At 35.7% G+C, this 57,671-nt stretch carries 52 protein-coding genes, 2 tRNA genes and 1 pseudogene (1 of these 55 running past the window's edge); 34 read left to right on the top strand and 21 right to left on the bottom strand.

Going from position 1 to position 57,671, the window contains the following annotated elements:
- The 3 genes in view from ON07_RS10395 to ON07_RS10385 are tightly spaced (at most 2 nt apart) and all read right to left on the bottom strand, a layout consistent with a single transcriptional unit that may run on beyond the window.
- Nucleotides 1-35, bottom strand: partial view of a succinylglutamate desuccinylase/aspartoacylase family protein gene (locus ON07_RS10395; protein WP_010231014.1) — the 5' end (the start) only. 955 nt of this gene lie to the left of the window's left edge; 35 of the gene's 990 nt are visible here — the first part of the coding sequence; it begins with the start codon at nt 33-35; its stop codon lies off the left edge, out of view.
- A 2-nt stretch (nt 36-37) separates the two neighbouring features.
- Nucleotides 38-910, bottom strand: a complete 873-nt coding sequence (rimK, locus tag ON07_RS10390) for a 30S ribosomal protein S6--L-glutamate ligase (protein WP_010231011.1) — start codon at nt 908-910, stop codon at nt 38-40.
- The gene (locus ON07_RS10385; RefSeq protein WP_010231009.1) at nt 882-1,331 is read right to left on the bottom strand and encodes an ATP-dependent zinc protease family protein; all 450 of its coding nucleotides are present in this window, start codon (nt 1,329-1,331) and stop codon (nt 882-884) included. Before ON07_RS10385 ends, rimK begins: the two co-directional genes overlap by 29 nt.
- Before the next feature lie 183 nt (nt 1,332-1,514).
- On the opposite strand from ON07_RS10385, the gene uvrC reads away from it, so the two are divergent.
- The 18 genes from uvrC (at nt 1,515) to ON07_RS10305 (ending at nt 25,727) form a co-directional block, all read left to right on the top strand.
- Nucleotides 1,515-3,308, top strand: a complete 1,794-nt coding sequence (gene uvrC, locus ON07_RS10380; RefSeq protein ID WP_010231006.1) for an excinuclease ABC subunit UvrC — start codon at nt 1,515-1,517, stop codon at nt 3,306-3,308.
- Nucleotides 3,309-4,601: a patatin-like phospholipase family protein gene (locus tag ON07_RS17830; RefSeq protein WP_316928139.1), complete on the top strand. Its 1,293-nt coding sequence runs from the start codon at nt 3,309-3,311 to the stop codon at nt 4,599-4,601.
- Nucleotides 4,588-5,535: a hypothetical protein gene (locus tag ON07_RS17825; RefSeq protein WP_316928138.1), complete on the top strand. Its 948-nt coding sequence runs from the start codon at nt 4,588-4,590 to the stop codon at nt 5,533-5,535. Before ON07_RS17830 ends, ON07_RS17825 begins: the two co-directional genes overlap by 14 nt.
- 41 nt (nt 5,536-5,576) lie before the next feature.
- Entirely contained in the window at nt 5,577-5,972 is a 396-nt protein-coding gene (locus ON07_RS10370) for a hypothetical protein (protein WP_155807211.1), read from the top strand.
- 112 nt (nt 5,973-6,084) lie between these two features.
- On the top strand, nt 6,085-10,464 hold the full coding sequence (locus ON07_RS10365; protein ID WP_010231002.1) for a CusA/CzcA family heavy metal efflux RND transporter: 4,380 nt from the start codon (nt 6,085-6,087) through the stop codon (nt 10,462-10,464).
- A 57-nt stretch (nt 10,465-10,521) separates the two neighbouring features.
- A complete protein-coding gene (locus ON07_RS10360) occupies nt 10,522-11,676 on the top strand; it encodes an efflux RND transporter periplasmic adaptor subunit (RefSeq protein WP_010231000.1) in 1,155 nt (384 codons plus the stop codon).
- A 122-nt stretch (nt 11,677-11,798) separates the two neighbouring features.
- The gene (locus tag ON07_RS10355; RefSeq protein ID WP_033445084.1) at nt 11,799-12,218 is read left to right on the top strand and encodes a Fur family transcriptional regulator; all 420 of its coding nucleotides are present in this window, start codon (nt 11,799-11,801) and stop codon (nt 12,216-12,218) included.
- A gap of 177 nt (nt 12,219-12,395) precedes the next feature.
- Entirely contained in the window at nt 12,396-14,333 is a 1,938-nt protein-coding gene (locus ON07_RS10350; protein ID WP_010230996.1) for a heavy metal translocating P-type ATPase, read from the top strand.
- A 197-nt stretch (nt 14,334-14,530) separates the two neighbouring features.
- Entirely contained in the window at nt 14,531-15,691 is a 1,161-nt protein-coding gene (locus ON07_RS10345; protein WP_010230994.1) for a homogentisate 1,2-dioxygenase, read from the top strand.
- A gap of 38 nt (nt 15,692-15,729) precedes the next feature.
- Nucleotides 15,730-15,975, top strand: a complete 246-nt coding sequence (locus tag ON07_RS17820) for a four helix bundle protein (RefSeq protein WP_010230993.1) — start codon at nt 15,730-15,732, stop codon at nt 15,973-15,975.
- A gap of 206 nt (nt 15,976-16,181) precedes the next feature.
- Nucleotides 16,182-17,342: a 4-hydroxyphenylpyruvate dioxygenase gene (hppD, locus tag ON07_RS10335; RefSeq protein ID WP_010230991.1), complete on the top strand. Its 1,161-nt coding sequence runs from the start codon at nt 16,182-16,184 to the stop codon at nt 17,340-17,342.
- Between the two features lie 314 nt (nt 17,343-17,656).
- The gene (locus ON07_RS10330) at nt 17,657-18,433 is read left to right on the top strand and encodes a DUF3108 domain-containing protein (RefSeq protein WP_010230989.1); all 777 of its coding nucleotides are present in this window, start codon (nt 17,657-17,659) and stop codon (nt 18,431-18,433) included.
- A gap of 4 nt (nt 18,434-18,437) precedes the next feature.
- The gene (locus ON07_RS10325; protein WP_010230986.1) at nt 18,438-19,400 is read left to right on the top strand and encodes a tryptophan 2,3-dioxygenase family protein; all 963 of its coding nucleotides are present in this window, start codon (nt 18,438-18,440) and stop codon (nt 19,398-19,400) included.
- 8 nt (nt 19,401-19,408) lie between these two features.
- Nucleotides 19,409-20,644 carry a M23 family metallopeptidase gene (locus ON07_RS10320; RefSeq protein WP_010230985.1) on the top strand — a complete coding sequence of 412 codons (1,236 nt, stop codon included), beginning with the start codon at nt 19,409-19,411 and terminating at the stop codon, nt 20,642-20,644.
- A 2-nt stretch (nt 20,645-20,646) separates the two neighbouring features.
- A complete protein-coding gene (pgi, locus tag ON07_RS10315) occupies nt 20,647-22,278 on the top strand; it encodes a glucose-6-phosphate isomerase (protein WP_010230983.1) in 1,632 nt (543 codons plus the stop codon).
- Nucleotides 22,279-22,468: 190 nt separating this feature from the next.
- A complete protein-coding gene (locus ON07_RS15240; RefSeq protein ID WP_316928136.1) occupies nt 22,469-24,796 on the top strand; it encodes a TonB-dependent receptor in 2,328 nt (775 codons plus the stop codon).
- A gap of 182 nt (nt 24,797-24,978) precedes the next feature.
- Nucleotides 24,979-25,200 (top strand): hypothetical protein, encoded by a 222-nt coding sequence (locus ON07_RS17815; protein WP_316928135.1) that lies wholly within the window; start codon nt 24,979-24,981, stop codon nt 25,198-25,200.
- An 89-nt stretch (nt 25,201-25,289) separates the two neighbouring features.
- On the top strand, nt 25,290-25,727 hold the full coding sequence (locus ON07_RS10305; protein ID WP_010230982.1) for a hypothetical protein: 438 nt from the start codon (nt 25,290-25,292) through the stop codon (nt 25,725-25,727).
- 223 nt (nt 25,728-25,950) lie between these two features.
- On the opposite strand, the gene ON07_RS10300 is transcribed toward ON07_RS10305, so the two are convergent.
- The 4 genes from ON07_RS10300 to ON07_RS10285 all read right to left on the bottom strand — a co-directional run bounded on the left by ON07_RS10300 (nt 25,951) and on the right by ON07_RS10285 (nt 28,436).
- Entirely contained in the window at nt 25,951-26,604 is a 654-nt protein-coding gene (locus tag ON07_RS10300; RefSeq protein ID WP_010230980.1) for an HD domain-containing protein, read from the bottom strand.
- A 37-nt stretch (nt 26,605-26,641) separates the two neighbouring features.
- Entirely contained in the window at nt 26,642-27,310 is a 669-nt protein-coding gene (locus ON07_RS15235) for a lysophospholipid acyltransferase family protein (protein WP_316928134.1), read from the bottom strand.
- Nucleotides 27,311-27,432: 122 nt separating this feature from the next.
- Nucleotides 27,433-27,810, bottom strand: coding sequence for a hypothetical protein (locus ON07_RS10290; protein WP_010230974.1), 378 nt, complete (start codon nt 27,808-27,810; stop codon nt 27,433-27,435).
- A 215-nt stretch (nt 27,811-28,025) separates the two neighbouring features.
- On the bottom strand, nt 28,026-28,436 hold the full coding sequence (locus ON07_RS10285) for a BrxA/BrxB family bacilliredoxin (RefSeq protein ID WP_010230971.1): 411 nt from the start codon (nt 28,434-28,436) through the stop codon (nt 28,026-28,028).
- 180 nt (nt 28,437-28,616) lie between these two features.
- Between ON07_RS10285 and ON07_RS10280 the strand changes: the two genes are divergently transcribed.
- Nucleotides 28,617-29,348, top strand: coding sequence for a TerB family tellurite resistance protein (locus tag ON07_RS10280; protein ID WP_010230969.1), 732 nt, complete (start codon nt 28,617-28,619; stop codon nt 29,346-29,348).
- Nucleotides 29,349-29,456: 108 nt separating this feature from the next.
- On the opposite strand, the gene ON07_RS10275 is transcribed toward ON07_RS10280, so the two are convergent.
- Entirely contained in the window at nt 29,457-31,742 is a 2,286-nt protein-coding gene (locus ON07_RS10275; protein WP_010230966.1) for a TonB-dependent receptor, read from the bottom strand.
- A 102-nt stretch (nt 31,743-31,844) separates the two neighbouring features.
- On the opposite strand from ON07_RS10275, the gene ON07_RS10270 reads away from it, so the two are divergent.
- The 3 genes and pseudogenes from ON07_RS10270 (at nt 31,845) to ON07_RS10260 (ending at nt 33,772) form a co-directional block, all read left to right on the top strand.
- A complete protein-coding gene (locus ON07_RS10270; protein WP_010230964.1) occupies nt 31,845-32,501 on the top strand; it encodes a metal-dependent transcriptional regulator in 657 nt (218 codons plus the stop codon).
- A gap of 6 nt (nt 32,502-32,507) precedes the next feature.
- Nucleotides 32,508-33,328, top strand: a pseudogene (locus ON07_RS15230) (ZIP family metal transporter).
- Nucleotides 33,329-33,529: 201 nt separating this feature from the next.
- Entirely contained in the window at nt 33,530-33,772 is a 243-nt protein-coding gene (locus ON07_RS10260) for a hypothetical protein (protein WP_010230960.1), read from the top strand.
- Nucleotides 33,773-33,964: 192 nt separating this feature from the next.
- Here the strand turns inward: ON07_RS10260 and ON07_RS16700 are convergent, their stop codons facing one another.
- From ON07_RS16700 to ON07_RS10240, 4 genes are all read right to left on the bottom strand, one after another.
- Nucleotides 33,965-34,114 carry a FeoB-associated Cys-rich membrane protein gene (locus ON07_RS16700; protein WP_010230959.1) on the bottom strand — a complete coding sequence of 50 codons (150 nt, stop codon included), beginning with the start codon at nt 34,112-34,114 and terminating at the stop codon, nt 33,965-33,967.
- Between the two features lie 38 nt (nt 34,115-34,152).
- The gene (feoB, locus tag ON07_RS10250; RefSeq protein WP_010230957.1) at nt 34,153-36,249 is read right to left on the bottom strand and encodes a ferrous iron transport protein B; all 2,097 of its coding nucleotides are present in this window, start codon (nt 36,247-36,249) and stop codon (nt 34,153-34,155) included.
- Nucleotides 36,250-36,253: 4 nt separating this feature from the next.
- Nucleotides 36,254-36,481: a FeoA family protein gene (locus tag ON07_RS10245; protein WP_010230955.1), complete on the bottom strand. Its 228-nt coding sequence runs from the start codon at nt 36,479-36,481 to the stop codon at nt 36,254-36,256.
- A gap of 83 nt (nt 36,482-36,564) precedes the next feature.
- A complete protein-coding gene (locus ON07_RS10240) occupies nt 36,565-37,233 on the bottom strand; it encodes an SCO family protein (RefSeq protein WP_010230953.1) in 669 nt (222 codons plus the stop codon).
- Nucleotides 37,234-37,388: 155 nt separating this feature from the next.
- On the opposite strand from ON07_RS10240, the gene rseP reads away from it, so the two are divergent.
- The 4 genes from rseP to pncA all read left to right on the top strand — a co-directional run bounded on the left by rseP (nt 37,389) and on the right by pncA (nt 41,268).
- Nucleotides 37,389-38,705 (top strand): RIP metalloprotease RseP, encoded by a 1,317-nt coding sequence (gene rseP, locus ON07_RS10235; RefSeq protein WP_010230950.1) that lies wholly within the window; start codon nt 37,389-37,391, stop codon nt 38,703-38,705.
- A gap of 202 nt (nt 38,706-38,907) precedes the next feature.
- A tRNA-Asn gene (locus ON07_RS10230) sits at nt 38,908-38,981 on the top strand.
- Between the two features lie 273 nt (nt 38,982-39,254).
- A complete protein-coding gene (locus ON07_RS10225) occupies nt 39,255-40,658 on the top strand; it encodes a nicotinate phosphoribosyltransferase (RefSeq protein ID WP_010230948.1) in 1,404 nt (467 codons plus the stop codon).
- A 1-nt stretch (nt 40,659) separates the two neighbouring features.
- Entirely contained in the window at nt 40,660-41,268 is a 609-nt protein-coding gene (gene pncA / locus ON07_RS10220) for a bifunctional nicotinamidase/pyrazinamidase (RefSeq protein ID WP_010230946.1), read from the top strand.
- Between the two features lie 139 nt (nt 41,269-41,407).
- Here pncA and ON07_RS15225 read toward each other — a convergent pair whose 3' ends face one another.
- Complete coding sequence (locus ON07_RS15225; RefSeq protein ID WP_237708903.1) at nt 41,408-42,523, bottom strand: aminotransferase class V-fold PLP-dependent enzyme; 1,116 nt, start codon at nt 42,521-42,523, stop codon at nt 41,408-41,410.
- A gap of 217 nt (nt 42,524-42,740) precedes the next feature.
- Between ON07_RS15225 and ON07_RS10210 the strand changes: the two genes are divergently transcribed.
- Nucleotides 42,741-44,288 (top strand): M20/M25/M40 family metallo-hydrolase, encoded by a 1,548-nt coding sequence (locus ON07_RS10210; RefSeq protein WP_010230941.1) that lies wholly within the window; start codon nt 42,741-42,743, stop codon nt 44,286-44,288.
- Between the two features lie 127 nt (nt 44,289-44,415).
- Here the strand turns inward: ON07_RS10210 and ON07_RS10205 are convergent, their stop codons facing one another.
- The 4 genes from ON07_RS10205 to ON07_RS17455 all read right to left on the bottom strand — a co-directional run bounded on the left by ON07_RS10205 (nt 44,416) and on the right by ON07_RS17455 (nt 47,084).
- Nucleotides 44,416-45,567, bottom strand: a complete 1,152-nt coding sequence (locus ON07_RS10205) for a DUF3095 family protein (RefSeq protein WP_010230939.1) — start codon at nt 45,565-45,567, stop codon at nt 44,416-44,418.
- Between the two features lie 104 nt (nt 45,568-45,671).
- Entirely contained in the window at nt 45,672-46,034 is a 363-nt protein-coding gene (locus ON07_RS10200; protein ID WP_010230938.1) for a hypothetical protein, read from the bottom strand.
- 50 nt (nt 46,035-46,084) lie between these two features.
- Nucleotides 46,085-46,759 carry a DUF1028 domain-containing protein gene (locus ON07_RS17460; RefSeq protein ID WP_262486222.1) on the bottom strand — a complete coding sequence of 225 codons (675 nt, stop codon included), beginning with the start codon at nt 46,757-46,759 and terminating at the stop codon, nt 46,085-46,087.
- Nucleotides 46,716-47,084, bottom strand: a complete 369-nt coding sequence (locus ON07_RS17455; RefSeq protein ID WP_262486221.1) for a DUF1028 domain-containing protein — start codon at nt 47,082-47,084, stop codon at nt 46,716-46,718. The genes ON07_RS17460 and ON07_RS17455 overlap by 44 nt, the downstream gene beginning before the upstream one ends.
- Before the next feature lie 134 nt (nt 47,085-47,218).
- On the opposite strand from ON07_RS17455, the gene ON07_RS10190 reads away from it, so the two are divergent.
- From ON07_RS10190 to ON07_RS10165, 7 genes are all read left to right on the top strand, one after another.
- Nucleotides 47,219-47,290 (top strand) — tRNA-Arg (locus ON07_RS10190).
- A gap of 83 nt (nt 47,291-47,373) precedes the next feature.
- Nucleotides 47,374-47,676 carry a LacI family DNA-binding transcriptional regulator gene (locus ON07_RS17160; RefSeq protein ID WP_050915883.1) on the top strand — a complete coding sequence of 101 codons (303 nt, stop codon included), beginning with the start codon at nt 47,374-47,376 and terminating at the stop codon, nt 47,674-47,676.
- Nucleotides 47,630-48,391 (top strand): LacI family DNA-binding transcriptional regulator, encoded by a 762-nt coding sequence (locus ON07_RS15215; RefSeq protein ID WP_050915882.1) that lies wholly within the window; start codon nt 47,630-47,632, stop codon nt 48,389-48,391. Before ON07_RS17160 ends, ON07_RS15215 begins: the two co-directional genes overlap by 47 nt.
- Before the next feature lie 165 nt (nt 48,392-48,556).
- Nucleotides 48,557-49,153, top strand: coding sequence for a YceI family protein (locus ON07_RS10180; RefSeq protein ID WP_010230937.1), 597 nt, complete (start codon nt 48,557-48,559; stop codon nt 49,151-49,153).
- Nucleotides 49,154-49,278: 125 nt separating this feature from the next.
- The gene (locus ON07_RS10175; RefSeq protein ID WP_010230936.1) at nt 49,279-49,824 is read left to right on the top strand and encodes a lipid-binding SYLF domain-containing protein; all 546 of its coding nucleotides are present in this window, start codon (nt 49,279-49,281) and stop codon (nt 49,822-49,824) included.
- Between the two features lie 80 nt (nt 49,825-49,904).
- Nucleotides 49,905-50,594, top strand: coding sequence for a haloacid dehalogenase type II (locus tag ON07_RS10170; RefSeq protein ID WP_033445082.1), 690 nt, complete (start codon nt 49,905-49,907; stop codon nt 50,592-50,594).
- A 197-nt stretch (nt 50,595-50,791) separates the two neighbouring features.
- Complete coding sequence (locus ON07_RS10165; protein WP_010230934.1) at nt 50,792-51,664, top strand: DUF3179 domain-containing protein; 873 nt, start codon at nt 50,792-50,794, stop codon at nt 51,662-51,664.
- 11 nt (nt 51,665-51,675) lie between these two features.
- On the opposite strand, the gene ON07_RS10160 is transcribed toward ON07_RS10165, so the two are convergent.
- The 4 genes from ON07_RS10160 to ON07_RS17155 all read right to left on the bottom strand — a co-directional run bounded on the left by ON07_RS10160 (nt 51,676) and on the right by ON07_RS17155 (nt 57,317).
- Complete coding sequence (locus tag ON07_RS10160) at nt 51,676-53,055, bottom strand: FAD-containing oxidoreductase (protein WP_010230931.1); 1,380 nt, start codon at nt 53,053-53,055, stop codon at nt 51,676-51,678.
- Nucleotides 53,056-53,057: 2 nt separating this feature from the next.
- Nucleotides 53,058-53,618 (bottom strand): peroxidase-related enzyme, encoded by a 561-nt coding sequence (locus tag ON07_RS10155; protein ID WP_010230928.1) that lies wholly within the window; start codon nt 53,616-53,618, stop codon nt 53,058-53,060.
- Between the two features lie 161 nt (nt 53,619-53,779).
- Nucleotides 53,780-56,692 (bottom strand): BamA/TamA family outer membrane protein, encoded by a 2,913-nt coding sequence (locus tag ON07_RS15210; RefSeq protein ID WP_237708902.1) that lies wholly within the window; start codon nt 56,690-56,692, stop codon nt 53,780-53,782.
- Entirely contained in the window at nt 56,628-57,317 is a 690-nt protein-coding gene (locus ON07_RS17155; RefSeq protein ID WP_237708901.1) for a hypothetical protein, read from the bottom strand. The genes ON07_RS15210 and ON07_RS17155 overlap by 65 nt, the downstream gene beginning before the upstream one ends.
- Nucleotides 57,318-57,671: the final 354 nt, after the last annotated feature.

Genomic DNA, 57,671 nt, shown 5'->3' with positions numbered 1-57,671 from the left:
ATCTCTAAAACATTATTTTTATCTATGTGAGCCATATTTATGAATGTTTTTCAATATATCTAATGATGGTCTTTGCAATATCATGCCCAGTAGCCGCTTCAATTCCTTCCAAACCAGGGGAGGAATTTACTTCCAATATAAGTGGCCCTCTGGAGCTTTGTAACATATCTACTCCAGCAACCCCCAAGCCCATTGCCTTAGCAGCTTTAATGGCCGCGGCTTCTTCTTCATCTGTAAGTTCTATAATACTGGCTGTTCCCCCACGATGAAGATTAGACCTAAATTCACCGTCTTTCCCTTGACGTTTCATAGCGCCAACAACTTGGCCATCTACCACCAGAGCTCTTATATCTGCTCCGCCTGCTTCCTTTATAAATTCCTGAACTATCACTCTTGCTTGCAGTCCATTAAAAGCTTCAATTACCGATTCTGCTGCATTTTGTGTTTCGGCTAAAACTACGCCTAAACCTTGAGTTCCTTCCAATAACTTTATAATTAATGGAGCGCCCCCAACATGCTCGATTACTTCTCCCACATCCTTGGAGTAGTTGGTAAAAATCGTTTTTGGCAATCCTAACCTGGCCCGAGATAAAATTTGTAAGCTTCGTAGCTTGTCCCTACTGCGCATTAAGGACTGGGAAGATGTTGTGGTAAAAACGCTATTCATTTCGAACTGTCTTACTACTGCTGTCCCATAAAACGTTATAGAAGCACCAATTCTAGGAATAACAGCATCTGTTTCTCCTAATACTTTTCCTTTATAAAAAATATGAGGCTTCCTTTTTTCTATAATCAAATCACATTTAAGTGGATCTAAAACCTCTACATGATGATTCCTTTTTTTGGCAGCTTCAACAAGTCGTCTGGTAGAATAAAGACTGCTATTTCTTGACAGTATTTTTATGTTCATTTAATTTCAAATTATAAGAGACATCTGTTAACTCCGTGTCAACAATAAACTTTTTGGTTAGAAATTTTCTACCAATTAATACGGGATAGCGCATTTCTTGTCTAGCAGACAAAGAAAGCGAAATTTTATAAAGTTTATTAAAAATTTTAATAGTGGATTGTACCTGGAATCGCTTCTGAATGATACCATTACTGCTTTTTACAAATACAATATCATAATCTTTAAAAACAATCTCCATTCCGTTGTAAAGCGGATGCTCTTCATCTAAAAAAGTACAATGTAGTGCATCTTCCTTTTCTATAATATTGTTGCAATGAATAGAGGAAGTGTATGCTCCTGTATCAATTTTTATAGCGATATTTTCCATTTTCAACATCGGAAAATCGGCTTTGTCAAATTTCCCTATTACTCTTTTCTCCATGGCTGCAAGTTACTAAATTGATTATTGAGATTTTTTTTAAGCTAGCGAAATAAGCATTTATAAGAAAAATGCTTCAGAAGGGAGATGAGTTAAAGTAGAAAGTATTTCAGAAGGCCTTAAAATTTAACATTTACTGCAACCTAAAGTTTAATGCTCCCGGGAATATGTAATATATTTGAAAAAATGGAAACTACGCCCCTAAAAATACAATTACAAACGCTTCCCGACAGTCCGGGGGTATATCAATATTACGATAAGAATGGTAAGATCCTATATGTTGGAAAAGCTAAGAATTTAAAGAAAAGAGTTAGTTCTTACTTCTCGAAATCTCACGACAGCCATAGGATCGATTTGATGGTGAAGAAGATTCGCGATATTAAGCACATTGTGGTAAACTCTGAAACCGATGCCCTGTTGTTGGAAAACAACCTTATTAAAAAGTATCAACCACGCTTTAATGTGATGCTTAAGGATGATAAAACCTATCCTTGGATTTGCATTAAAAATGAGCGCTTTCCCAGAGTATTTCCTACCCGGAGATTAATAAAAGATGGGAGTGAGTATTATGGTCCTTTTACGAGTTTTAAAACGGTAAACACCTTGTTGGATCTTATTAAAGGCTTATATCAGTTACGCACCTGTAATTACGATCTTGCTGAAGAAAAGATCCAAAACGGAAAATATAAGGTTTGTTTAGAATACCATTTAGGCAATTGTAAGGGCCCCTGTGAAGCGCTGCAAGCAGAAAAGGAATACAACGAGAATATTGAAGCGATCCGAAACATCGTAAAAGGGAATTTTAAAGAGTCTCTTCAGTTATTTCATCTTCAAATGAAAGAACATGCTGAAAAAATGGAATTTGAAGATGCCCAGAGAATCAAAGAAAAGATCCACGTTTTAGAGAATTACCAGTCTAAATCTACCGTGGTAAATCCAAAGATCAATAATGTAGATGTGTTTTCTATTGTTAGTGATGAAGGCTATGGGTATGTGAATTTTTTACAGATCTCTCATGGTGCTATTATTCGCTCTCACACCATAGAAATGAAGAAAAAATTGGAGGAGACTGATAAGGAATTGCTGGAACTTGGAATTGTAGAAATTAGACAACGATTTAGCTCTATGTCCAAGGAAATATATGTGCCATTTAAAGTAGACGTTGGAGAAGACATTAAGATCACGGTTCCTAAATTGGGAGATAAAAAGAGCATTATAGATCTATCGCATAGGAATGCAAGATATTACAGGCAAGAGCAATTTAAGCAAATGAAAATTGTAGATCCAGACAGGCATGTAAATAGAATCATGGCGCAAATGAAAGAAGATCTTAGATTAAATGTAGAGCCTAGACATATAGAATGCTTCGATAACTCCAATATTCAAGGAACCAATCCCGTGGCAGCCTGCGTGGTTTTCAAAAATGGTAAAGCAAGCAAAAAAGATTATCGTAAATTCAATATTAAGACGGTAGAAGGCCCAGATGATTTTGCTTCGATGGAAGAAGTTGTGTTCCGGAGATATAAACGTCTGTTAAATGAAGAAGAGCCATTGCCGCAACTAATAATTGTAGATGGAGGAAAAGGTCAGCTTTCTTCAGGAGTTAAAGCTTTAGAAGCATTAGGCTTGAGAGGAAAAATCGCGATCATAGGAATTGCGAAAAGACTCGAAGAGTTATATTACCCCGGGGATTCTATTCCGCTATATCTGGATAAAAAGTCTGAAACCTTAAAAATCATTCAGCAATTGCGAAACGAGGCACATAGATTCGGAATTACTTTTCACAGAAATAAACGAAGTAGTGAAGCATTAAATACCGAGTTAGAATCCATTGTAGGCATTGGAGATAAGACGGTTGTAGAATTATTGAAGCATTTTAGGTCGCTTAAAAGAGTAAAAGAGGCTACCTTAGAGGAATTAGCTGCTGTAATTGGACTATCCAAAGCGAGTATTATTTATAATAAATATCATCCCGAATAAATGAAAAAAATCCTGCTACTTATCGCCCTTTTAGTTGCCTTTTCCGGGTTTGGTCAGGATAAAGAAGAGGTAAAAGTAGGGCTGGTTTTAAGTGGGGGAGGAGCCAAGGGACTTGCGCATATTGGAGCTTTAAAAGTCATTGAAGAGGCAGGAATTAAAATAGATTATATAGGTGGGAGTAGTATGGGTGCTATTATTGGAGGCTTGTATGCTGCGGGTTATACGGCAAATCAATTAGACTCTATTTTCCATGAGATTAATTTCAATATTTTAATTCAGGATGATATTCCCAGAAGTTCCAAAACTTTTTACGAGAAGGAGGAGGACGAAAGATATGCTTTAAGCCTTCCGTTCGATAACTTCAATATTTCCTTTCCTTCAGGACTTTCCAAAGGGCAAAATATTTACAATTTGATGTCTAAACTTACACTGCATCTGGGCGGAAATCAGGATTTTAGCAAGTTGCCAATTCCATTTTTTTGTATTGCAGCAGATATTGAAACCGGGGAGCAAGTGATATTAGAAAGTGGATCTTTAGCAAAAGCAGTTTCGGCTAGCGGGGCAATTCCTTCGGTATTTAGTCCCGTAACTATTGATAGAAAAATATTGACAGATGGGGGCGTTATAAATAACTACCCTGTAAAAGAGCTTAGAAATCGAGGTGCAGACATTGTAATTGGTGTTGATGTTCAGGATAGTTTAGCAGACAGAAAACATTTAAAAGGTGTTTTCGAAATTCTTACACAGATAAACAATTTTAGAACCATCGCTCATATGGAGGAAAATATAGCATTAACAGATGTCTATATAAAGCCAAACATCAAAGGCTTTAGCGTGCTTTCTTTTGAAAAAGGATCGGCGATTATAGATTCCGGGGAAGTAGCCGCAAGAAATAAATTACAAAATCTTCAATTGATTAAAGAAAAACAAGGCGAGAAAAAATATCTTTCAGAAAAGGTAAATACCATAGATACCATAAATATTGACGCCCTAAGTATTGAAGGAAATAGTAGCTACCCAAGAGCATACATTCTTGGGAAACTGAATTTAAAATACGATTCTAATTACACCATTGGAAATTTAACCGACGGTATTAATAAACTCTCTGCCACCGGAAATTTCAATAGGATTAATTATAGCCTAACTCCAAAAAAGGATGCGTACACACTAGCATTGCAATTGGAGGAAAGTCAAAATAAGATGTTTTTAAGGTTGGCCTTGCATTACGACAATTTGTATAAAAGTGGAGCACTTGTAAACCTGACAAAAAAAAAGCTCCTTGTTTACGAATGATGTTGCCTCATTGGATGTTGTATTAGGAGATAATTTCAGATATAACTTTCAGTATTATATAGATAAGGGATACTACTGGAGTTTAGGGGTTAAGTCTAGATATAACACATTCAATAAAGGGATTCCTTTTGATTTTGTGGATAGCAATGCAAATGTAGATGGGATTGGAATTAATAAGGTGGAGGTGGATTATCAAGATTATACCAATCAGTTATATGTAGAGACCCAATTTCAGCAAATATTTTCCTTTGGAGTAGGAATTGAACATAAATACTTAAAGGTTACAACAGAAACTTTAGGGAATACTACTGCGAGCGCTAATCCAAACGGTACATTCGAAAAGAGCAATTATTACAGCACGTTCGGATATTTAAAATTGGACAGTTTCGATAATAAGCATTTCCCAACAAAAGGGGTTTATTTTGATGGAGATTTTCATCTGTATGCATTCTCTTCAGATTATAATAACAACTTTAACGAATTCTCCATAGCCAAAGGGACGGTAGGTTATGTATTTAGTCCTTTTAATAAGTTTACCACTCGAATCTCATCAGAAACAGGATTCAGAATAGGGCAAGAAGGGCCAAATTCTTTGGATTTCTTTTTAGGAGGTTACGGAAATGATTTTATTAATAATTTCATTCCCTTTTATGGATACGATTTTATAAGTATTTCCGGGGATAGTTATATAAAAGGAATGCTGGAATTGGATTATGAGATTTTTAGAAAAAACCATATTACCTTGAGTGCCAATTTTGCGAATGTGGAGAACGAGTTATATACCACCGGGAATTGGTTTTCTACGCCAGATTATACGGGATATGCATTAGGATATGGAATAGAAACCTTTTTAGGTCCTGTAGAAGTGAAATATTCCTATTCCCCGGAAATCAAGCAGAATGAGTGGTTTATCAGTTTCGGATTTTGGTTTTAAATGCATTGGCATTGCATTTGAAAAAAAGTACTTTTGTGCTAATGAATTACATAACTTCCATAACACTAACATTTCTTTTCTTGCTTCAAGGATTGGGACTCACCTTGGATTTTTGTTGTGAATTGCCAAAAATCTCTAACCTTTTAGAGCATTATGAAGAGCATAATGCCGCCTTTGGCGACTCCTTTATGGAATTTTTAGAAGAAGATTATTTTACTTTTGATGGCTCACAAAAGCATCATGAAGACTCAGATCATGAGGATTTACCATTTCAAAGCAGTCATCATTGTTGTGCACATTCTTTAGTTTATCAGTTTTTAGATTCAGATTATGCGATCTCTCCCGAGATTGTTGAGTTAAAACCAGAATTTTCATTTTATAGTTCTAGATTCTTTTCAGAATTTCTGGATTCCCCGCTTCAACCTCCTCAAGCATAAGTAATTTTTAAACACTTTTCAAAATCTTAAACTCTACCGGGGTTATTAGTCATTATTCCTGGACTTGAGATTTGGAGTTTTCAAATTTTACATATTAATATTCCATATAATTATGCTTAACAGTATTATAAAATTTTCCATTACCAATAAATTGGTGATAGGATTACTCACCTTCGGATTGATATTCTGGGGTGCTTATTCTTTACAACAATTACCGGTAGATGCGGTTCCGGATATTACAAACAATCAGGTTCAAGTAATTACCAGTTCTCCAAATTTGGCTGCGGTAGAAGTAGAAAGGCTTATCACTTTTCCTATTGAAATTACCATGGCAACGATCCCTGAAATTGAAGAGATTCGTTCTTTTTCAAGATTTGGATTATCGGTAGTTACTATTGTATTTGAAGAGAAAACGGACATTTATTGGGCCAGGCAACAGGTGAATGAACGACTAACCGAAGCACAATCACAAATCCCAGCTTCCGCAGGGAAACCCGGGATTGCTCCATTATCTACTGGGCTTGGAGAAATATACCAATATGTGATCACTACCGAAGAAGGCTATGAAGATCAATATAACGATAGAGAATTAAGGACGATTCAGGATTGGATAATCCGTCGCCAGTTATTGGGAACTCCCGGCGTGGCAGATGTGAGCAGTTTTGGAGGGCATCTTAAGCAATATGAAATCGCAATAGCTCCCGAGCGTTTAAATGCCATGGATATTTCCGTTGGCGAAATTTTTAAAGCACTAGAAGCTAACAACGAAAATACCGGTGGAGCATATATTGAAAAAGGCAATAATGCTTTGTTTATTAGAAGCGAAGGTTTGGTAAGTTCTTTAGAAGATATTGAAAACATTGTAGTAAAGAACAATCCCAGTAGAAGTCCAATTTTAATAAGGGATGTAGCCAAGGTTCAAATTGGAAGCGCGGTAAGATATGGTGCCACTACCCGAAACGGGCAAGGAGAAGTGGTGAGTGCTATTGTAATGATGCTAAAAGGAGCAAATTCTGCTGAGGTTATTGAGAGCGTCAAGCTTAAAATGGAGGAAATCAAGAAATCGCTTCCGGAAGGTGTAGTGATAGAGCCATTTATAGATAGAACAAAGTTAGTAGATAAGGCAACGAATACCGTAACTACAAATCTGGTCGAGGGAGCGCTTATCGTTATTTTTATATTATTTCTTTTGTTGGGTAATCTACGAGCAGGGCTTATCACAGCTTCAGTAATTCCGCTTGCATTGCTTTTCGCTTTTGGAATGATGAATGTCTTTGGCGTCTCTGCAAATCTTATGAGTTTGGGAGCCATCGATTTTGGATTGATCGTAGATGGAGCTGTGATTATTGTAGAAGCGACCCTTTTTCATCTGGGAGCCTTAAAATTCACCAGAAAACTTACGCAGCAGGAAATGGATGAAGAAGTGTTCCAATCGGCTAGCAAGATCAGGAATTCTGCGGCATTTGGTGAAATAATCATTCTTATAGTATACTTACCTATTTTGGCTTTGGTAGGAACCGAAGGAAAGATGTTCGGACCTATGGCGCAAACGGTGAGCTTTGCCATTTTAGGTGCGTTCATATTATCATTAACCTATGTGCCAATGATGTCTGCCTTGGTTTTAAGCAAGAATACCAAGCACAAGCCCAATATTTCCGATAAGATCATGGCTTTTTTCAATAGGCTGTATGCTCCCTTGATAAAGCGTGCAATGAATTTTAGAATAGGAGTTTTATTAATCACTTTAGGATTATTTATAGTTTCCTTACTAGTTTTTCTGAATATGGGAGGCGAATTTATTCCAACTTTAGAAGAAGGAGATTTTGCCGTAGAAACTCGTGTGATCACGGGAAGTTCCTTGAATAATACAATTGCAGCGACGACGAAAGCTGAAAAGATCTTGTTAGATAATTTTCCTGAAGTAGAGCAGGTAGTATCCAAAATTGGATCTGGGGAGATCCCTACAGACCCGATGCCTATTGAAGCTGCTGATCTTATGATCATTTTAAAAGACAAAGACGATTGGACTTCGGCTTCTTCCAGAGAGGAACTTGCAGATAAAATGAGCGAAGCTTTGGAAGTGATTCCCGGTGTTACTTTTGGTTTTCAGCAACCCATACAAATGAGGTTTAATGAGTTGATGACAGGAGTGCGGCAGGATGTTGCGATCAAGATTTATGGGGAAGATTTGGATGAACTCTCCAATTATGCCCGTCAGGTGGGGGAGATTGCTGAAAATGTTGATGGTGCTACCGATATTTATATTGAAGAAGTAACCGGAGTAGCACAAATAGCGATTAATTTTAAAAGAGACCAAATTGCAAAATACGGATTGAATATTAGGGATGTAAACCAAAGCATTCAAACTGCTTTTGCAGGTGCTTCGGCAGGATTGGTATATGAAGGAGATAAGAGATTCGATATGGTGGTGAGGTTGGATGAACAAAACAGGAATAATCTGGAAAGTGTTCAGAATTTATACATCACGGCAGCAGATGGGAGAGAAATTCCGTTAAATCAAGTAGCAGAAGTAATTATAGAAGATGGCCCTTACCAGATTCAGAGGGATAATACCCATAGAAGGATCGTGGTGGCTTTTAATGTTCGAAATAGGGATGTGGAAAGTGTAGTTGAAGAAATAAGTGCTAAAATTGATGAGGAAATAAGTTTTGCTCCCGGTTTTACCGTTGGGTATGGAGGACAATTTGAAAACCTTCAGGAAGCAACGAAAAGACTGAGTTATGCAGTGCCATTAGCTTTATTGCTAATATTTATTCTGTTGTATTTCACATTTGGATCTATAAAACAAGGAATTCTAATTTTTACCGCAATCCCACTCTCTGCAATTGGTGGCGTGTTTGCGCTTTATGTAAGAGATCTTCCATTTAGCATTTCTGCAGGGGTCGGCTTTATTGCGCTTTTTGGAGTTGCAGTATTAAATGGAATTGTACTTATAGCCGAATTTAACCGACTTAAAAAAGAGGGGATGACAGATGTTTTTCAAAGAGTGTATCAAGGAACAGCAACTCGTTTACGCCCGGTAATTATGACAGCTTCTGTGGCTTCTTTAGGATTTTTACCTATGGCGCTTTCGGGGTCTTCGGGAGCAGAGGTGCAGCGTCCGCTGGCCACCGTAGTTATTGGAGGTTTAATTTCTGCCACTTTACTTACGTTAATAGTGCTTCCGGTATTGTATTATTATTTTGAAAGAGGATGGAGAAAAACTCCAAAAGTTGCAATCTTACTTGTGATTTTCGGACTAGGCTTCGGAAATATTGGCTTTGCGCAAGAAAAAGATCCTATAAAAACCTATTCCTCTTTAGGAGAATTAATATCAACGGCAATTCAAAATAATCCTGAAGTACAGGCGGCTAAATTTAAAACGCAACAAACCGAAGCATTAAGCGGAACTTCCTGGAATCTCCCGAAAACAGAATTCAATGGAGAGTATGGTCAAAATAATAGTATTTATGATGATGATCTTCGCTTAACCGTAAGTCAGCGGTTTGAGTTTCCTTCAGTTTATATAAACAGATCTAAATTGAATAAGGCTGAAGTAAAGAGCAGCGAGTTGAGGGAAGCACTAACTAAAAACGAACTTATCGCACAGGTAAAGTCGGCGTATTATAAGCTTTTAGTTGAAAAAGGTCGACGGGAGATCTTTCTTAAGCAAGACAGTATCTACTCTAATTTTAATAGAGCTGCGGAAGTAAGATATAAAACGGGAGAAAGCAACATTTTGGAACGTGCCACGGCAAGTTCAAGAGTTGCCGAAATTGAAGTGCAGCAAGAAGAAAATAGGGTGGCGATTAGAAGGCATCAAAGAGAACTTCAGCAATTGCTGAATTCAGATGAATTGGTAGATGTTCCTTTTATAACAACAAATTTTGTGGGAGCACAAGATATAGAAGGGCTTCAGAAAGATTCTGTAAATAATCCACAACTCACTTTTATCGAACAACAAATTGAAATTGCTGATTTAGAAAGGAAAGTAGAACAAGCGAAACTTTTACCGGATCTAAGCATTGGTTATTATAATCAATCTTTTAATGGTCCCGGACAAAATTTAGCGGGAGAGAATGTTTTATATGATTCTTCCGATAGATTTTCTGGAGTGCTATTTGGAATTTCTCTTCCTCTATGGGCAAAACCTCAGCTCTCTAAAGTGAAAGCTGAAAAACTCAAAACTAAGGAAAGAGAAGCTACCTACCGGGCTGCAAGCAATAAGATGAATACTCATTATTTGCACTTGCGTGAAAGATTAGGGCAGCTTCAATCAAACCTTAAATCTTATAATGAGTATGCGCTTCCGCAGGCCAAGTTGATCTTTAAACAAGCTCAAAGAGGTTTTAAGGAAGGAGAAATAGGCTATGTAGAATATATCCAAAGTTTGGATAGAGCCGCAAAAATAGAGCTAGATTATTTAGAGATTCTCAATAATTTCTACCAAACCAAAACAGATTTAGAATTCATAATGGGAAACCAACAATAAAAGCATCGAAATGAAAAATATAGTATCAAAATTAGCCTTAGCACTCCTTTTATCTCTATGGTGAGTTGTGGAGAATCTTCTTCAGAAGAAAAAACCGCAGAGAAAGAAGAACATCATTCAGAAGAGAATGAAAATCATATTGAATTAACGAATGCCCAGCTTAAAAATACGAATATAGAAATCGGGAAGGCCGAGATGCGATCTTTGGGAAGCGAGATTAGTGTGAATGGGATTATAGATGTGCCGCCACAGGGAAATATTTCGATTAATATCCCGTATGGTGGGTTTTTAAAATACACCGAAATGTTGCCGGGAACCAAGGTTAAGAAAGGGCAATTATTAGCGGTTATCGAAAATCCTATGTTTGTAGATATTCAGCAGGAATATTTAGAAGCTTTGGCAAAAGGGGAATACCTGAAAACGGATTTCGAGCGTCAGGAAATTTTATACAAAGAGGAAGTTTCTTCAGCGAAAGTATATCAGCAGGCTAAAAGTGCATATAATACCAATAGCGCCCAAATTAATGCAATGGAAGCCAAATTGCGATTAATAGGAATAAATTTAAAACGCTTGAAAGCGGGTAATGTAAGTGCTGCGGTGAATATTTATTCCCCGGTTACCGGTCAGGTTCGTGAGGTTTTTAGCAATATCGGGAAATTTGTAGGGCCTGAAGATATTATCATGGATGTGACAGACGCAAAGGACCTTCATGTGGAACTTACTGTGTATGAAAATGATATTACTAAACTGAAAACAGGTCAAAAAATAAGATTTAGCTTATCTAATAAACCTGAAATCTGGAGAGAAGCTGAGATATTTTTGATTGGAAGTGGTGTGCGTGACGACAGAAGTATAACCGTACATGGTCATTTATTAAAAGAATATGACGATTTATGGCCGGGAATGTTTGTAAATGCTAGGATTGAGACAGGAACATCCGATAGTTACACACTTCCCGAGGATGCTGTGGTAAGATTTAATGCGAAAAACTATATTTTTATGAGTAAGGGTACCAAGATGGAAGATGGAGTTGAAAAGCATAACTTTGAGATGATAGAAGTGAAAACAGGCTCTTCTGAAGCGGGAATAATTCAGATTACCACATTAGGTGAGGAGCTTGATTTTAAGCAAGACGCTATAGTGATTAAGGATGCAAACACTTTATTGGCGACAGCTAAAAATAGTGAAAGTGAAGGAGGGCACGCACATTAAACCTTCAAGGAGGGTTTAATTATACATCTCGATACGTATCGGGAATGCTTCGTGTTTTTAAAAGGAGTATTCAAATTTCAGCCTACAGAACTGCTTCAAGGTTCTATATTAAACAAGCTAAAATGACAAAAAATATTGATAATTTTTTAGAACAGAAGAATATAAGGCCTACAGCCATGCGTATCCTTATTTTTAAATATTTAAATGGTCAAAATGTGGCTACCAGCCTTACAGATATTGAAAATGCTTTCGATAAGTCCGATCGCACCACATTATATAGAACACTTAAAACCTTTGAAGAAAACGGAATTGTTCACACTATAGATGATGGTTCCGGTGTTACTAAATATGCCCTTTGTGAGGAAAATTGTCAATGCGATGTGGAGACCGATTTACATCTTCATTTTCATTGTAATCTTTGTAATGAAACAGTTTGTTTAACCAATCATAAAATCCCGCAAATTAATCTGCCCGAAGGTTATTTAGCTGAAGATGTGAATTTGGTGGTGAAAGGAGTTTGCGACAAGTGTAATTCCATTTAATCTCTTTTTGATGAAGAAATGTGCCCGTTCCGATAAATATCAAAACACTTCGAATTTTTAAAATTTTTATCTCTAGCAAAGCATCTTAACAGATCTTGATCTTGTGTTGAGCTTCCGGATTGCACTACAATTGCAGGTGTTTGGGCTGTATTTTTGTGAAAAATAAATTCAGCCTACATGCCTAATAAAAAGATTGTTTTAGAAGCCGAAGCTCATGACGCTTGCGAAATGTGCGAATCCTCTTCAACGAAATCAAAATTTAATATTTACGCACCTGCCCTTTTCAGCTTTTTAATGCTTGCGATAGGCTTAATAATCGATAATTTTTTGAATACCAGTTTCTTTAGAGGATGGTTTAGAATAGGTTGGTATGTTCTTGCTTATATGCCTGTGGGCTACCCCGTATTAATGCTCGGGATAAAGAATATTCTAAAAGGAAATTTTTTTACTGAATTTTTCTTGATGTCTATTGCTACTTTCGGGGCTTTTGCTATTGGTGAATACCCGGAAGGAGTAGCAGTAATGTTATTTTATGCCGTGGGAGAATTGTTTCAAGGGTCTGCCGTTAAAAACGCTAAATCAAATATTAAGGCGCTTTTAGATGTGCGTCCAAATATTGCTTCAGTATGGCGCGACAATAATTATATACAAGTACATCCGGATAAGGTAAACGTGGGAGAGAAAATTCAGATTAAATCTGGAGAAAAAATTCCTTTGGACGGTATCTTATTATCAGATAAAGCGGAGTTAAACACTGCGGCACTTACTGGAGAAAGTAAACCTCAAACTATTAGAAAAGGAGAAACTGTGCTAAGTGGCTCTATAAATCTAAATGGAGTTATTGAAGCTGAAGCCACAAAAATTTTTAAAGAAAGTACCGTAGCAAGAATTATAGAACTAGTACAAAATGCAAGTTCCAGAAAAGCCAAAACAGAGCTTTTTATAAGAAAATTCGCTAAAGTATATACTCCTTTCGTTGTAATCTCGGCAACTCTGCTTGTATTGATTCCGTATTTTATAGTAGAGAATTATGTTTTTTCAGACTGGCTTTATCGAGCACTAATATTTTTGGTGGTTTCCTGTCCATGTGCTTTAGTGATATCTGTGCCGCTTGGCTATTTTGGTGGATTGGGAGCAGCTTCAAAAAACGGAATTTTATTCAAAGGAGCTTCTTATTTAGATGAGATCACTAAGATCAATACCTTAGTAATGGATAAAACCGGAACGGTAACAAAGGGTGTTTTCGCGGTGCAAGAAATTGAGACAAATGGACTGGAAAAACAGGAATTTTTAAATTACCTGATTGCTCTGGAAAAAAAATCTACGCACCCCATTGCTCGAGCTATAGTAGAAGGAACTTCGACAACTCAGAGTTTTTCAGTAGAAAAAGTCAGGGAGGTTTCAGGTAAAGGATTAGCGGGTACGGTAAATGGCAAAAAGCTGCTTGTTGGAAATGCTGAGTTACTAGAGCAGCATAAAGTTGATTTTCCAGACATTATTCGCAACATCGTGGATACTGTTGTTTTAGTGGCAATCGACGGGAAATATGCAGGTTATGTAAGCCTTGCAGATGAATTGAAGGAAAGTGCAAAAAAGAGTATTTTGGAATTAAAGAAATATGGAATCAATAAGATTGTGATGCTTTCCGGAGATAAGGATTCGATTACTCAAAAAGTGGCAAAAGATCTTGAAATAATTGAAGCAAAAGGAGCGCTGCTTCCGGAGGACAAGCTAAATGAGGTTGAAGAACTTAAAAAACAACTAGGCAGAAAAGTGGCGTTTGTTGGCGATGGAATCAACGACGCCCCGGTTTTGGCTGTTAGTGATGTTGGAATTGCCATGGGTGGCTTAGGGAGTGATGTAGCCATTGTAACGGCTGATGTTGTAATACAAACAGATCAACTTTCTAAGATCTTAATGGGTATAAAAATTGGAAAATCAACCAGAAATGTGGTTTGGCAAAATATTGCGTTGGCATTTGGGGTTAAGGCTGTGGTCTTAATTATGGGTGCTGTTGGAATGGCAACGATGTGGGAAGCTGTTTTTGCTGATGTTGGTGTAGCATTTTTAGCAATTCTTAATGCAATTAGACTTCAGAAAATGAACTGGGATTAGAAGAAACTATCATATTAAGTAAATAATTTTCCGTTATAGGAAATCAGCTTTAACCTAATATCTTCCTTTTACTTTTAAGCCTTCTTTAGTATAATTTTGATAAAAAATATCGATATTTGTTAGACTTGACAGCAAACTTCATTGGTGTAAGGAATAAATTTCATATCCTGAAGTTTTAACTAAAAAATAGAGATCTCATGCCATTTTATCATAAGCTGGGGAAAATTCCACATAAGCGCCATACCGTTTTCAAAAAACCAGATGGTAGCTTGTATTATGAACAACTCTTTGGAACAATAGGTTTCGATGGGATGTCTTCAAACCTATATCACGAAAATAGACCTACACAGGTTAAGGAAATTAAAGGTAGTTATAGTGTTAAGCCGAAAATTGCGACTGCCAACAATATAAAATCATATAGATTTAAGGGGTTTCAAGTTATTCCACATCCCGATTATTTGGAAAGCAGAAAGGTGGTTTTAACCAATAGCGATGTAGATATTGCATTGGCGGCACCACAAGAATCTACAGGGGATTATTTTTATAAGAATACCGATGCAGATGAGTTGCTGTTTATTCATAAAGGAAGCGGGAAATTAAGAACACATCTTGGAAATCTTGATTTTAAATATGGAGATTATTTACTAATTCCACGTGGAGTGATCTATAAGTTGGATTTTGACGATGAAAATAACCGACTCTTTATTGTAGAATCCAGAAGACCAATTTATACTCCAAAAAGATACAGAAACTGGTTTGGGCAATTATTGGAACACTCTCCATTTTGCGAGCGTGATCTAAGACAACCTTACGAATTGGAAACCAATGACGAAAAAGGGGAATTCTTGATTAAAGTTAAAAAGCAAGGTGAGATTTTCGATATGATTTATGCTACACATCCTTTCGATGTGGTTGGTTACGATGGGTATAATTATCCTTATGCCTTTTCAATACACGATTTTGAACCGATAACAGGAAGAATCCATCAGCCGCCACCAGTGCATCAGACTTTTGAAACAGATGCTTTTGTGGTTTGTAGTTTTTGTCCTAGAAAATACGATTATCACCCAGAAAGTATTCCGGCACCCTATAACCATAGTAATATAGATAGCGATGAGGTGTTGTATTATGTGGATGGGGATTTTATGAGTAGAAATGATATTGAAGCAGGACATATTTCTTTACATCCGGCGGGAATTCCTCATGGTCCACACCCGGGATCAGTAGAGCGCAGTATTGGGCAGACGGAAACAGAAGAGCTGGCAGTAATGGTAGATACATTTAAGCCATTAATGGTAACAGAAGAAGCCATGAAAATTGCTGACGATACGTATCATAAATCATGGTTAGATCATTGATTTTAATTAGATAATTAGAAAGTTAGAAAATTTGAATTATGACTTTTAATGAGAGATATAAAGACAATATAATTCTAATTAAGAGTTTTGAATTTTCTAAAAATATTATAGAATTCACGGAGTGTCTCGAGAGAGAAAGAAAATTTGTAGTAGCCAATCAATTAATCAAATCGGGTACTTCGATTGGAGCGAATTTTAAAGAAGCTCAAAATGGAGAAAGTAAAAAAGATTTTATTCATAAATTAAAGATTGCCTTAAAAGAGGCAGATGAAACGGAATATTGACTCTTTTTATGTGACGAAATGAATTCTTATCCGGACTGTAAAAATCTAATTAATGAATTGGAAACAATTATTAAAATTTTAAATAAAATAATAAGTTCATCTACTATTAGATTGAACAATAGTAAATCAAACTGAAATTTTGAATATGATTGGAAAGTGAAAATCATCTCATTTTCTAATTATCAAATTTTCTAATATAAGTTAAAATGAGTAAAAAGGTAGAATCAGTAAATTACGGATTAGAGAAAATATTTGAAGGAGCGCAAGATTTTTTGCCTCTCCTAGGAACAGATTATGTAGAGTTGTATGTTGGAAATGCAAAACAAGCTGCACATTTTTATAAAACGGCATTTGGTTTTCAGTCATTAGCTTATAAAGGATTAGAGACAGGGAGCAAGGATACCGTTTCTTATGTTTTAAAGCAAGATAAGATTAGATTGGTACTTACTTCGCCATTGACATCTAAACAAGAGATCAACAAGCATATTGTAAAGCATGGCGATGGGGTTAAAGTTGTAGCACTTTGGGTGGAAGATGCCAGATCTGCTTATGAAGAAACTACAAAGCGCGGTGCTAAATCGTATTTAGAACCAATAGTAGAAAAAGATGAGCATGGAGAAATAGTGAAGGCTGGAATTTACACGTATGGTGAAACAGTACATATGTTTGTAGAGCGTAAAAATTACAACGGAACTTTTATGCCAGGTTTTGTAGAGTGGATTTCAGATTACAATCCGGAGCCAGTTGGGTTAAAATATATTGACCACATGGTTGGAAATGTAGGCTGGAATGAAATGAACATTTGGGTGAAATGGTACGAAGATGTAATGGGCTTTGTTAATTTCCTTTCTTTTGATGACAAACAAATTCATACCGAGTATTCTGCTTTAATGAGTAAGGTAATGAGTAATGGGAACGGAAGAATTAAGTTTCCTATTAACGAACCTGCTGAAGGGAAGAAAAGATCTCAAATTGAAGAGTATTTGGATTTCTATGAAGGCCCTGGAGTTCAGCATATTGCTGTGGCCACAGATGATATTGTTAAGGCGGTTACAGACCTAAGATCTAGAGGAGTAGAATTTTTATCGACCCCTCCAGATGAATATTACAATGCAGTTCCGGGAAGATTAGAAGAATTTAGTCATGAGCTGCGTGAAGATCTTGATAGATTAAAAGGGTTGGGAATTATGGTGGATGCAGATGAAGAAGGTTACTTATTACAAATTTTCACCAAGCCAATTCAGGACAGACCAACCATGTTTTTTGAGATCATTCAACGAATGGGTGCAAAAGGTTTTGGTGCAGGGAACTTTAAAGCCTTATTTGAGTCGATTGAAAGAGAGCAAAAATTGCGAGGAACATTGTAAAAGGAATCAATTAATTATATACTTAGTTGTATAAGAACCAAATAATTGCCGACTTGATAAATTTTGAGTTAAAGTTTATTTTAAGGTTGCAAAATAGGGTAAATCTCAGGACTTTTGCACCGCATTTTTGGAGTGGTTACCAAGAATGAATTAAATTTTTTTCATAATTTAAGTTTTAGTTGGTTAATAAGATAAAATCCCCATCATTAATTTGATGGGGATTTTTAGTTTTATACATTTGGAATAGAAATTGTAATTCTTCGTTATCAATACAACTTAAAAAGTTTATTAGGTGTTAATTAAAACCCCAATACATGAAAAATAGATTTACAATTCTTTGTCTCCTCGCAATATTGTTGCCGTTAACTTCATTTTCTCAGAAAGCATTTCAAGATGGAGAATGGTTTAAATTCAGGATTCATTACGGCCCATTTAATGCTAGTTATGCTACCATTGGTGTAAATGAGACAAATCTTAATAATAAAAAAGTATATCATATAGTTGGTAAGGGGAAATCTACCGGTTTACTGCATTTATTTTTTAAAGTAGACGATAATTACGAAACATTTATTGATAAGAGAACGGGATTGCCATATAGATTCATTCGTAAAATAGATGAAGGAGGGCATACAAAAGACCTTCAAATTGAATTTGATCAAGACAATAATAAGGCCGAAGTATTTGACAAAAAACATAACGAGAACACAACCTTTACAACAGAGAAGAACGTTCATGATATGTTATCGGCATTTTATTATGTTCGAAATGATATCAACCCAAACAGCCTAAGAGCAGGAGATGAGATTCATTTGAATATGTTTTTTGATAAAGAAAATCATGATTTTAAATTAAAGTTCCTCGGAAAGGAAGTTTTGAACACAAAATTTGGTAAAATTGCCACGTTAAAATTCAGGCCCTATGTTTTGGCTGGAAGAGTATTCAAAGAGCAAGAAAGCCTTACTTTTTGGATGAGTGATGATAAGAATAAAATTCCGGTAAGAATTGAAGCAGATCTTGCGGTTGGTTCGCTTGCGGCCGATCTGGATGAATTTAAGGGATTAAAGCATCAGCTAAAAATTATAATGAATTAAAAGAATGAACGAAATTAAACCCGAGATTGCTGAGAGAATTTTATTGCTTGAGGAAAAATTCAAGAATTCTGGTCAGGATATGGGTTCTTACCTGGATGGGCTTTTATACGATAAATACCTCACTTATTGGGATTATATAAGTTTAGACACTTTATTAAGCCTACAAAATCCAAAAACACATTTCCCGGATGAGGAAATATTTGTCACCTATCACCAAATTACAGAGCTGTATTTTAAGCTGATTTTGCATGAGCAAAAGCAAATAATTGCTGAAGCGAATTTAACCGCATCCTATTTTATTGAAAAAGTAACTCGTCTTAATAGGTATGTGCTCATACTTATTAATTCTTTCGATGTAATGATCAAAGGAATGGAGCGCGAGCAGTTCCTTAAGTTTAGAATGGCTTTATTGCCTGCAAGTGGTTTCCAATCGGCTCAATTTCGAATGATCGAGATCAATGCAACCCCACTTCAGCATTTAATTCCTTTTAAAGAGCGTGATAATTTTTCTTCAGAAAATAGCGTAGAAGAACTTTATGAGAATATCTATTGGAAAAAAGGTGGGATAGATCTTTCTACAGGTGAGAAAACGCTCACTCTTAAACAATTTGAACTTCGTTATACTCCAAGATTCTTGAGAATTGCGAATCTGGTAAAAGGAAAAACTTTATATCATCAATACCTACAACTTCCGGAAGGAGAAAAAAATAATCCTTTATTAATAGAAGGCCTGCGAAACTTCGACACCAATATTAATATTAATTGGCTGTTAATGCATATGGGAGCTGCGCATAGATATCTTAACAAGGATAATAAAACCATTTCTGCTACGGGAGGAACAAACTGGAAGGAATTTTTACCGCCAAGTTTTCAGAAAAACAGTTTTTTTCCTAACCTTTGGAGCCAAGAAGAGTTTGATAATTGGGGTAAGGAATGGGTAGAGCATATGTATAATTCACAAAAATAGCATTGAAATTGAAGAATTTAAAATACTTGCTTTTATTGGTAATTGCATTTACTGCGTGCAATAATGATGAAGAGGCTAAAAATGAAGTAACTGATGTTAAGGCAAAAGAGGTTATTCCTGTTGTTAAGGAATATGGTTTTGTGCTTAATGATTTCGAAGTAGTTCGGGACACTATTCAATCTGGAGATAGTTTTGGGGCGATATTGGATATGCATGGAATGAGTAGGTCCAAGGTCTTTGAGATTACCGAACAAGTGAGCGAAACCTTTAATCCTAAAAGATTAGTGGTTGGGAAGCCTTATGTTATTTTAAAGGCAAAAGACTCGCTTCAAACCCCTGAATATTTTATTTATGAAAATGATAGAATTGACTATACCGTTGTTAATATTGGTGAGAATATAGCTGCTTTCAAATCACAGAAACCGGTAACTATAAAAAGAAAAACCGTTTCGGGCGTGATCGTAAGTAATCTTTCAGAAGCTATGTCTAACCAGGGCTTAAGTATATTATTATCACATGAGTTAAGTAGCATCTACCAATGGAGTATCGATTTTTGGAAGCTTCAAAAAGGAGACCAGTTTAAAATGGTTTATAATGAACGCTACATAAACGACAGTATTTATGCAGGAATAGAAAATATTGAGGGCGCTGTTTTTGTGCACCAAGGGAAGCCATATTATGCCTTCGATTATATGGCAGATCCAGAAAAAGGAGAGTCAGATTTTTATGATGAAGAAGCAAGACCATTACAAAGCTTCTTTTTAAAAGCTCCGTTAAACTTTAGTAGAATTTCTTCTAGATTTTCAGGAAATAGATACCATCCTGTTCAAAAAAGATGGAAAGCTCATAAAGGAACAGATTATGCTGCGCCTCATGGAACGCCTATTTGGTCTACAGCCAACGGGACTGTAATTGCAGCGAGTTATACAGGAGGGAATGGAAATTATGTAAAAGTAAAACACAACGATACCTACACGACTCAGTATTTACATATGTCTAAACGAAATGTTCGGGTTGGAGAACGAGTGAAACAAGGGGATGTCATTGGATATGTGGGAAGCACGGGACTTGCAACGGGCCCTCATGTTTGCTACAGATTTTGGGTTCGTGGAAAGCAAGTAGATCCTTTTAGACAGAATTTACCGGCTGCAGAACCTATCGCAGATAATTTAAAAGAAGATTATTTCGCTGCTATTAAAACGGTTAGATCGAAATTAGACAAAATTCCATTTAAAGAAATTTAGTAATGCTAAATATAGATCCTACCACCACTCTTGCTTGGAAAAAATTACAGGAGCATTTCGAAGAGATAAATGAAGTGGAAATGAAACAACTTTTCTCTGAAGAGCCTCATAGGTTCAATGATCTAAGTATTGTTTGGGAAGATTTTTTAGTCGATTTCAGCAAAAATAGAATTACCAAAGAAACGCAACAGCTTTTGTTGCAACTTGCGGAAGAATGCGGTCTAGAAGAAGCGATCAAATCATATTTTGGAGGGGAAAGTATCAATAGGACCGAGAATAGGCCTGTTTTGCATACTGCTTTAAGAGCAAAAAACTCAGATACTGTCCTTGTTAATGGTGAGAATGTGATTCCTGAAGTCTTCGAGGTGAAGGCTAAAATGGAAGCATTTTCCAATGCTATTATCTCCGGTAACGCCAAAGGATATTCCGGACTAGCATTTACTGATGTTGTGAACATTGGAATTGGAGGTTCAGACCTTGGACCAGTAATGGTTACTGAGGCCTTGAAATTTTATAAGAATCATCTTAATGTACATTATATTTCTAATGTTGATGGAGATCATGTTCACGAAACCCTAAAACCTTTAAACCCTGAAACGACCTTATTTGTAATTGTTTCTAAGACTTTTACAACTCAGGAAACTTTAAGCAATGCGATAACTTCTAGAAATTGGTTTTTAAATGCAGCATCACAGGAAGCTGTTCAAAAACATTTTGTTGCGGTTTCATCGAATGTTTCTAAAGTGAAAGATTTTGGAATTTCTGAAGAAAATATATTCCCGATGTGGGAGTGGGTTGGCGGAAGATTTTCTCTGTGGAGCGCAGTAGGATTATCTGTTAGTCTTGCGGTAGGATTTGCTAAATTCAATGAGCTTTTGGAAGGAGCCCATAAAATGGATTTACATTTTAAGAATACACATTTTAAGGATAACATTCCCGTTCAACTCGCTTTATTGAGTGTTTGGTATAACAACTTTTTTAAGGCAGAAAGTGAAGCCGTTATTCCATATTCTCAATATCTTCAAAAAATGCCGAGTTATCTTCAGCAGGCAATTATGGAGAGTAACGGAAAAAGTATCGATAGAAATGGAAATCCTGTCAATTATGAAACAGGAAATATCATTTGGGGAGAACCGGGAACCAATTCTCAACATGCTTTTTTTCAATTAATTCATCAAGGAACAAAGCTAATTCCGGCAGATTTTATTGGCTTTAAGAAATCTTTATTTGGGGATAAAGATCATCACGATAAATTAATGGCTAATTATTTTGCTCAAACAGAAGCTTTTTTAATGGGTAAATCTGAAGATGAGGTAAAAAAAGAATTGACCGAACAAGGACTTAGCTCAGATGAAATTCAAAAATTAATACCATTTAAAGTCTTTAAAGGGAATAAGCCAACAAATTCACTTTTAATTGAAAGACTAACTCCTGAAAGCTTGGGCAAATTAATCGCTATGTATGAACATAAGATCTTTGTACAGGGCATTATATGGAATATCTTCAGTTTCGATCAATGGGGAGTGGAGTTAGGGAAGCAATTGGCGTCAAAAATTCTCACAGAAATAAATACATCTGACATCTCTAATCATGATGATTCTACAAAAAATTTGTTAAATTTTTATTTAAAATAATAATTTCCGGATTGTTGATAAAAGGTTAATAGCTTTAAGAGGCTATCTTTTAATCATTTGCATAAAAATGCTATGTTTGTTGCGCTTAAAATGTTAAAGTTAAAAATATTAACGTTTAGATAAAGTTAGATTTTTAGAAAATGACGTTTTTTGCACCGAATTATAAACTAAACACACAAACAATTTACGCATGAGGAAATTATTAGCCCTAGCATTGTTTTTAACGACTGCTACAATTTTTGCTCAAGGAACCCTTACCGGTACGGTAATGGACTCTGAGATGAATGCCCCATTGCCAGGAGCAACTGTAATGATAGTTGGTACTAACAATGGAACTACGACTGATTTTGATGGTAAGTTTTCTTTAAATGTTGAAGCTGCTTCGGGAACTGTTCAGATTAGTTTTATTGGTTTCGAAAAGAAATCGATGAAGTTTACACTTGCAAATGGTGAAACAAAAAACTTAGGTAGTATTGCGTTGGGTACAGATGCAAATGCTCTTTCGGAAGTTATTGTAACTGGAATTGCAGATTTAGCAAAGGATCGTCAAACTCCGGTTGCTGTTTCTACTATTAGAGCAGAGGTAATTCAAGAAAAATTAGGAAATCAAGAATTTCCTGAAATTTTGAGTACTACTCCTTCTATTTATGCTACTAAGCAAGGTGGTGGTTTTGGAGATTCACGTATTACAATTCGTGGATTCGATACACAAAATTCAGCAGTAATGATTAACGGTATTCCCGTTAATGATATGGAGAATGGTCGTATTTTTTGGAGTAACTGGGCTGGTTTAAGCGATGTTACTACTGCAATACAAGTACAACGTGGATTAGGTTCTTCTAAATTAGCAGTTTCTTCTGTGGGTGGTACAATTAACGTTGTTACTAGATCTGCAGATAAAGCGGAAGGTGGAAAAGTTCAAATATCTGCCGGAAACGATGGTTATTTAAAAACTTTAGCTTCTTATAATACAGGTTTAGGTGAAAATGGATTATCTGCATCCTTCCTTTTAAGTCGTACTTCAGGAGATGGGTATGTAAACGGGACTCAGTTTGAAGGATATAATTATTATATAGGTGTTGGTTATAAAGCTAATGACAACCATGAATTCAATTTCATGTTAACAGGTGCACCGCAACAGCATAACCAAAGAAGTTTTTTCACACCTTTGTCTAGTTACCTTAAATATGGTAAAGACGGTGAGCCAAATGAAAAATACAATCCAGATTTTGGATATAGAAATGGTGAAGAATTTACTTTCGCAGGAAATTTCTATCATAAACCAGTAGCATCATTAAGCTGGGAATATGGAATATCTGAAAAATCAAAATTATCTACCTCTGCATATGCTTCCTTTGGTCGTGGTGGATCTATAGGTTCTATTGGTAGAATAAATGGAAATCAGTCTTTTAGATTGCCATTAACTGAAGATGGTTTACTTCCAATAGACGATGTTTTTGCATGGAATTCTGGTCAAGATGTTCCTTCTTTAGGAGATCCTAGACAACCTTATTCAGGTGAAGGGCAATTTCAAGGACAATTTGTAAATAGTGGTAATGGAGATCGTAGTGGAGAAAATGGAATCTCCCAAAGATCTTCTGTAAACTCACATAACTGGTTCGGGATTATTTCAAATTTTGAAACTGAATTGAATGAAAATTTAACTTTAGATTTTGGAGCAGATTTACGTTCTTATAAAGGATTTCACTACAGAAGGTTAGTAGACCTTATGGGAGCAGATGTATATCGTTCAACTGCAGATGTAAATAACCCATCTAGATTTTTGTCTGAAACGTATAAGCCAACCGCTGGAAATGCTTTGAACGTATTTAGTAGTATAGACGACGAAGAGAAAATAGATTACTATAACGAAGGTCTTGTAAGATGGGCTGGTGTTTTTGGTCAATTAGAATATATTAAAGGTAAAGTTTCTGCATTTGTTCAAGGATCGGCATCTAATCAAGGATTTAAAAGAGTTGATTATTTTGATGAACTTGAAGGGAATCAAGAAACAGATTGGGAAAATATTCTTGGTGGAAACATTAAAGGGGGGCTTAACTTTAACATAGACGAGAACCACAATATTTTTGGAAATATTGGATACTACTCTAAGCAACCTTTATTTGATGCAGTTTATCCTGGAAACAGAAATGACTTGAATGAAGACCTTAAAAATGAACAAGTATTTGGACTTGAATTAGGATATGGTTTCCGTTCTCAATTTTTTAATGCAAATGTGAACCTTTACAGAACATCATGGGCAGATAGATTTGAAACAACTTCTGCAACCTTCTTTAGAGGTACCGATGATGAAATTAGAGGAACTGCGAATTTACAAGGAATCACTCAAGTACACCAAGGAATAGAATTTGACTTCTACGGAAGAGTAGGAGATAAATTTAGATGGAATGCAATGCTTTCTGTTGGTGATTGGGAATATAAGGATGATGTAAGTGCTAATTTCTTTGATAATAGTCAAAACCCAATTCCAGGTGTTGAACCAGGTGTTCTTAACTAGATGGTGTAAAAGTTGGTAATGCAGCACAATTCACAGCAAGTGCAGGTGTAGATTATACGATTGTAGAAAACTTTAAAGTTGATGCTACTTATAGATTTGCAGATAATTTATATGCAAGTTATGATGCTGACGATGCATTAGATAATGAAAACTTTGATGTTTTTGAATTACCTTCTTTTGGATTGTTAGACTTAGGAGCTTCTTATGGTTTAGATCTTGGAGAGAACAGATTAGGGTTTAGAGTGAACGTAAATAACGTTACAGATAATATTTATATTTCTGAGTCTAATACTAATATTCAAGCAGGTCCTGAGGACACTACTTATGATGGAATAAACGTTAGAAATAATGTTTTCTTTGGATGGGGAAGAACTTGGAATGCTTCTATTAGTTATAAATTCTAATATCATATAACACAATATTTAAAAATCGCCTTGGGAAACCGGGGCGATTTTTTTATTAAAAAAACTATATTTACCTAAAATCATCAATTATGTACGAAACGATTCAATTTATACACTCCTATTGGGCATATTTGGTCCTAATAGTTTTAATTGTAGCTTCTGTAAATGTTATTGTTGGATATACTACCAATAAAGAATATGCGGCTACTAACTTTAGAATCGCGTTGTTCACCCTTATTGTTTCGCATCTACAATTGCTTATCGGGTTAGTATTATATTTCACTACGCCTTATTTTAAGATGTGGGGTGAAGTTGGAATGGGTGGAGTAATGAAGGATTCTGTTCTTAGATTATACAATGTAGAACACCCGCTGATAATGATTTTAGCTGTGGTTTTAATAACTATGGGGTATTCTAAACATAAAAAGAAACTTACCTCTAAGCCAAAATTCAAGATCTTGGCTATATTTTATACGTTAGCTTTAATTTTAGTGCTTTCAAGAATCCCTTGGAGTGCCTGGTTTTAAAGAATCTAATCATAAATAAATTGTCAGGTGGATCCTGTCGAAACCTCATTAGTAACAAAGTAGTATTAAAAAAAGCCCCGCAATTGCAGGGCTTTTTCATTAGTTGGAATCGTTTAAGCAAAATTAAATTTGTCAGGTTGAGCCTGTTGAAAACTCTGGTTTATATCAAGCATATTTCGACAAGCTCAATATGACATTTAGAAAAAAAAACAGAGAGATCCTTTTATAGTTTCCCATTCCACTCTGCGTAGAATTGCTCTAAAAAACCTTGCATATATTTATGTCGCTGCTCTGCAATTGCCTTTCCGGTTTCGGTATTCATTCGGTCTTTTAGCAATAACAGCTTTTCATAAAAGTGGTTTATAGTGGGTGCTGTCGAGGCTTTATATTCCTCTTTGCTCATTTTAAGATTTGGTTGGATCTCTGGGTCATATAAGCTTCGACCTTTAAATCCGCCATAATTAAAGGCTCTTGCAATTCCTATTGCTCCAAGTGCATCGAGTCTGTCGGCATCCTGAACAACTGCTAGTTCTTTCGAGTGAAAAGATTGGTTGGTGTTTCCTCCTTTAAAGGAGATGTTTTCAATGATATTAACCACATGAACAATTACTTCTTCCTGCACATTTTGAGAGCTTAAAAAGGCTCTGGCCACTTTTGGTCCAATAGTTTCATCTCCATTATGGAATTTAGAATCGGCAATATCATGGAGTAATGCTCCTAACTCAATAGTTAAAAGATCTACCTCTTCTGTAGCAGCGATTAATTTAGAATTATTTAAAACCCTAAGAATATGAAACCAATCATGTCCGCCTTCAGCATTTTTTAATGTTGCCTGAACAAAAAGAATAGTATTTTTTATGATTTTTTCTGAAGTCATTTAAAGGAATATTGAAAAGTGAAATAAAATGATTTGCTTAAATAATATCAGCAATTATAGTACGCTCCACTTTTGCGATAATACTATTTGCATCATCTGAATTTGCCTGAATTGGCTGGTGGATCTTCATTTTGATATTATGACCAATTCCTAATGGGAAACTACCATATTCGAACAATTTCCAAGAATTATTGATGGTAATGGGAACTACCATTGCTTGCGGCATTTTCTTCAACATAATCTGTAATCCTGTTTCTGCAAATTTCTTTGGTCTCCCGTCTCTACTGCGGGTACCTTCTGGGAATATCACTGCAGAATAGTTGTTCTTATTCAAGTAATCTGCAAATTTAGAGATGGTAACAACGGCTTGCTTTGGATTTTTTCGATCTATCAAAGCAGAACCTCCATGCCTAAGATTATATGAAATTCCGGGAATTCCTTTACCTAACTCTTTTTTACTGATAAACTTGGGATAATGCTTTCTTAAATACCAGATAATTGGTGGGATGTCGTATATCCCCTGATGATTGGAAACAAAAATGCAAGGCACATCTGTTGGGATTTTATGCGGATTATCCACGCTAAAGGTGGTGCCCAAAATATTAAGGCATCGCATTAGGGTAAGATTAAAAACATCTACGGAGGTTTTATGAGCTTCTTTTCCAATAAAATTAAAACAGAACCACTGAACTCCGTGAAAGACCACTAATGTTAGAAAGAAAAAAAAAGTAAGATAGTATAGAAAGAGGATAGGCAAGTAGTTTCTTCATTTTAAAAGTGCTTGCTGCAAAAATACATTTTTATGTGAAAAACAATCCTAAGATGTGCTTAATCTAAAGCAACACATTTCCCATCACTACATTCAATATTTTCTGGAGGAGAAGGGATGCTACAATCGCTCATAATACCATTTTGCTTATTGTAGGTGTCTTCAGCTGCGGTGTATTTATCGACTAAGTTTTTAAGTTTTTCGAGATCTACTTCAGAAGAAAAAACCAGATATCCTTGAGGTCCGCCACAGGCTTTTGTTCCGTAGGCGATATAACTACACTGAGAACTGTCAGAACAACTACTCTCATTTATTAATTCTTGGATAACCTCAAATTGCGTTTCGAGTTCCTGAAGCGTTATAATTTGGGCTTCTTCAGAATTCTGGCAGCTTGCGGCACTAGCGATAAATAATAGTAATATTACGAATAGTTTCATTAGTTAAAACTTGAATTTAGCAGAAGAAAGATACTAATTATTTACTTCAATTTAAAGCATAGAAAAAGCCGATTTCTAATTAAAAAAATCGGCTTTATATAATTTTAAAAGAGCATCTGATGGCAAGCTTATAAATTTTGCCCCTAACTTTCGATAGGAAAATACCTCAAAAAAGGCTTTTATAAGCTTCCAATGTTTAAACCCTTAATCAGGGTTTAACAAAACTCGTTGTAAGCACTTGTTAAGTTATCTGCGATCATCTCTGCAGGACGCCCTTCAATATGATGACGCTCTAACATGTGAACCAATTCACCATCTTTAAACAAAGCCATACATGGTGAAGAAGGAGGGAAAGGGATCATGTAGCCACGAGCCTTATCTGTAGCTTCCGTATCTACACCTGCAAAAACAGTTACTAAATTATCCGGAGTTTTACTGTTTTGTAAAGAAATTCTAGCTCCCGGACGTGCATTCGCAGCCGCGCATCCACAAACGGAATTCACAACCACTAACGTAGTTCCTTTCTTTTCCATAGCAGCATCAACATCTGCAACGGTATGTAATTCTTGAAAACCTATTTTTGTAAGGTCCTCTCTCATTGGTTTAACTAAATCTGCTGGATACATATATAGAATTTTTATTATAATTTATAAAGGGCAAAGGTACAAATTAACTTTCGCTCTTCATATCTCAATTTCCTATATGCTAATAGGTTCTCCTTATAGATGTGAAAGTCAAGTTTATGGGATATGTCTATTTAATACCTATTCAAAATAGTATATTTGCGGCTTATCAAGTAGGAATTTATGTTTAAATGGATATTAGCCTTTGTTGGCTATATGTTTTTCAGATACCCGGGAGCAGTACTGGGATTTATATTAGGAACTGTAATAGATAATTGGAATAGGTCTTCGGGAGGATTTAATTCAGTTTTTAAAACTGAAAGTAATACGGTGTCTCCGGGCGATTTTGAATTGAATCTTCTTTCCTTAGCTTCTTTAGTTATTAAAGCAGATGGACAAGTATCACAATCTGAAATGGATTATGTGCGTACTTATTTTGTACAGGCCTATGGAAAGGAGCGTGCAAATGCCACTTTTCGCACTTTTAATGAAGTTATTAAGAACAGGGGAATTTCCGCACAACGTATTGGATTATACCTGCAGCAACGCACCAAATATGAAGTTCGGCTACAGATCTTACACTTCTTATTCAGTATAGCACAAGCAGATGGGAATGTTTCTAATGCTGAGCTATCACAACTTCAATCTATTGCAGGGTTTTTAGCCTTGAATAACAGAGATTTTGAAAGTATTAAGGCGATGTTCTTTAAAAGTGCCGATAATGCCTATAAGATTCTCGAAATCGAAAAATCTGCAACAGATGCTGAAGTGAAAAAGGCGTTTAGAACCATGGCTAAAAAATACCATCCAGATAAACTGCAACACATGGATGAAGCTTACAGAAATGGAGCTGAAGAAAAATTTAGAATGGTACAAGAGGCTTACGAGAAAATTCAGAGAGAGCGAGGGATTTAAATTTCATTTCTCCTTAAGAAAACTACAATCTGCTATAAATTAAGAACTGCCCCTAAATTAATAGAGGCAGCTCATCTAGAAAACAAAATTACAAAGCAATTTTGTTATTTATAATAATTTATTACCAAACTTAAGTCCTACAAAAAAGGTTCTTGGTCTGGAAGGTCCATAAACATAGGTTGCATCTCGGTCTACCCCAAGATCAAAATCTTCTTGATATTCATTAAAAATGTTTTGTACACCCCCGCTTAATTCAAGATCGAAATTCTCTGCAAGCTTAAAGGTGTAAGCGGTTTTAAAATTAACCTCCATAAAACCTTCGGTCTTTTCTAGCCTGTCTTCTGCTATAAATCCTGCTAAATGCGGTACATACATACTTCCTGTATATACCCCGGAAAGATTGTTTTGCCAAGCTTTTACAGGAGCATAGGTAAGTATGAAGTTCCCGTAAAAATTTGGAGACTTAAAGAAATTATCAGCATTTTCTAACGAAGCGTTAGGATCGTCACTATACTGAACAGGCTTATCATAAACTGCTTTTTGCAGCGTACCTCCGGCTTGTAGTATCCAATATTGGTTTGGTGCATATACTGCATCTACATTAATTCCATACACATTAGCCCCATCTCCATTTCGTTTTTCAAAAATAGTTTCTGAAGTTCTTTCAAGAATAAAAGGATCATTTAGTCGTGTGTAGAAAGATTCTAATGTTAGCTGATAGTTCTCATCTAATGTGGTTTTAGTCCAATCTACGGAAGCTAAAAAACTATGTGAGGTTTCCGAAACCAAGTCGTCTGCCAATTGTACCAAACTAACTTCTCCAGCTGCAATTCTTGCATGTATATCTTCTGTAAAAACTTGCGGAGCTCTAAACCCTTTAGCATAACTAGTTCTAAATTGAAGATTATCGGTGGCGCTATAAAGGATATTCAATCTCGGGTTAAAGACTACATTCTCTTCTGAAATATTATGGAAATCTGCACGCAGTCCTCCTAAAATGGTCAATTTATCTGAAGCTTTCCATTCCTGTTGCCCATAGATCCCAAATATGTTTAGAGTCTGGTTTACAAAGGCATTATAACCTGGTTTTTCATCCTTCATTTTACTATGCTTGTATTCTGAACCTAAGGTGAACACAGCAGTCCCGTTTAAAAAACTATCTTGATTGATGGAGGCTTGTGCGCCTGCCACATAAGTTTGGTCTTTTGTGTTTCCAAAACCTAAAATACTTTCTTCTAAAGTCTCACCTTTTCCTCCATAAAAATTGTCGTTTTTTGAATGTTGGGTAGTAGTGTAAACAGAATATTGTAATTTTTTATCTTCGGTAAAACCTTCAAATGTTAAGCCTCCGCCAACAACATCACTTGTAATTTGCTCGGTTATATCGGCTTCAAAAGGAAGTAGATCTAAATTATTACCACCTCTTCTAAACTCGTGGGTAGTGTGAAAATCTAAGCTCAATTTGGAATTATAGCTAGGTTTAACAAAGGATTTTATTCCGAAGGTTTTATTTTCAATCACCGTGATTTCCGTAAATCCATCATCGTTAACATCAAAAGGACTTCTATCTCTGTACATTCCAAAGACACTTAAACCTGCGTTATAGTCATCGGTTATAATAGTACCATTTAATGTAACCGCTTTATCGATGGCTTCACCATCTATGGCTGCTATGTTACTGGCAACCTCAAATAAATTTTCAGTTGGCTCTTTTGTAATAATATTTATTGTCCCTGCGATGGCATTAGAACCATATAAGGCAGATCCACCACCTCGAACAACTTCTACACGTTCTATAGAATTGGCTGGAATCTGGTCCAGACCATAAACTCCATTTAAAGCGCTAAATACAGGCCTGCTATCTATAAGAATTTGAGTGTAAGCTCCGTCTAATCCGTTCATTCTAACTTGAGAAAATCCACAGTTCTGGCAATTGGTTTCCATACGAAGTCCCGGCTGAAAATTAAGACCTTCACTTAAGCTTATACTTTGGGTTGCCTGAAAGTCTTTTGCAGTAGTTACCGATACTATTACAGAAGCTTCCTGTCTTATTTGTCCGGTTCTACTGGCAGAGACCACAACTTGGTCCAAGCCTAGCACATCTTCTTTTAATGAAAATGATTTTGTAATATTTTTATCTGTTAGCACATCTAAATGCTCTTTTAATGTTTTGTAACCAATAGCTTGAATTATAATATTGTGATGTCCCTGTGGCACCTTCATATTAAATTTTCCATTTTCATTTGTTGTTGTTCCTAGTTGTGTTCCTTCCAAATAAATATTTGCGAAAGGGACAGTTTCTCCATCGGCCATAACCTCTCCGGAAAATTCAATTTTTTGAGCAAAAGCTCCAGTGGAAATTGAGATAAGCAAAAGTGTAATTAGTATTCTCATTAAATATATTTTTATGCAAATATATAATTAAAATTTAGATTAGTCTAAAAATTGATTTAATTAATAATAAATTGTAGTTTAGCGGTCGCAAAACGAGAATTTATGTTCAGCTTATCCGAGGAGAATTATTTAAAAGCTATTTTTCATTTAGAGCGCTCTTTTCCAACAGGAGTAAGTACGAATGCTCTGGCTGAAGAAATGAATACCAAAGCTTCTTCTGTAACAGATATGGTAAAGCGCCTATCTGAAAAAAAACTGGTAAACTATAAAAAATATCAAGGCGTTAAGCTTAGTAAATTGGGCAGGGATACTGCTGTAGAAGTAATTCGAAAACATAGATTGTGGGAAGTTTTTCTGGTAGAAAAATTAAATTTTGCCTGGGATGAGGTTCATGAAGTTGCAGAGCAATTGGAGCACATTAAATCTGAAAAACTTATAAGCGAACTTGATAAATTTCTAGGGTTTCCAAAAAAAGACCCTCACGGAGATCCTATTCCGGATGCTAAAGGCAATATGGTTATTGCAAACAAAATTTTATTATCTGAATTGCAAGTGGGTGAATCCGGTATTTGTGTGGGTGTGAAAGACTCTTCTACAGAATTTCTTCAATATCTAGATAAAAATGATATCGCATTGGGTAAAACAATAAGTATCCTAGAAAAAGAATCTTTTGACCAATCGATGCTTATAAAATTGAATGGAAAAGAACTCAAGATCTCAAGCTTGATCTCAAGTAATTTATATATAAAAACCTCCTAAATTATGATGAATGAAATTATTGCTTACCTAGAAAGCATAGACCCTATTTTGGCCGCACTATATGCACCTTATTTACTTGGGGAGTTACCGCGCTTGGTGCTTCACTGGTGTTTTTCTTTAAAAAAATGAATCGTGCTGTTTTTGATGGTATGTTGGGTTTTACAGGAGGAGTTATGGTTGCAGCGAGTTTTTGGAGTTTATTATCTCCGGGTATAGAAATGAGTCCCGGCGAAGGTTTCCAAAAAGTAGTGCCGGCAGCAATCGGGTTTTTTCTAGGAGCCTTATTTATCTTCGGATTGGATAAAGTATTGCCTCACTTGCATGTGAATTTTAAAATGGACGAAAAAGAGGGAATTAAAACACCTTGGCATAAGTCTGTACTTTTAACCTTAGCGATTACTTTGCATAACATTCCGGAAGGTTTAGCGATAGGAGTTCTATTTGGAGGTGTAGCAGCAGGTTTTGATGGTGCTTCGATTGGCGGTGCTGTTGCTCTTGCAATTGGGATTGGATTACAGAATTTCCCTGAAGGTTTTGCAGTAGCAATGCCGTTAAGAGGACAAGGTTTAAGTAGATGGAAAAGTTTTAACTATGGTCAGCTTTCTGCTGCTGTAGAACCAATTGCCGCTGTGCTAGGTGCCTGGGCAGTAATGACTTTTCAACCAATCTTACCATACGCATTAGCTTTTGCTGCAGGAGCAATGATTTTTGTAGTGGTGGAAGAAGTGGTTCCGGAATCTCAAAGGGATAAGTACACAGATATTTCTACAATGGGCTTTATAGGCGGATTTATACTTATGATGACCTTAGATGTTGGTTTGGGCTAATATTTGCAACAAGGCTCTTGGTTTTCAGTCTTTAAAGTAAATAGAGATCGGTAGTTCTGTTCTTATCAAATTTTAATAGGTAGGATGAATGTCATGTTGAGCGGAGTCGAAACATTTGGGGAAACCTCTTTTGAGCGAATAATAACTTGACTGCACTTGCCACATTGCTTCTGATTTACAGTCTTTAAAATAAAATTGGTTATGAAATATGGTTTAGCTTTTGTTTTTACCTTATTAATGGCTTCCTCCTCATATGCTCAAGAAAAGGATTCCATCGTAAATTTTAATGCTGAATTGGATTATGGTGAGTTGTTCACTTTTAAAAATAAATCCATTCAATTCAAAAAGGTGATCTCAGATTCAAGATGTCCTAAAGATGTTACTTGTATTTGGGCAGGAGAAGCGAAAGTATTAGTGGCCATATGGAGAATGGAGAACAAGTGAGGAAAGGATCATTACATTGACCAACGGAAAAGATTTTACTTCCCTGAATAATGGAGAGGATTTTACTTTAAGTTTTTCAGATTCAGAGGTTGTTTATTCATTGAATGCTTTTAATCTCTATCCGTATCCAATTTCAACTCATAAAACTAAAGAGTCTGAATATTGTCTTTTTCTTCAGCTAAGTAAAACTAATTAGCTACACCCACAACCTGAATTTCCACAGGCTTTATCAGATTCTTTTTTACCTTTTAAGAAGGCCGGCTTCCACACAAATTTTGTAATCACATATCCAACTGCGATCAAAAAAATGATAAAAACCAATATGTTTTGTAATACGTCCATGATACTAATTTAAGTCGGGTTACATTTATTTTCTTACACTACTTTAAAACCTGAAATGCGATTAAAGCTACTACGTAGGCAAACGCACTCATGATCACTAATTGTAATATAGGCCATTTCCAGGTATTCGTTTCTCTTTTCACAATAGCCAAAGTACTCATACACTGCATTGCAAAAGCATAGAATAACAGTAGGCTTATTCCGCTGGCAAAAGTGAACAATGGGCCACCCAATACCGGGTTTATCTCTGCGGCCATTCTATTTTTAATTGTTTCCTCTTCATCACTTCCAACACTATAAATGGTTGCCAAAGTCCCTACAAATACCTCCCGTGCAGCAAAAGAACTTACAATTGCAATTCCAATCTTCCAATCGTATCCCAAAGGTGTTACGGCAGGTTCAATTCCTCGACCGATTATTCCTATATAAGAATGCTTCAGTTTATGCGCTGCAATTTCCTCCTCTAGGTTAGATTCTGAAGTGTCTTCATTATACTCTGAAGTTACAATTTCTTCAGCATTATTAAAAGTATCTCCGGGACCATAACTAGCTAGCACCCACAGAATAATAGAAATGGCAAGAATTATTTTCCCTGCTCCAAGCACAAAAGATTTTGTTTTTTCAACTACATTAATCGCCACATTTTTGACCATTGGGAGTTTATAGTTGGGCATTTCAATTACGAAATAACTTTTGCTTTTTATTTTCAAAATCTTGTTGAGAAGCCATGCAGAAGCAATCGCGGTTCCAAATCCTAATAAGTATAATAGCATTAATGTTAAACCCTGTAAATTGAAGCCTAAAAAGCTTTGATCTGGAATCACCAATGCGATAATTATGAGATATACCGGCAACCGCGCAGAGCAGGTTGTAAACGGAACTACTAAAATTGTGATCAATCGTTCTTTCCAGTTTTCTATATTTCTTGCCGCCATTACCGCAGGAATTGCGCAGGCAGTACCAGAAACTAATGGTACTACACTTTTTCCGCTTAGTCCGAATCTTCTCATGATTCTATCCATCAAGAAAACCACTCTACTCATGTAGCCGCTTTCTTCTAGGATGGAGATAAAAAAGAATAAAAATGCGATCTGCGGAATAAATATTACAATTCCACCAAGCCCCGGAATAATTCCTTCTGAAATTAGATTAGTGAAAGGCCCTTCAGGCATCATATCTTTCGTCCATTCACTTAATGAAACAAAGGTAGAATCTATAAAATCCATCGGGTAACTGGACCAATTATAGATTGCCTGAAAAATGAGTAGAAGGATCATAAAAAAGATCACATATCCCCAAACGCGATGGGTTAAAATTCTGTCGAAGCGTATTCTAAGATCTGTAGCTGAGTTTAAGTCTACTTTGAGGCCTTCTTTTAATAATCCATTTATAAACTGATACCTTAAAATGGTTTCTTTTTGCTGAAGCCTTTTAAGATCACTATTACTTTTGGTGTGGAAACCGGTTTCGCTATCTAAAGCATGCCTGTTTATATTCGCAAAATTCACGTCTTGCGTAATCACCAACCACAACTTGTAAAGAGACTGATTTGGAAATGCCTTTCTTAACCTCCCAAAGTATTCGGGATCCATGATAGAGGCATGCAAGCAAGGTTCTGTAGAAATTTGGCGGTAATTAAGAATCATTTCCTTTAATTCTTCTATTCCCGTATTTTTTCGTGCACTTACCAGTGCGATCTTGGTATTTAATTTGGCTTCTAAAACTTCAATATCCAGAGAAATTCCTTTTCGCTCCATCCTATCTGCCATGTTAATAACAAGAATGGTTGGAATTTCAAGATCTTTTATTTGGGTAAAAAGAAGGAGATTTCTCTTAAGGTTTTCTACATCGCTTACAACAACAGCGACATCAGGGAAGTCTTTATCGTTTTTATTCAGCAGTAATTCTATTACCACATTCTCGTCAAGGGAAGAAGCATTTAAGCTGTAGGTTCCCGGCAGATCTAAAATATGGGCTTTTAAGCCACGCGGCAATTTGCAGATGCCTTCCTTTTTTTCTACCGTTATTCCGGGATAATTACCAACTTGTTGATTGAGACCCGTAAGCTGATTGAAAACAGAGGTTTTACCGGTGTTAGGGTTCCCGATTAAAGAAACATTAATTTGTTTCCCCATAGTATTAAATTAATTCTATTTCTATAAGCAATGCCGTCTCTTTGCGTATTGCCAAATGGCTCCCGTTTATATTCAAATACATAGGATCTCTAAAAGGCGCAGTTTGCACCAACTCTACAAGATTTCCCGGTAAACAGCCCATTTCTAATAGTTTAAGAGGGATTTTATCTGCAATAAATTCTTTGATTATCCCTCGCTGGCCACGCTGTAAATGAGCAACGGTTAGCTTCATTTTTATTTAGATTGATTTTAAACAAGGCAAAAATAGCTTAAAAAAAGGTCTTAGAAAAAGTTTAGCCTAGAAAAGTATAAATGCTAGTATTCAGCTTTTAGGATTTTAATATCCTTCATTAAATCTTCAATAGATTCGGCATTGGTGCCATCATAAAATCCTCGAATCCGTTTTTCTTTATCTACTAAGATAAAATTCTCGGTATGTATCATATCGTAAGGACCTCCATCGCCATCATCTTTTGTAGCTATATAGGATTTTCGAGCCAAATCGTATATCTGTTTTTTATCTCCGGTCACTAAATTCCATTTTTCATCATTCACCCCTTTTTCCAGCGCGTATTTTTTAAGCTGCGGAACACTATCTGCAGCAGGAATTACCGTGTGAGAAAGTAGTAGAACTTCAGGATCGTTTTTTAACCGTTCCTGAATTTCAAGCATATGCCCAGTCATTATCGGGCAAATAGTAAGGCAAGTGGTAAAGAAAAAGTCGGCTACATATATCTTATCCTTGTACGTGTCTTGAGTGATGGTTTCCCCATTTTGATTCAGAAGCTCGAAATCTGCTATTTTATGATACTTTCTAACAAATTGAACTGTAGTGTCAACCAATTCGGCATTCACCATATCTGGTTGAAAAATAGGAAGTGTTTCTTTAGGTTTCAGTAATGTATAAAAACTGAAAATAATTATAACAGATAAAATACCAAGTACAATGGCAAGAGGTTTGTATTTAGCAAAAAACTGAAGCATCAATTATGTTTTATGCAAAATTAAAGCCTTCTTAGGAATTACAAGCAAAGGGAGTATTAAATTTTGTAAAGAGAAGATTTCCGCAGCTATTTTAGACTTTTTTAGGAGCTATTAAAAGGTTACTTTTGTGCGATTTAAAATTTGAAGTAGAGAGAATGGATCCATTTTTAATAAAAGCAATACAGTTATTACTTAGTTTGTCCTTACTAATCGTTTTACACGAGTTTGGACACTTTATACCAGCCAAATTATTTAAAACAAGAGTAGAGAAATTCTACTTGTTTTTCGATGTAAAATTCGCTCTTTTTAAGAAAAAAATTGGTGGAACTGAGTATGGTCTTGGTTGGTTGCCTTTAGGTGGTTATGTGAAAATAGCCGGGATGATAGATGAGAGTATGGATAAGGAGCAAATGGCGCTTCCTCCAAAGCCTTGGGAATTTAGAAGCAAGCCGGCATGGCAACGTCTTATTATAATGTTAGGAGGAGTAACTGTGAATTTGGTTTTAGGTTTCCTAATCTACATGATGGTACTCTTTGTATGGGGAAGTTCTTACGTAGGCCCGGAAGATATGCCACGTGGATTTGCAGTTGCCGAAGAATTTAAAGCTTTTGGTTTTGAAGATGGCGATAGAATTTTAAAAGTAAACGGGAAGGAATTTGAAAACAGCGTAGATGTGAACCGTCATCTTTTTATGAGAGATGTGAAAGATATCACAGTGATCCATCAAAATGGAGAAACCGAAACTGTTGCTATTCCAGAGAATATTGGCTCAAAAATGTTTGAAGAGGGGGTTATGCAGCCTTTTGTGCCTATCCAGAATGCAGTGATAGATACTGTTGTAGCCGATCTTGCAGCAGGAAAGGCAGGTTTAAGAAAAGGAGATAGTTTGATCTCTGTAAATAAGCAAGAAATAGGATATTGGCATGAATTAGCTCCAATTACTGCTGAAAATAAAGAGAAAGAAGTTGAAATTGTTTTCAAAAGAGATGGTGAAATAATGAGTGCTTTGGTAACCCCGGATGAAGATGGATTACTTGGGGTGTCTACCAAAAGAGATTTTGACGTTCAAACAAGAAAGTACGGATTTTCAGAAAGCATTAAAGAAGGTTTTAGTTATGGGTATTGGACGCTACACGATTATGTAGCTCAATTTAAATATGTATTTACAGCGAAAGGAGCAACTCAAGTAGGTGGTTTTGGAGCCATTGGAGGTCTTTTCCCGGACGCTTGGGATTGGCAGGGATTCTGGTTGGCAACAGCTTTAATTTCTATTATTCTAGCATTTATGAATATTCTACCGATTCCTGCATTGGATGGGGGACATGTGATGTTCTTGCTTTATGAGATCATCACCGGGAAGACTCCAAATGAAAAGTTCATGGAGTATGCACAAATGATAGGCTTCTTTATTTTAATTGCTCTGGTGCTTTTTGCAAACGGAAATGATTTATATCGCTGGTTGTTTGACTAATAGCTAGGCTGTAAATTTCAGAGAAAAAAATTAATCTGAAATTCGAAAAAAAAAGTGGTTTTTTGTTTTGTAGGCATTTAAAAATTGATTTATATTTGCAACCGCAAAAGAGAAATATTTAAGTCTCGAATGCAGGTCCAGATTAAGAGTTAGGATCTTTGAAGTTACAATTACGTTCTTAAAGAAATATAAAAATACAGTTTCCTCCTTAGCTCAGCTGGTTAGAGCATCTGACTGTTAATCAGAGGGTCCTTGGTTCGAGCCCAAGAGGAGGAGCAAAATTAAGCCTGATACATCTGTATCGGGCTTTTTTGTTTTATATCATTAACCGATTTCGTTATTCTGCGTGTGATTTATCTCATGCCTAATTTTATTTTTTAGCTTTAAAAGTTTTTATAACTTTTTCACAAGTATAACATTTAGAAGTTCACCCTTTTTACTTTCCCTAACTGCTAACTGCTAACTGCTAACTGCTAACTGCTAACTGCTAACTGCTAACTGTCTCCTTAATTTTGTAATTTCCCTTTCCTTAAACTTACTATTCCAAAAATGATCAATTTTTCAGCTACATATACAGATCAATATCAACTTGCAATGGCGCAGGTTTATTTTAAAAATGGACAAAAAGACCATTCAGCCGTATTCGACTATTATTTTAGAAAATTGCCATTTGAGGGTGGGTACGCCATTTTTGCAGGTTTAGAAGATCTTTTAGAAATTCTCGAGAACCTTAGATTTAGTGAGGAAGATCTCACTTATTTAAAAGGCCAGAATTATTCTAAAGCCTTTCTGGAATACCTTAAAAACTTCAAATTTTCAGGTACTATTATGGCTGCGCAAGAGGGCGATATATTATTTCCCAATCGGCCGATCTTACAGGTAGAAGCTAATATTATAGAAGCACAACTTATAGAAACCATACTCTTAAACTTATTAAATTTTCAAACTTTAATTGCCACAAAGGCAAGTAGAATGAGGTTGGTGGCAAAAGATAAAACATTGTTGGAATTCGGTTTACGACGTGCACATGGCCCCGGTGGATATTATGCGAGTAGAGCTGCAATAGTGGGTGGCTTCGACGGTACAAGTAATGTCGTGGCAGGTAAAAACTTCGATATTCCAGTTTCGGGTACAATGGCGCACTCGTTTGTTCAAAGCTATGAGGACGAAATAACGGCTTTTAGAGCCTTTTCCGAGGGGAGACCAAAAGACTGCGTGCTTCTTGTGGATACCTATAATACACTTAAGAGCGGACTTCCCAATGCCATTAGTATCGGAAAAGAGATGGAGGAACGGGGAGAGAAATTGTTAGGAATTAGACTGGATAGTGGCGATTTGGCTTATCTAGCCAGAGAAAGTAGAAAAATGCTTGATGAAGCTGGTCTTGAGTATGTAAAAATAGCGGCTTCCAATCAGTTAGATGAATATGTGATCAAGAGTTTGCTGGAACAAAAAGCACCGATAGATATTTTTGGAGTCGGAACTAATTTGGTAACTGGAGATCCAGATGGAGCGTTGGATGGCGTTTATAAACTAGCTGTGTCGAATGGAATCCCCAGATTAAAAATTTCTGAAAGTCTTTCCAAAGTAACTATTCCGCATAAAAAACAGGTATTCCGATTGATGAATACAAAAGGAGAACTTATAGGCGCCGATGCTATTACGATGAGGGAGGAAGAAGAGGTTTCAAGGATCTATGATCCACAAGAACTATTGAAATCCTTACCTGTGAAGAATTGTAAAACCGAAGCATTGCTACATTTAGTGATGAAAAATGGTAAAAAAACAGCAGCATCCAGAAGCTTAAAAGAAATTGCCGCATATTCCCAAGAGCGATTAGAAAACTTACCCATGGAGTACAAACGTTTTGATAATCCGCATAAATATAAAGTTGGGATTAGTAAGAAGTTAAAGAAAGAACGAGAAGCATTATTAAAAAAATATATGAAGTAGGATGAGGGCATTAGTAATCATAGATCTACAAAACGATTTTATTCCGGGCGGATCTTTAGCTGTTCCTGGAGGCGATGAAATTGTTCCCATTATCAATGAACTTCAAAATAAATTTGATTTGGTGATCGCTACTCAAGATTGGCATCCATCAAATCATTCTAGTTTTGCTGAAAATCATCCGGGGAAAAGAGAGTTTGAAATTATCAAATTGAATGGAATCGATCAGAAATTATGGCCGGTTCATTGTGTTCAGAATTTAAAAGGAGCCGAGTTTCATCCTGATTTAAATTCAAAGAAAATTGAAGCGATCTTCAGAAAAGGTACTGATAAAAATATAGATAGCTATAGTGGCTTTTACGATAATGCACATTTAAAATCTACAGGGCTTTCGGGATATTTTAAAGACAAAGGAGTCACGAGTCTCTATTTTTGTGGACTTGCAGCAGAATACTGTGTCTATTTTTCAATTATAGATGCTCTAAAAGAGGGTTTTAAAGCCGTTTTGATAGAAGACGCCACTAGAGCTATTTCCAAAGAGGATTTTAAAAAAGCGAAAAAGGAAACTCTTCGTGCTGGAGGAAAAATTAAAACTACCTCAGATTTGGACTGAAGAAGTTATAATTAAAGCCTCAATGAGGTATTAAAAAATCTCCTTAAAAGCAGCAATCAATTTTTGCACTTCTTCCAGTGTATTATAATGCACTAAACTTACTCGTACCACCCCTTCATATTGTTCCAGATCTAAATCTTTAATGAGCTGTTTGGCATAAAAATCTCCAAATCGAATTCCGATATTTTTTTTTATCTATAAGCTCAACAATTTCAGAACTTTTAAATTTAGGATGAATAAAGGATATGGTAGGAACTCGAAGGGTGGAATCTGCACTGGAGCTTCCAATAATTTTAATCTCTTTTACAGATTTTAAATAACTCAAAAGTTCTTGCGCCAATTGGGCTTCATAAGTAGCGATTATCTCAAAACTAGCCTCGAATTTTTCATTTCGGCTAAACTTATTATCAGAAAAATGATGATCATAAAAATCCACCATATATTCAGGAATAGCCTTTAGACTATAGGTAAGCTCAAAATTATAATTTCCGGGCTGGAATTTATAAGGAACATCTTCAGCCTTAAAAAAGTTGTGATTGATCCCTGGCATGCCAACTAACAATGGCAATTTTCCGTACATCACTGCTTGATGAGGACCATATACCTTATACCAGCTAAACACATAAAAATCCACGTCTAATTCCTGAACATCCACTCGTCTATGTGGCGCAAAAGCAACCCCGTCTACGCAAATAAGCGCACCGGCATCATGAGTGATTCTTGCTATTTCCTTGATTGGATTAATAGTTCCCATTACATTGGAACAATGCGTTACCGCTACTAATCTTGTTTTATTAGAAATTAGATTAGAAAGCTCATTTAGATCCAATTCAAAAGATTCCGGGTTTACGTTCCAAACTTTAATTTTTATTCCCTTTTTTTCAAGGTCTTTCCAGCAAGAAACATTCGCTTCATGATCTGTGTTTGTAATAATAACTTCGTCTCCGGCTTGCCAATTATGGCTAATACATATGCTCAAAATCCTTAAAAGCATGGTAGAAGAAGGTCCAATAATTACTTCTTGAGAGTTGGGAGTATTTAAAAATTCAGAAATTTTTTCGGTAGCATTTTTTAAAACTTGTCCGGCATCGGCAGAAACTTGATAGGAAGCGCCTAATTGTACATTATAGTTTAAGAAATATTCTGAAATATAATTAATACTGCCGCCCAATATTTGTGAGCCACCGGCATTATCCATAAACGTATATCCTTTTTTAAGGGAGGGGAATTTATCTCGTACAAACGCTATATCCATAAAATGTTCTTTAAGAATCCAATTGCAATATCGTAACAAAATGATAGAGTTTATAGGTAGAAGTAGAATTATCTTAAGGAATCACAATTATTTCCTTATTAAGAATTTAATTTTCAAAATTTACCCTGATTTTCTTCTGTGTTGGGAACTAAGGAAACATGTTATGTTAAAAAAAGATATATTTGAAGAACATAGTTTAACTCAAACCCTATTTTTTATGAAAAATAAGTTTTTACTCATACTTTCATTTTGTTTTTCTGCAGTGCTTTTTGCGCAAGATCAAGATATCGTTATCGAAAATATTATTAAAGAAGCCTCGGAAAACTCTCAACTGGAAAAACTAGGACATGAGCTTTTAGATGTGGTTGGGCCACGTTTAGTTGGAACTCCAGAGATGAAACAGGCGCATGATTGGGCTGTAAACAAATATAAATCCTGGGATATTTCAGCAGAAAATCAGCAGTGGGGAGAATGGAAAGGCTGGAAACGCGGAATTACACATATCGACTTAATAGAGCCAAGAGTTAGAACATTGTCCGGAATGCAATTGGCATGGAGTCCGAGTTCTGGTAAAAAACCAATTGTTGCTGAAGTTGTTATTCTTCCAAATGCAAAAGATTCAGCAGAATTCGCAAAAATGTTAGCTGGAGTAAAAGGAAAGTTGGTAATGATCTCAATGCCTCAAAAAACAGGAAGACCAGATTATAACTGGGAAGAATTTGCTACAGATGCTTCTTTTGAAAAAATGAAAGAAGACAGAAAAGCACAATCTGAAGCTTGGGATACTAGAATGACTAACTCCGGATATACTAGTAGAACTATTTCTGAAGCATTAGAAAAAGCAGGAGCAGTTGGAATTATCACTTTAAACTGGTCACGAGGTTTTGGTGCGAATAAGATTTTTTCTGCACGAACTAAAAAAATTCCAACAGTTGAACTTTCTCTGGAAGATTATGGAATGGTTTATAGATTGGCAGAATATGGCGATAAACCAAAATTAAGATTGGTTGCAGAATCTGAAGATTTAGGAGCGGTACCAACCTTTAATACAATAGCGACCATTAAAGGAACAGAAAAACCGGAAGAATATGTAATTCTTTCGGCACATTTTGATTCATGGGATGGCGCAACCGGAGCAACAGATAATGGAACTGGTACGATGGTGATGATGGAAGCGATGAGAATTTTAAAGAAAATGTATCCAAACCCAAAACGCACTATTATTGCAGGACATTGGGGTAGTGAGGAACAAGGTTTAAACGGATCTAGGGCTTTTGTGAAGGATCACCCGGAAATTGTAGATAATGTACAGGCTTTATTTAATCAGGATAATGGAACTGGAAGAGTGGTAAGGCTTTCTGGAGGAGGATTTTTAAATTCTTACGATTATTTGGGTAGCTGGTTAGAAGCAGTGCCTGAAGAAATTTCCGAACAAATAGAAACTACTTTCCCTGGAATTCCAGGTGGTGGAGGATCAGATTATGCATCTTTTCTTGCAGCGGGCGCTCCGGCATTTAGCTTAAGTTCTTTAAGTTGGTCTTACTGGAATTATACCTGGCATACCAATTTGGACACTTATGATAAGATTGTTTTTGATGATGTGCGTAGCAATGTAATCCTTACCGCAATTATGGCTTATATGGCAAGTGAAGACCCAGAAAGAACTTCAAGAGAGAAAAGAGTGTTACCAATTAGTAAACGAACAGGAGAACAAATGACCTGGCCAGAAGCTAGAGATGCGACCAGAAGTGGTGGTTTGGATTAAGTTTTAGAGTTGATAATCTTTACCATTCAATCTCGAAAATTAAAGATAACGACTTATAAAAAACATCTCGATTCCGCTCGATGTGACATTTAGAATAAAATATAATAGCAGCAAACCAATTAGAAAACTATTTGTTTTTTAATTGGTTTGCTGCTTTTGTATAGCCACCTCCCGCACCATCCACAAAATGGATATGGTCGTCTTTTTTCATATCTCGAACATAACAAGACATAACGCTTTGTTCACTTACATGAAGTCCATATTTTATTTTGCCTTTTTCTTCCAAATAATCTAGATACGTAGTTAATGATTTTCTTTGTTGTGGAGTGCCGGTTATTACCGTATTTATTCTTCCGTCTATAGTTAGTGTATCTGTAAGCTCCACTAATTTCTGAAGATAATTTTTCCCCGAACTGGTATTCTTTAAATAATACTTCCCGAAGTTCGTGGTAAACCAGTTTTTTATTAAATATAGGCCATCATACGTACCTAATTTGGTGCGCATCTCATCATTCAACTTCCGGAGACTCGCCTTCAGTTTTAATCGCTTTACTGAAATAGGTTTTCTTCTATTTAGCGAGCCATAAATAGTATCGATATTTTTTAAAATTTTAGAAAATATTTCTGAAGGGTCTTCTTCCTTACGGGCTATTACAATAAGACTTACTACTTCTTGATTTGTTTCCGGCGGACTTATTTTATCCCATTTACACTCCATTCCTTCTAAATTGAGGAGGTTCGGAATTTTGAAGTTATTATTAGATCCATTGAAATTGGACTTTATTTGTTTTTCAGCATACTGTAAACCTTCCCCTAAAACAATTGGAATGGTTAGAATCTCACTTATTTTCAGTTTTGAAACCTCTAAGGAGATTCCATTTTCATAAATCTCCTTCAGCGAAATGGAACCTATTTTTAATTCGAAGCCAAAATTCTCTAATGTATTTATTCTATGCTGATTTAAAGCTGCCATTGCAGCTTCTAAAAGTTCTGAAGGAATAAGCATCGTTGCTCCATCGCCTCCGAAGAAAAAGGGGATGTTGATGTTTTTTGAATATGCCAGATTTAAAATAGCAATAATACTTCCTGTGGCAACCAAATTTACCTGATCGTGATTCCCATTTCCAATTGCTTCAGTAGAATTTTTAATATCTACAGCAACTATATACCAGTCTTCCGGCACTTTTGAAAATAGGGATTTATCAGCGACCAAATCACTAATTGAAGTCGTTTGCAGGCTTAAATCAGTAAAAAAATTAAGATTGTTTGAAATCGCCATTTTTAATTTTAAAACTTTAGTCGAGTCAGTAACTGAGAAATTTCCCCTTCACTATTTCTATTAAAAGGATACTAAAAATGATTCGATTAAAAATTTTCTTCGGTCTAATTTAAATCTGCTCCAACAGGCTTTGAGCAATCATGCCCCGGTTGTCCATGTGGAGGATTTTTAGCAGGCGTATCGCCACCTTGAACTCTCACATGAGAAACATTTGGATTTACTGTAGTATTTGTTTGCTGAAGATTTGTAGTTGCAGGCTGATCTAATGGAGTTCCTACAGGAATATCACAACGATGTCCCGGCTCTCCATGAGCAGGATTCAATGCTGCCGTGGTTTTAGGATTTTCGGTAGTTTCTAAATTCGAATTTGCAGGTGTAGCTTCGGCTTCTTTCTTTTCGTCTTTACATGCAACCATTGCCATTAAACCAAGGCCAAGAATTACAGTATTTAAGATTTTAGTTTTCATAATATAAATTTTAAAGTTCAGTTAAATCAATTCATCTCCTCATTAGAGGTTTAATTCACAATCTCATCTAATTCGGCTTCAGTAACGTTTAAAAGACCAGAATCAGGTAATCTCAAGGTCATTGTTCTCCAATTTTCATCTTTTTCAAATATCGACTTAAAAACTGGGATTGCTTCTTCAAATCGCTTACTATTTGCAAGAGCTACTGCTTTCCAGTATTTCATCTCCAAATTCTCCGGAAATATTTTTTCAGCACTGCTATATAATCTTAGAGCTTCCTCTACATCTTCTGCTTCCATCGCAAGATCGCCTTTATTCATAAATTCATAGGCACGGGCAACAGTTAATAATCTATTTAACTCCTTAAGTGGTTCAGGATTATCATCTACTCTAAGGTCTATTTTTTTATCTTCCCAAGAGTTTTTAACCTTGGTGCCGCCAACAACAATTAGTGCTGCAGATTGTTGTCCGCGAATATCACCACCGGCATCCTGTGCAGCTTGAAGCACTTTTACAACGCGTTCTGCTAATGCCAATTCAGAGTTTTCTAAAAAAGCAGTTTTCATCGCAGGAACCACTTTGTCATTTAACATCATATTGGCCTGCACAGAAAAGTTTTTTCCAACATGATGATAGGCAGATTCTACACAATTATCTCCGGTATGGGCAGCGGCTCTTCCTTTAGAGTCTAAAAAAAGCAACTTGTCTATAGGCTTCGCCATCATCTTCAGCAAGTAATTTTTCTAAGGCTTGTGCCGCGGTTTTACCTTCCTCCATTAATTTCAAACCGTTCGGGCCGTAAGCGGGATTCACAAAAGACTGAGTTGCTACAACTCCAACACCAGACTTCCCCCAAGCCACTAAAGGCCCAACAGAAAACCAATGACTTTGTACTCCAACAGCCATTTCTCCCGTCACAGAATCTCTAGCAACAATAGAAAAAGTGTGTGCAAACGGGTCTTTCATAATAGGATGATTTTGAGCGATCATAGTTCCTGAAAACATAAGAGCGATTAAGAATATAATGGTGTATTTATGTTTTGGGATCATAATGCAAATTTTATTTAAAAATAGGAAAATTCTAACTATTTAGTACTGGTTCCACATTACATTAAGGTTTTTTCAGCAATAAGATTTTAGAAAAAAGTTAGAATTAGTTTATAAATTTATATGGTTTAGGTAAAGGCCTCGTAGTTCAACGGATAGAATAGAAGTTTCCTAAACTTTAGATCCAAGTTCGATTCTTGGCGAGGTCACTAAAAAGAATATAATGTAATTGAAAACTAGGCTAAATTGATTTAACTTCTCTAAATTTAATTTTTATGTAATTAAAAGTGCTATGAGATCTAAAATCACCTTAAAAGAACTAGCTAAATTATTGAACGTTTCTGTATCCACTGTTTCAAAATCTTTGAATGGTAGTCCGGAGATAAGTGAGAACACAATGAAAAGGGTGAAGGAGGTAGCAGAATTACATAATTACAGCCCTAATCTTACTGCGGTTAACTTAAAGCGTAAAAGTACAGGCAATATTGCCGTGATCGTTCCTAATATTTCTAACACGTTCTTTGCAAAAGTCTTAGGCGGAATCGAGAATGAGGCTAGAAAAAAATGGCTACCAGTTAATCACTTATATTTCTAATGAATCTTTAACTGTTGAAAAACAGATCATGGATCTCATCTCTAATGGTTTGGCAGATGGAGTATTGGTCTCGGTATCTGCAGAAACTCAAACCACTAAAAACTACGATCATATTTATAGATTTACCGAATATGAGATTCCGGTAGTTTTGTTCGATCGCATCAACATCGATATGGCATTAGATAAAGTTGGTGTAGACGATATGCAAAGTATTTTTAATGCCGTGCAATATTTAAAGTCCAAAGGCCTGAGTAAAATTGGATTGGTGTGTAGTATTGGGGATCTTGGTCTTGCGCAAGCTCGAATAAATGGTTACAAAGCAGCTATGAGTGATCAAGGAAATGCATTGAAAGAAGAATTTCTAATTGTATCCAACGATTCTGATGTTTTAAAAAACGAACTCGATCTTCTTTTGGGAAACCATAAAATGGAAGCTTTTGTAACCTTAGATTATCTAAGTACACTTTTAACTTCCAGACTTGTTCAAGAAAAGGAATTACTTATTCCAAAGGATATTAAAATTATTGGGTACGTAAATGAGGATTTCGCACCATTTCTCTGGCCTTCTATTTCGTATATAGATCAGCATCCGCTTAAAATAGGGGAGATAGCAACACAGTTGTTAATCGAGAGGATAAAAAAACCGCAACCTAAAGAAGCAGAGGAAAAAGTATTAAAAACAGAGATCATTCATTTGGATTCCACACGTTTATAAGTGTCTTTAAGAATAGGATAACTGCAAAAATTTTGCAAGAATTTTACATTTTCAACGTCTAAAGAATTGCTTTTGTAAAACTTTATAAATGCAAATTTGAATTTAATTGTCGCTTTCAATCTTAGAATATTTTGAAATAAGTAGAAACATTTAAATTTTTACGCGATGAAAAAACTATTGAAACTTCCCACGTTGGTATTCGTATTATTTTTTTTAGGCTTTTATAATGGAATAGCTCAAAATGCCGAAAAATGGAAATTAGACAAAGATCATACTTCAGTAAATTTTGAAGTGAAGCACTTATTTAATACTGTGAATGGAAATTTTAAAGATTTTGATGGAACTTTTTATTTTGATCCCGACAATTTAAAAGAAAGCAAATTCACCTTTACAGTTCCAATATCCAGTATAGAAACGAATAATGAAAAGCGAAACAATCACCTAAAATCTCCTGATTTTTTTAATGCTGAAAAATATCCGGACATGAAGTTTGTTTCAACAGGCTTTCAGAAGAAATCTGAAAACAAATATTTGGTAGATGGAAAGCTAAGGATAAAAGATGTTACAAAAAATGTATCGATTCCTTTTGAAATTACCGGAACCGCAGATCACCCAATGATGGAAGGAACAAAGATCATGGGATTGGCGTTTAATACAGAAATTAATAGAAACGACTATAAAGTGGGAGCCGGAGACTGGACTTCGACAAAAATAGTGGGTGAAAATGTGAAAGTTTCCATCAATGCCGAATTGAATAAGTAGCTTTAGTTCTTAATTAATTAACACTAGTGCGAGTTGTCTACTAAAGAAAAGTGAAATAACAAGCGCTTAACACAAGTGGTCATCTGCGTTATTTATATTTGGTGTATTAACCAAAAAAATAAAATATGAAGACTTTTAAATCAAGTGTAGCAATCCCACTATTAGCCTTATTAGTTATTGTAATGGCAAGTTGTGGATCGAGCAAGAATACGTCTGCCGATATCATGTTAGATTCTAGAGATGCGAAAGCTACTATCTCCAAGAGTCATCCAAACATAGCAGAGCTTTTTGATACTTCAGTTGGGTATGCTATTTTTCCTAATGTAGGGAAAGGTGCATATATTATTGGAGCAGCTTCTGGAAATGGAACTGTTTATGAAAATGGAGAATTAATTGGATATGCGAGCATGAAACAAGTAGATGTTGGATTACAGGCTGGCGGTAAAGCTTTTATTGAAGTTATATTTTTCCAGACACAAGACGCTTTAAATCGTTTTAAGAAAGGAAGCTATGAATTATCAGGAAATGCATCTGCAGTACTTCTAGAAGAAGGAGTATCTAGAGATGTAGAATTTAGAGATGGTGTTGGAGTTGTTACAAAGCCAAAAGCCGGAGCCATGGCAGGAATATCTGTTGGTGGACAAAAATTTGAATTCGATCCTATTAAATAATAAGTAGTAGAAACTATTTGAAACCGATTTCCTAATGGAGGTCGGTTTTTTTATTTCTGAACTTTTTATAATTTTAAAAAATGAAGCTGAGCACGAAACCTAAATTATTGATTTTCGACGTAAATGAAACTTTATTGGATATGTCTCCATTGAAGCAGTCTATTAATAAAGCACTCAAAAATGAGTGGGCTTTCGAAATCTGGTTTCCAAGTTTGCTTCAATATTCATTAGTGGAAACCATTACAGAAAATTATAGGGACTTTTCAGAGATCGCAGGAGCAAGCTTAAAAATGATTGCCCATAAACTAGGGGTACAGCTATCAGAAGAGGAGGTGAAGAAGGTATTGAGTCCGATAACTAAATTATCTGCATATCCGGAGGTTGCTAAATCTTTGGAAATTTTAAAGAAAAACGGATTTAAATTAGTAGCACTTTCTAATGGGAAGCCACAGGTAGTAGATGATCAATTAAAACATGCTAAGATCCATCATTTTTTTGATAAGGTATTAAGTATAGAGGAGGTGAAAAATTACAAACCTCATATTTCTACCTATCATTGTGCCTATTCTTCGATGAATATTTTACCCGAAGATAGTATGTTAATTGCGGCTCATGGATGGGATATAGCCGGAGCAAAAAGAGCAGGAATTAATGCAGCCTTTATAAGTAGACCGGGAAAATCTCTTTATCCACTAGCACTACCACCTGAAATTACTGGATCTTCTTTGGCAGAGATAACGAATTCATTAATAGCAACATCAAACTCGTAATACTCAACAAGCCTTATCGTCTAAACAATTATAATCACCATACTTACCGTTGTTTTAAAAAGTTACTCGCCCTGAATAAAGGCTACATAATTAAAATGAATTACAGCCCATTTCGTAGGTATATAGAAATTGAATAATAAGGATTATGAAAGCATATTCTATATTTTTTATGCTGGTGCTGGTTTTACAGAGCTGCATTGCGCAAACAAAAAAAAGATTTTAATCTCAAGAATTCAATAATTCCGATTTCTGAGATTATGGACGGAGGGCCTCCAAAAGACGGAATTCCGTCTATAGATAATCCCAAATTCATCAAAGTATCTGAAGTAAATTTAAATGACGAGGAACGGATTTTAGGTGTGTTTGAAAATGGTATTGCAAAGGCCTATCCTATTAAGATCTTAAATTTTCACGAAATAGTGAACGATCATTTTGGTGACAAACCAGTAGTGATTACTTTTTGCCCGCTTTGCGGAAGCGGTATCGCTTTTAATGCTAAAATTAAAGGTAAACCTACAACTTTTGGGGTGAGTGGTCTGCTATACAATAGCGATGTTTTGTTGTACGACCGGGAAACAGAATCACTTTGGTCTCAATTAATGTTTAAAGCAGTATCTGGCTCCTTGGTTAATGAGGAATTGGAAGTTTTACCCACAGCAAATACTACTTGGGGAAATTGGAAGATTAAGCATCCTAATAGCTTGGTATTATCTACAGAAACAGGCTTTAATCGGGATTATTCCAGCGATCCATATCCAGATTATACAAGTTCTTCCAATTTGTACTTCCCGGTTTCTAACAAGGATGATCGTTTTCATCCAAAAGAGCTCATATTGGGAGTTGTAATTAACGAAAAGCACAAAGCCTATCCTTTTTCTGAATTAAAAAAATCCAAGAAAGCTTTGATAGTTGATGAATTTCAAGGAAAAAAATTACGCATTGAATATTCCCCAGACAGCAATAGCGCTGAGGTATTTGATGAAAAAGGGAATTTAGTGCCTGCGGTTACTAACTTCTGGTTTGCCTGGTATGCTTTTTACCCCGATACAGAAGTTTTTACTGTAAAGTAAAAACCTATTGTTTACTCTTCCAGCGATTTCGGATTCTCAAGCATCGTAGGGATTAATTCGCTTACAGTTGGGTGAATATGGACTGCATCCCTAATTACTGTATAAGGAGCGTCGGCATACATCAAATCTATGATGCTATGGATATATTCATCGGCTCTGGTGCCTAAAAACGTTGCGCCTAAAATTTTGTCTGTTTTTTCTTCAATAAAGATTTTAAGCTTTCCTTGAGTTTCGCCCATTTCTTTAGCCCGTGCGATTGTAGACATCTCTCTAATTGCTACCTTGGCTTTTAACCCCTTTTCTTTAATATCTTTTTCATTAAGCCCAACTCTTGCAATCGGTGGATCTATAAAGGCCGCATAACACAAAAACCTATCTGATAGTTTCCTTTTTTTCTTCTGAAAAAGATGAGAATTTACGATCTGAAAATCGTTGTAAGCCGTATGCGTAAAAGCGCCTTGGCCGTTGCAATCTCCAAGCGCCCAAATATGCTTGAGGTTGGACTGAAGCTCATCGTTCACTTTAATATAGCCTCTCTTATCCATTTTTACTCCGATCTTTTCGAGATCAAGGCTATCTGTATTTGGAATCCTTCCGGCTGCTATTAATAAATGGGAGCCGGTAACAGAGGGAGCTCCTTCGGTACAATCAATAGTTACTTCAATTTGATCGCCTACATTTTTTGCACTAATACACTCGGCATTTAACCTGATATCTATATCTTCATTTTTGAAGATCTCAGCAATTCCTTCAGCAATATCATTATCTTCCCGTTTTAATAACTGATCCCCACTCTCCAAAATGGTGACTTTGCTCCCAAAACGGCGAAACATTTGCCCGAATTCAAGTCCAATATAGCCGCCACCAACTATTATGAGATGTTCGGGGATTTCTTCTAATTCCAGAATACTAGAATTGGTAAGATAGTTCACTTCCTTAAAGCCTTCAGGAATTCTTGCTCTCCCTCCAACATTGATATAAAATTTATCTGCTGAATAAGTTTTGCCGTCTACTTCAACGGTGTTTTCTTCTATAAACTTTGCAATTCCTTTTAACAGTGTGATGCCTTCAGTTTCTGTTAGCATCTTATTTAAACCGTCTCTAGAATCTTGGATAATTTTATCTTTTCTGGCCTTAATCGTTTTAAGGTTTACCTGAACTTCCCCTTCAATTTCAATACCTAAATCGACACTATTTTTTGCTATAAATGCCCTTCTCGCGCTTGCTACATATGCTTTAGTGGGCGTACAACCTACATTTACACAAGTGCCACCCAGGTTTCCTTTTTCAATTATTAATGTTTTTAATCCATTTTTTGCAAAACTAGCTGCTAGTGGAGGTCCGGCTTGCCCGGTTCCTATTATTATTGCATCGAAATTCTTAGTAGCCATATTTAGTAGTTATAATTTTTTCCTTCATCTTCTTCCAGTTCCACACCAAGGGTTAACACCATTCTATTTACAAAATTGAAATAAGATACCACTAGGGTCGCATCCAAAATGGCCGCATCGCTCCAACCCACATTTCTTAAGTTTTCGGTAAGATCAGATTTGTTGTTGGTTTCAGGATGTAAGGTTAATAAATGGGCAAAATCGCATAATGCCATTTCTTTTTCAGAAATATCTAGAATAGGATAATCTGTTTTTAGGGTTTTTAATTTCTCTTCATCTTTCCAGTAATGATGTAAAGCGCTTCCATGATGAGTTGCGCAATACGTACATTTATTAGCAACAGATACAATTACGGCGATCATTTCTCTTTGAGCGCGCGAAAGTTCAGATCTTGTAAACATGATCTCCATATAAAGATCTACGTGTTTCACTATGCTTTCCGGGCGTAAACTTTGGATCTTTAAAACTTCGGCTAATTGCCCACGATTTTCTACGATTCCATCATAGATTTCTTTCAACTTACCCTCAGCATTTTCATGCTGAATAACTTTAATTCTGCTCATTTATTCCGGTCTAAATTTATTAGAAAAGTGAAGATAAGAAAATATCTAAAAGCTATTTCAGACTTAGGTAGTCGAAAGAAAAGAGGATACTTATCATAAAAAAACCGATGCCGGATCAATTAGATCAGGCATCGGTTTAAATTTTATTTTTAAAAGTATGTTTAGAACTTGAATCCAAAGGTAAAAACCACTCTGTTAGCTTCGTCGCTCGTGTAATATCCAATATTTCCTGTGAATGCACTAAATCCGTTTATAAAAACTGAACCCCCATAGTTGGTATGCCATTCGTTAGAGTCTTCGTTATTTAACCAGATTCTACCATAGTCAAATCCACCTGTTACTCCAAAACGCAACGGCATAAAGGAAGTTTCTACCTTTCCTAATCCAATTCTAAGATCTGTACTTTGGTAAAAACTGCTTTTCCCATTAAAACGTTGGTTTCTAAAGGCTCTTAAGCTTTCGTTACCACCTAACATCGCACCATGATAAAATTCATATTTATCGCTAATTATAACTTCTCCACCAATTTTGGTAGCAAGAACAATTACGCCACTATTGTGTAAAGGATAATCTATGGAAATGGATGGCTTTAAATATCCTAATTCATTATCATGATCGTCTATATTTCTTTTGTATCCTGCGGTAAGATCTATTTGAGTCCCTAAAGTAGGATATGCAGGATTCTTTCTTTTATTCAAATAGTGATAAATTACCTCTGTTCCGGCATACAATTGAGAATCGAATACATCGTTAGATGCCTGGAATGTATCACCAATAAATCGTTCTACATCTCTAGAAACCTCTAAAGACTCTATCATTGCTCTAAATTGAAATTCGCTACCTCTTCTATTTGTCCAAATTAAAGATGGAGCAAAATGCCACTGTTCTATATTAACTCTATTAAAATCTAAGTCTACAGCATCTTCATCATACACGGTTTCATTCCCTTTTCCGAAGTAATTCAAAGTGAAATTCGGACTCGTATAATATGCATCGATTCCTAGATTCCAGTTGTAAAACACATGAGCAAATTCTCCGAAGTAACTCAATTCTAAACCTTGAGTTTCAAAGTAATAATTTACTCCTGCAGTGTGTTGGGTTGTAAAAGGGTTTTTAGCCAGACCATAAGTAGTATACGTATCTGAAAGACCTACCATTAAACCAGCATCAGAGCTGAAACCTACTGCCGGGAATAAACTATTTTGGGAAGTTTTTCTCTTGGTGAAATCGTAATTATTGATCTCGTACGAATCTACCAGCCACTTTTTACCAGCTTTTTCAATAGTATTCTTCTTGCTCTTATAATCGTATAATTTTGCTTTTCTAGAGTTTTCGAAATTATAAATGTCATTTTCTTCTCCCCCTAAAACCTTCAATTTTATTAGATTGGTTCCTTTTCCTTCAATTTTAAATTCATCGTCTCCATCAAGCCCATAAATCCAGATCTCTTTGGTGTCTTTTGAGTTGTATGTATTTTGAAAAACAACTTTATCCTTTCTTGAAATTTGGATATCTGTAACGCCATCCTTTTTACGAGTAATAAGGAACTTATCGTCTTTATCTGTCCCGGTAACTACATGAAATCTATTTAAATAGTCATAATAATCGCGCGTCACTTCCATTAAATTATCACGACGGATTTTTAAGTTTTTCTGAATCTTAGTGATACTTTCATCTTTTACATCTTCAGGTAAATTAACAAATGCTTTTTCAATTTTAGCATCGGTAAGATTGGATTGAATGAACTTTACTTGATTTTCCCAGTCTTCCCATTTAGAAGTTTGAATAATCATTTTGTCCATAGAATATCCAGCGGTATTAAACCATTTTACACTTTTAATAGAAGATTCGAAGGATTGCATTGCTCTAAAAGGAGGAAAACCTAATTTCAGCAAAGAAATAATTGGTCCATCATATTTAGAAAATGGTTGATCTCTATCTCTTGGGATCGGCTTATATACCTTTTTATCGTCACCTTCTTTAAATTCTGCCCATCTCCATTGGTCATCATGTCTATCCCAATCTCCCACAAGCATATCAAATATTCTCGCCTTTAAATACTCGTCCTCATCTACTTTAGCATCTTTGGATTCTAATAATTCTTCTCTAAGATCACTAGAGCTTAAAATATCATCTGGCGAACCAAAGATATCCATGTCTTTATTTTCGTCTCCTACATGCTCTTCCAACATATAAAGCTCATCTCCATACTCGTCGTTAAAAACCCCTAAAGCCTCTTGCTTTGGAACATAATATATTTTTGGGCTTACATGTAAAATGTCCACATCGTCCATTAAATCATTTAAAGCATAAGGAGCATAGGGATGCGCAGTAGTATAATAATCCATTACAATTCTTTCTGCAACTGTGTTATCTACGATATCTGCCACATAATGTTCTCTCATATTTTTCTGAATAAAGCGAACAGCACTTTTTCTTAATGCTCTTAACGTATATTCATTTTCGTTATCATTTATAAGTCTCAAAGATCTAGATTGGTTTCCTCCACCTTCAGTAATTGGTTTTACATTTCCATCCAAATCATCTAAAAACAATACTGGAGCACTTATTTGCTTACTATAAATATCTCTATAGTGATCTCCCCAAGCCCACTTATATAAGCCGCTTTTATCTGTTTCCTCTTTTGTGTAAATTGAAGATACAGCAGTTTTTCCGTAGGTATCTTTAGATTTATAGGAAACCTCATCTAGAGAAGTTCTTTTTCTTTGAATCTCTTTTTCGAATAAGAATTTAGAATCGTTTGCTGTAGTTTCATAAAACCGAACTAGAGAACTACCATCTTTAAAAAGAATTAATTTTGCGTATCCGTTTTTATCTGAAGCAAAATGTTCTTTCTTTTCTGCTCTGGCTTTTTGAGTTTTTGCCGCCGCTCCACTTATAATTTGTGGGACTTCATGATGATCTAAATATTGAAGATTTTGATCGTTCCCAGAAACAAAAATAACATCGTCGAATTGTCTAGCAGTAGCTTCTAAGATATTATGAAGTTTACTTTGTTCCGGATTTTGATAAGTTTGATCTGAAAATCCAGCCACTTTTTTTAATAAAGCCATATTTCGTGCTACTTAGAATTGGGTGGTGAACGGCTACAATAATAGTTTTACCGTAGTTATCTTTTAATTCATCTCTAAACTCTGCAAAGAACTGATCTCTGGTTTTAATATCACACTTATTATTAATGTAAGGATGCTTATCCCAATCTTCCAAATACCATTGAGAATCGATCATGACTAATACAACATCATCATTTATTTCCTCGCTTTCTATAGGACAACCATCATTTGGCCAAAATTTCGCTTTACTATTGTCTTGTAAAAAAGACTCTAAATCGTCTATACTCTTATGTCCTTTTTTATTCCACTCGTTCACACCGGGAGTAAAAATCACGTTTCCGTTAAATTTATCGATCGGGTTTAAAAGGAAGGTTTTTAAATAGTCTTCTGTCTTTTTCTGAGCGTCCTCCTTAGATGGATAGCCTTTCTCTTTGGTTATATTTCCAACAATTAATAAGGTGGCGTCTTTATCTTTTTTTGAAGAATTAATAATTCCGTTTAATACCTCTTGAGAAGTTTGATTGCTTTTATCTAAACCGGTATTAGCGGTAATATAGAAAGTATGAACAATTTCTTTTCCTTGAGTCGCACTTTTGTCTTGTGCAAAACCGGAAGAGAAAATCATTAAAAGTAATAAAAAACTGAAGTTTGCGAAGTTAAAAATTCGCCGTGAGTCTAGGGTAGACGTAGATTTGTGCATATACTAGAAATTGTTAAGATCTTATTTTAATTAATTTTATTAGGGTAAAACCGCTAAAAGCAAGCAAGTTTGAAAAAAAATTACATATGTAGATTAATTTTAACGTACTATAACATTTTTAGAATTACAACAGTTTGCTTTCATCTGGGATTTATTAAAAGTATAATTGATTATATAGAGGTCAGTAGATAACTACATACAACTTTTATTGTTTATTTTATTAATTTTCAAACAGTTAAAATGTCTCGTTTTGTCTGTTCGAGCGCAGTCGAGAACTTT

The sequence above is a fragment of the Gillisia marina genome, from assembly GCF_000258765.1.
Lineage (GTDB): Bacteria > Bacteroidota > Bacteroidia > Flavobacteriales > Flavobacteriaceae > Gillisia > Gillisia marina.
This window is presented reverse-complemented; position numbering and strand designations above follow the sequence as displayed.

Bases quoted from the DNA above. Each gene is read 5' to 3' on its own strand.
- rimK (WP_010231011.1), bottom strand. From the start codon at position 910: ATGAACATAAAAATACTGTCAAGAAATAGCAGTCTTTATTCTACCAGA.
- ON07_RS10385 (WP_010231009.1), bottom strand. From the start codon at position 1,331: ATGGAGAAAAGAGTAATAGGGAAATTTGACAAAGCCGATTTTCCGATG.
- uvrC (WP_010231006.1), top strand. From the start codon at position 1,515: ATGGAAACTACGCCCCTAAAAATACAATTACAAACGCTTCCCGACAGT.
- ON07_RS17830 (WP_316928139.1), top strand. From the start codon at position 3,309: ATGAAAAAAATCCTGCTACTTATCGCCCTTTTAGTTGCCTTTTCCGGG.
- ON07_RS10370 (WP_155807211.1), top strand. From the start codon at position 5,577: ATGAATTACATAACTTCCATAACACTAACATTTCTTTTCTTGCTTCAA.
- ON07_RS10365 (WP_010231002.1), top strand. From the start codon at position 6,085: ATGCTTAACAGTATTATAAAATTTTCCATTACCAATAAATTGGTGATA.
- ON07_RS10360 (WP_010231000.1), top strand. From the start codon at position 10,522: ATGGTGAGTTGTGGAGAATCTTCTTCAGAAGAAAAAACCGCAGAGAAA.
- ON07_RS10355 (WP_033445084.1), top strand. From the start codon at position 11,799: ATGACAAAAAATATTGATAATTTTTTAGAACAGAAGAATATAAGGCCT.
- ON07_RS10350 (WP_010230996.1), top strand. From the start codon at position 12,396: ATGCCTAATAAAAAGATTGTTTTAGAAGCCGAAGCTCATGACGCTTGC.
- ON07_RS10345 (WP_010230994.1), top strand. From the start codon at position 14,531: ATGCCATTTTATCATAAGCTGGGGAAAATTCCACATAAGCGCCATACC.
- ON07_RS17820 (WP_010230993.1), top strand. From the start codon at position 15,730: ATGACTTTTAATGAGAGATATAAAGACAATATAATTCTAATTAAGAGT.
- hppD (WP_010230991.1), top strand. From the start codon at position 16,182: ATGAGTAAAAAGGTAGAATCAGTAAATTACGGATTAGAGAAAATATTT.
- ON07_RS10330 (WP_010230989.1), top strand. From the start codon at position 17,657: ATGAAAAATAGATTTACAATTCTTTGTCTCCTCGCAATATTGTTGCCG.
- ON07_RS10325 (WP_010230986.1), top strand. From the start codon at position 18,438: ATGAACGAAATTAAACCCGAGATTGCTGAGAGAATTTTATTGCTTGAG.
- pgi (WP_010230983.1), top strand. From the start codon at position 20,647: ATGCTAAATATAGATCCTACCACCACTCTTGCTTGGAAAAAATTACAG.
- ON07_RS15240 (WP_316928136.1), top strand. From the start codon at position 22,469: ATGAGGAAATTATTAGCCCTAGCATTGTTTTTAACGACTGCTACAATT.
- ON07_RS10305 (WP_010230982.1), top strand. From the start codon at position 25,290: ATGTACGAAACGATTCAATTTATACACTCCTATTGGGCATATTTGGTC.
- ON07_RS10300 (WP_010230980.1), bottom strand. From the start codon at position 26,604: ATGACTTCAGAAAAAATCATAAAAAATACTATTCTTTTTGTTCAGGCA.
- ON07_RS10290 (WP_010230974.1), bottom strand. From the start codon at position 27,810: ATGAAACTATTCGTAATATTACTATTATTTATCGCTAGTGCCGCAAGC.
- ON07_RS10285 (WP_010230971.1), bottom strand. From the start codon at position 28,436: ATGTATCCAGCAGATTTAGTTAAACCAATGAGAGAGGACCTTACAAAA.
- ON07_RS10280 (WP_010230969.1), top strand. From the start codon at position 28,617: ATGTTTAAATGGATATTAGCCTTTGTTGGCTATATGTTTTTCAGATAC.
- ON07_RS10275 (WP_010230966.1), bottom strand. From the start codon at position 31,742: ATGAGAATACTAATTACACTTTTGCTTATCTCAATTTCCACTGGAGCT.
- ON07_RS10270 (WP_010230964.1), top strand. From the start codon at position 31,845: ATGTTCAGCTTATCCGAGGAGAATTATTTAAAAGCTATTTTTCATTTA.
- ON07_RS10260 (WP_010230960.1), top strand. From the start codon at position 33,530: ATGAAATATGGTTTAGCTTTTGTTTTTACCTTATTAATGGCTTCCTCC.
- ON07_RS16700 (WP_010230959.1), bottom strand. From the start codon at position 34,114: ATGGACGTATTACAAAACATATTGGTTTTTATCATTTTTTTGATCGCA.
- feoB (WP_010230957.1), bottom strand. From the start codon at position 36,249: ATGGGGAAACAAATTAATGTTTCTTTAATCGGGAACCCTAACACCGGT.
- ON07_RS10245 (WP_010230955.1), bottom strand. From the start codon at position 36,481: ATGAAGCTAACCGTTGCTCATTTACAGCGTGGCCAGCGAGGGATAATC.
- ON07_RS10240 (WP_010230953.1), bottom strand. From the start codon at position 37,233: ATGCTTCAGTTTTTTGCTAAATACAAACCTCTTGCCATTGTACTTGGT.
- rseP (WP_010230950.1), top strand. From the start codon at position 37,389: ATGGATCCATTTTTAATAAAAGCAATACAGTTATTACTTAGTTTGTCC.
- ON07_RS10225 (WP_010230948.1), top strand. From the start codon at position 39,255: ATGATCAATTTTTCAGCTACATATACAGATCAATATCAACTTGCAATG.
- pncA (WP_010230946.1), top strand. From the start codon at position 40,660: ATGAGGGCATTAGTAATCATAGATCTACAAAACGATTTTATTCCGGGC.
- ON07_RS15225 (WP_237708903.1), bottom strand. From the start codon at position 42,523: ATGGATATAGCGTTTGTACGAGATAAATTCCCCTCCCTTAAAAAAGGA.
- ON07_RS10210 (WP_010230941.1), top strand. From the start codon at position 42,741: ATGAAAAATAAGTTTTTACTCATACTTTCATTTTGTTTTTCTGCAGTG.
- ON07_RS10205 (WP_010230939.1), bottom strand. From the start codon at position 45,567: ATGGCGATTTCAAACAATCTTAATTTTTTTACTGATTTAAGCCTGCAA.
- ON07_RS10200 (WP_010230938.1), bottom strand. From the start codon at position 46,034: ATGAAAACTAAAATCTTAAATACTGTAATTCTTGGCCTTGGTTTAATG.
- ON07_RS17460 (WP_262486222.1), bottom strand. From the start codon at position 46,759: ATGATGGCGAAGCCTATAGACAAGTTGCTTTTTTTAGACTCTAAAGGA.
- ON07_RS17455 (WP_262486221.1), bottom strand. From the start codon at position 47,084: ATGATCCCAAAACATAAATACACCATTATATTCTTAATCGCTCTTATG.
- ON07_RS17160 (WP_050915883.1), top strand. From the start codon at position 47,374: ATGAGATCTAAAATCACCTTAAAAGAACTAGCTAAATTATTGAACGTT.
- ON07_RS15215 (WP_050915882.1), top strand. From the start codon at position 47,630: ATGAGGCTAGAAAAAAATGGCTACCAGTTAATCACTTATATTTCTAAT.
- ON07_RS10180 (WP_010230937.1), top strand. From the start codon at position 48,557: ATGAAAAAACTATTGAAACTTCCCACGTTGGTATTCGTATTATTTTTT.
- ON07_RS10175 (WP_010230936.1), top strand. From the start codon at position 49,279: ATGAAGACTTTTAAATCAAGTGTAGCAATCCCACTATTAGCCTTATTA.
- ON07_RS10170 (WP_033445082.1), top strand. From the start codon at position 49,905: ATGAAGCTGAGCACGAAACCTAAATTATTGATTTTCGACGTAAATGAA.
- ON07_RS10160 (WP_010230931.1), bottom strand. From the start codon at position 53,055: ATGGCTACTAAGAATTTCGATGCAATAATAATAGGAACCGGGCAAGCC.
- ON07_RS10155 (WP_010230928.1), bottom strand. From the start codon at position 53,618: ATGAGCAGAATTAAAGTTATTCAGCATGAAAATGCTGAGGGTAAGTTG.
- ON07_RS15210 (WP_237708902.1), bottom strand. From the start codon at position 56,692: ATGGCTTTATTAAAAAAAGTGGCTGGATTTTCAGATCAAACTTATCAA.
- ON07_RS17155 (WP_237708901.1), bottom strand. From the start codon at position 57,317: ATGATTTTCTCTTCCGGTTTTGCACAAGACAAAAGTGCGACTCAAGGA.